The sequence below is a fragment of the Chitinivibrionales bacterium genome, from assembly GCA_014728215.1.
In the GTDB taxonomy this organism is placed as follows: domain Bacteria; phylum Fibrobacterota; class Chitinivibrionia; order Chitinivibrionales; family WJKA01; genus WJKA01.
In genome coordinates, this window is record WJLZ01000140.1 from 1 (window position 1) to 57,671 (window position 57,671).

22 protein-coding genes (1 of these 22 running past the window's edge) are annotated in these 57,671 nt (G+C 49.6%); 8 read left to right on the forward strand and 14 right to left on the reverse strand.

The window, feature by feature from the left end; genetic code table 11:
* Positions 1 to 27 precede the first annotated feature (27 nt).
* The 3 genes from GF401_11665 to GF401_11675 are packed head-to-tail and all read left to right on the forward strand — an operon-like array spanning position 28 to position 4,617.
* Positions 28 to 2,541 (forward strand): hypothetical protein, encoded by a 2,514-nt coding sequence (locus tag GF401_11665; GenBank protein MBD3345708.1) that lies wholly within the window; start codon positions 28 to 30, stop codon positions 2,539 to 2,541.
* A gap of 33 nt (positions 2,542 to 2,574) precedes the next feature.
* Positions 2,575 to 3,141, forward strand: a complete 567-nt coding sequence (locus tag GF401_11670) for a hypothetical protein (GenBank protein MBD3345709.1) — start codon at positions 2,575 to 2,577, stop codon at positions 3,139 to 3,141.
* A 30-nt stretch (positions 3,142 to 3,171) separates the two neighbouring features.
* On the forward strand, positions 3,172 to 4,617 hold the full coding sequence (locus GF401_11675; GenBank protein MBD3345710.1) for a DUF362 domain-containing protein: 1,446 nt from the start codon (positions 3,172 to 3,174) through the stop codon (positions 4,615 to 4,617).
* 198 nt (positions 4,618 to 4,815) lie between these two features.
* On the opposite strand, the gene GF401_11680 is transcribed toward GF401_11675, so the two are convergent.
* Entirely contained in the window at positions 4,816 to 5,601 is a 786-nt protein-coding gene (locus GF401_11680) for an ABC transporter permease (protein MBD3345711.1), read from the reverse strand.
* The gene (locus GF401_11685; protein ID MBD3345712.1) at positions 5,598 to 6,257 is read right to left on the reverse strand and encodes an ATP-binding cassette domain-containing protein; all 660 of its coding nucleotides are present in this window, start codon (positions 6,255 to 6,257) and stop codon (positions 5,598 to 5,600) included. The genes GF401_11680 and GF401_11685 overlap by 4 nt, the downstream gene beginning before the upstream one ends.
* A gap of 529 nt (positions 6,258 to 6,786) precedes the next feature.
* On the opposite strand from GF401_11685, the gene GF401_11690 reads away from it, so the two are divergent.
* The 3 genes from GF401_11690 to GF401_11700 all read left to right on the forward strand — a co-directional run bounded on the left by GF401_11690 (position 6,787) and on the right by GF401_11700 (position 24,632).
* A complete protein-coding gene (locus GF401_11690) occupies positions 6,787 to 11,289 on the forward strand; it encodes a hypothetical protein (GenBank protein MBD3345713.1) in 4,503 nt (1,500 codons plus the stop codon).
* A 148-nt stretch (positions 11,290 to 11,437) separates the two neighbouring features.
* On the forward strand, positions 11,438 to 16,903 hold the full coding sequence (locus tag GF401_11695; protein MBD3345714.1) for a DUF2341 domain-containing protein: 5,466 nt from the start codon (positions 11,438 to 11,440) through the stop codon (positions 16,901 to 16,903).
* Between the two features lie 469 nt (positions 16,904 to 17,372).
* Entirely contained in the window at positions 17,373 to 24,632 is a 7,260-nt protein-coding gene (locus tag GF401_11700; protein MBD3345715.1) for a hypothetical protein, read from the forward strand.
* Positions 24,633 to 24,674: 42 nt separating this feature from the next.
* Here GF401_11700 and GF401_11705 read toward each other — a convergent pair whose 3' ends face one another.
* From GF401_11705 to GF401_11725, 5 genes are all read right to left on the reverse strand, one after another.
* The gene (locus GF401_11705; protein MBD3345716.1) at positions 24,675 to 25,379 is read right to left on the reverse strand and encodes a hypothetical protein; all 705 of its coding nucleotides are present in this window, start codon (positions 25,377 to 25,379) and stop codon (positions 24,675 to 24,677) included.
* A gap of 295 nt (positions 25,380 to 25,674) precedes the next feature.
* Positions 25,675 to 26,142 carry a hypothetical protein gene (locus tag GF401_11710; protein ID MBD3345717.1) on the reverse strand — a complete coding sequence of 156 codons (468 nt, stop codon included), beginning with the start codon at positions 26,140 to 26,142 and terminating at the stop codon, positions 25,675 to 25,677.
* Between the two features lie 479 nt (positions 26,143 to 26,621).
* Positions 26,622 to 28,916, reverse strand: a complete 2,295-nt coding sequence (locus tag GF401_11715) for a hypothetical protein (protein MBD3345718.1) — start codon at positions 28,914 to 28,916, stop codon at positions 26,622 to 26,624.
* A gap of 50 nt (positions 28,917 to 28,966) precedes the next feature.
* Positions 28,967 to 33,607 carry a hypothetical protein gene (locus tag GF401_11720; GenBank protein MBD3345719.1) on the reverse strand — a complete coding sequence of 1,547 codons (4,641 nt, stop codon included), beginning with the start codon at positions 33,605 to 33,607 and terminating at the stop codon, positions 28,967 to 28,969.
* Between the two features lie 266 nt (positions 33,608 to 33,873).
* The gene (locus tag GF401_11725) at positions 33,874 to 36,333 is read right to left on the reverse strand and encodes a hypothetical protein (GenBank protein MBD3345720.1); all 2,460 of its coding nucleotides are present in this window, start codon (positions 36,331 to 36,333) and stop codon (positions 33,874 to 33,876) included.
* Between the two features lie 202 nt (positions 36,334 to 36,535).
* On the opposite strand from GF401_11725, the gene GF401_11730 reads away from it, so the two are divergent.
* Positions 36,536 to 38,218: a T9SS type A sorting domain-containing protein gene (locus tag GF401_11730; protein ID MBD3345721.1), complete on the forward strand. Its 1,683-nt coding sequence runs from the start codon at positions 36,536 to 36,538 to the stop codon at positions 38,216 to 38,218.
* 238 nt (positions 38,219 to 38,456) lie between these two features.
* Positions 38,457 to 41,012: a hypothetical protein gene (locus GF401_11735; GenBank protein MBD3345722.1), complete on the forward strand. Its 2,556-nt coding sequence runs from the start codon at positions 38,457 to 38,459 to the stop codon at positions 41,010 to 41,012.
* 69 nt (positions 41,013 to 41,081) lie between these two features.
* Here the strand turns inward: GF401_11735 and GF401_11740 are convergent, their stop codons facing one another.
* From GF401_11740 to GF401_11770, 7 genes are all read right to left on the reverse strand, one after another.
* Positions 41,082 to 41,294, reverse strand: a complete 213-nt coding sequence (locus tag GF401_11740) for a hypothetical protein (GenBank protein ID MBD3345723.1) — start codon at positions 41,292 to 41,294, stop codon at positions 41,082 to 41,084.
* Positions 41,295 to 41,388: 94 nt separating this feature from the next.
* Positions 41,389 to 47,139 carry a hypothetical protein gene (locus GF401_11745; GenBank protein MBD3345724.1) on the reverse strand — a complete coding sequence of 1,917 codons (5,751 nt, stop codon included), beginning with the start codon at positions 47,137 to 47,139 and terminating at the stop codon, positions 41,389 to 41,391.
* A 236-nt stretch (positions 47,140 to 47,375) separates the two neighbouring features.
* Positions 47,376 to 48,848, reverse strand: a complete 1,473-nt coding sequence (locus GF401_11750) for an IS110 family transposase (protein ID MBD3345725.1) — start codon at positions 48,846 to 48,848, stop codon at positions 47,376 to 47,378.
* Positions 48,849 to 50,044: 1,196 nt separating this feature from the next.
* Positions 50,045 to 51,850, reverse strand: coding sequence for a hypothetical protein (locus tag GF401_11755; GenBank protein MBD3345726.1), 1,806 nt, complete (start codon positions 51,848 to 51,850; stop codon positions 50,045 to 50,047).
* On the reverse strand, positions 51,744 to 54,965 hold the full coding sequence (locus GF401_11760; protein ID MBD3345727.1) for a hypothetical protein: 3,222 nt from the start codon (positions 54,963 to 54,965) through the stop codon (positions 51,744 to 51,746). Before GF401_11760 ends, GF401_11755 begins: the two co-directional genes overlap by 107 nt.
* 224 nt (positions 54,966 to 55,189) lie before the next feature.
* Complete coding sequence (locus tag GF401_11765) at positions 55,190 to 56,977, reverse strand: DUF5011 domain-containing protein (GenBank protein MBD3345728.1); 1,788 nt, start codon at positions 56,975 to 56,977, stop codon at positions 55,190 to 55,192.
* A gap of 21 nt (positions 56,978 to 56,998) precedes the next feature.
* Positions 56,999 to 57,671, reverse strand: partial view of a hypothetical protein gene (locus GF401_11770; GenBank protein ID MBD3345729.1) — the 3' end only. Its footprint extends 1,163 nt past the window's final position; 673 of the gene's 1,836 nt are visible here — the last part of the coding sequence; the start codon falls outside the window, past its right edge; the stop codon is at positions 56,999 to 57,001.

Below are 57,671 nucleotides of genomic sequence, written 5' to 3' on the forward strand. Positions count from 1 at the left end.
GTTTTTCTTTTCAGGAATTCACTCTATTTGCTGGAACCGAACACCGAGCAGTGGGAACGGATACCACTGGCGGGTTCCGGACACGGTCGGAGCCCTTTCCGATGGAATGAAGAAGGGCTTCGTGTCAAAACATTCGGCACTACCAAAACGAGCCTGAGCGGCAAAATCGGCAGGATTAAATATCCTCTGCGGTTTGGTTATCAATACGATACCCTTGGCATGCAGATCGATTCATCGAGCGGCGATACCACTTTTATTCTCGATTCTCTTGGACGGGAGGCTGCGCTTTTCGTGCCGGCGTCCGTGGATATTCCCGCCGACCTGACCCTGCATACCGAGTTGCGCGGCAACCGGTACATGGACCTGTTTTTCGACAACTCACGGCGGAACAGAAAAACCAGGCGGGGGCTCTCATATCGCGGCAACCGCACCGATAATATCGAAACCGTCGAAGCCGGTACTGGTGACACCAGACGTCTCTCATCGGAGCTTATCCCCCTTACCCGCTATGAAGGGGGCGGCATGGCGGTCCAGAGCAGGAAGAGGCTTGCCGATCGCGATCTCCCGGTGATTACCGGTGCTGCCGGAGGCGGGTTTGCCGTATCCCGGGTCAGCTGGACTACCATGGAATATTCTTCGTCGGGCATTTACCTCCTGAAAGAGGATACGGATACTGTTATGATCGTCCCGGGTTCGGTGAGGATCTGGGTTGACGGTGAAGAGCTGGACAAGGGCGCTTTTCAGTTTATCGCCGAAACCGGCACGATTTCGATGCAGCGAACCGCGCGCGACATTATCGATCCTGCATCGGTTATCCTGATATCCTATGAAACAGAGACGATACCGGACGGCGATATCGAGCAACCCGAGCTGATACCCCGGAATCATTTCGGGACAACAGCATACGCTGTCGGCGAGGTCGCGCCGTCCGAATGGGTCCGATTGCGCTCATCGTACCTTGCCCGCGATGATACGGCATTGACCCACACGGTTAATTTCGGGGCCCCGATAGAATATCGCTTGAAGAAAAATAAATCGGTCTTCAAATTCCATCCAGAGGGGGCCTGGAACTCTCTAAACGGCGCCGGCGCCGGACATGTTTCTTCACGAAATCGCATTGGCGGCCGGCTGGGCCTTTCTTTCGACGCCTTTCTGGTCGATACTGCATATGAATCTACCCGGCCCATGGAAAAAGGTTTCGGGCTGCTCGAAAATGCAGTCAACGCCGCAGCTGCTTTCGATTTCACCCCCGATATCACCGCCGGCTATTCCGTAAATTCCATCAATTCAAGCGGCGGCACGCGACATCGACATGCTTTGACCGGCCATATCCACGTTCCCGGCCTCCCATTTTTCGATGTCACGGCAGCGCGCTATACCATTGACGCAAGGGATAAAACCGACTCCCTCGCTTCTTCGGGCTTCTCCGATACTACGGCCGATTCCATGAAAAATATCGACATGCTGAAAGATAAAGTGCGTCTGACGGTCTATGAAGCCCAATCCGATTTTGTCAGTCGTTTTCTCCGTATACAAAAATTCAAATATTCTCTTTCCTATAATCATTTTCAGGGCGCCAATCGTCTTACCCGCGAAAAAAGCGCCGGTCACGGCGTCTCCGGATACGGAACAGCCACTATTACCAATTCGGTAGCGCTTACTGGTGAGGGGGCATACCGGATCTATCCGGGAACCTCGTTATTAAGCCGTGAATGGACGCCATCACTGCAACTGTCTACTTTCAATGCCCCTCCCGGATGCGATCTAAACGGCAGGTACACCCTGGAGTTCAGGCGTTTCAGAAATTCGGCCGACACCCTCCGGATCGAACGTGAAATAATCGCTATCCTTAAACCCGGCGCCTGGTTTCCACCGCTGGGCCGGCTCTCACCCCGTACGGGCATTCGTGAAAGCGCCCGTCTCATTCCCGCTCCACAAGACAATGTGGCTGACGATATGGTAATGCTTACACATGCCGATTACCGCACCCTTTCACCGTTTTTCGGCTTCTACCTTTTTCCTTTTGACGGTTTTACGATTACCAACATGAATACCTGGACTTTCAGCGATACGGCCGACTTTTTCTCGACCGAAAATGAAGTGCAATGGTCGATGGGGCCTGCCGGACTCATGAAAACCGTGTGGGATTATTTCCTGATAAATAATGATACCGAGCAGCATGAAGGTTTTATCCGGTATGATCGCTCGTGGCTGCCATGGCTTCGTACCAATATGGACGTGAAAGGAATGTATACGACTAAGGATTCGGGCTCCACGGGCAATGTGGGACCGCGAATAAAAATGTATGTTCGTAAACGAGACCTTTTTCTGCTAAAAGCAGTCAACACCGAAATGTCGTATGCTCCGTTGTGGCATTATGGCGGCGGATCATTCGAGCCCCATGCCGATCATTCGATTGCTTACTACCTGCGGCTTCATATCGTGCCGAATATCCATTTCGATACGCGGCATACAATAAACTGGATAAAGGGATCTTTTGGTGATTATGAAAGTGTTTTTCGAATGTCGATCTATTTTTAACCAGAATCCACCCAATACGAAAGGAGATTTTTTATGATTATGAAACTGTCGGTTTATGTTTCACTTTTAGTGTTCTTGTCGATAATCGCATGTAAAGTTGTCAAAGAGGAAGACAACAATAATGCGGCCGCCCTCAATGATTACAAACTGGAATCGGGGGATATTTCGCCGTGGACAAAAACCGCCGAAAAAGACTTCAGCGGTGTCGACCAGTTGGCCAATGATGCATTCAACGGCCGGGCTTATAGCTACGAGGACAATTGGGGACTCGATATCACCGGAGCGTTCCTTCAGTCCTTTTCCGGAACAGACAACCGGGAAATAAGCGTATATTGTATCGAATTCTCCAACACCACGCAAGCACAAACCGCATTTGCCGAAGAAAAAACCGAAATGGTTAACAACGGTAATACTGCTTATGATATCAACGGGTTCGACAATACAACGGCCTCATTGTTGAAAACGGGGGGCGATTATAACTGCCTCGGTGTATTTGACCGGTTTTATGTTATTATGTTTATGTATGGTTTTCAGGAGGTCACCGATGCCCGGAGTACGGCATATTCGTTTCTCGCGTTGTACGAAAAGCGTTCCCGATAATTTCATTAAACAAGGGAAAGGTGGTATTTGATGAAAAATGGATGTCATTATTCACGACGGCGCTTCATTAAATCGACGGCGGCCGGGACCGCCGGTATAGGTCTGGCCGGTATCTCCGCCCCGGCGGCGGCAAAAACCGGCGGTTGGCAGAATGGGATGCAGATCAATCCCGATATCGATAATCTCCGGGTCGTCTGCTGCCATGACCCCGATATGGTAACCCTCGATTGCAACGATATAAGCAATTTTAATCAAATGGTTAATCAGAACACTTATGTCGACCGGGACACTATCCATGCCAATCTCGATGAGATGGCCAAGGAACTGGCTCAGGAACAAACACCGTCGACGGCGTGGGCCAAAATATTCAGGAAACCGGCAAATAAATCATGGGATGAGGTGGTCATTGCGATGAAAGTCAATTGCATAGCCGAAAACCACCCCCGCCTCGCAGTGGTCGAAAAGATATGCCTTGTTCTTGGTCCTTCGGGCCTCGGTGCGCGATACTCCAATATGATCGTGTATGACGGTAAACACAATGCGGCAGGTTTGTACACTCCGTTCGCCGGCTTAGACAACCTCCCACAGGGATATACCGGCGCATACCTTCCCGACGGGGTTGTGGTGAGCAATTACAGTTCATTGCTGGGTGGTACACACGATGCGCCGACTCCGTCTCCCGATGAAGGCAATTATGAATGTACGAAACATATTGCCGACGGGAGAGTTGACATATTGGTCAATTTCGCGGTCAATAAAGGCCACGGTGACTCCCGGGGCGGGTGTACGCTGACTATGAAAAACCATTTCGGTACATTCACCCCGCAGCCCCACGGCCATGGCGATCTCGATTACCTGCTGGCAATTAACAAAAGCGATGCCGTTGTCGGCGGCAATCCGTCTCGTCAGCAATTATGTATTATCGACTCGCTCTGGTCGGCCAACGGCGGTCCAAGCGGGGCGCCCAATAAGAATACGCACCGTTTGATTATGGGAACATTCGGACCCGCGGTTGATTACGCAACCGTCTATAATCTCAGAAAACCGATTATGAACGACACTGTTACCGCACAGGCCGAAGCAGCGCTCGAACGGTTTGCCCTGGATTTCGGCTACAACGTCCAGGATTTCAATGGGATTGCCTTTTCAGATGTCACTCCGGCATCCCAGGTACGCCAAAATACCTCCCGGTTTCCGGCAGCGGGATTGCGACAATTACACTTTTCGCTCACTGGGCGATTTAAAGGAAAGGTTACCTTCTCCGTCTCTGGAAAAACCCCGGTAACCCGGATCGACATTCTCGATATTCGCGGCCGCATAATACAAACATTACCGGTTTCGCCCGATAGTTCAGTTGTGCACTGGGACGGTTTGAATCGGTATGGTAGTGATGTTGCATCGGGACGGTATATCATTGTAATCGGGGGAAATGAAGAACGGTATCAGTACCGCGTTTTGAATCTTGCTGTCCGATAGAGGAGGATGGGATACATGGCGTCTGAATCGAAGACAATAAAAACGCAGGCCGTGCTTTTCGATCCTGGCAGCACTTAGCTGTTTGAAGAGTATTACCGGCCTTTGCAGGGATGCGGCCGTCTCTCACACCTATAGAATCAAGGTCTCTGGAATGCGCTGTTTCAATAATCCGTCAAACGCCTGGAAACGTCAATCTTGCTACCCAAATATATCCTCCCGCAACATCCCATATTCGCCAAACCCCACTCGGGTGCAGAGGGCAAGATTGAGCCAGGCGCCCAGGGCCACCGACACGAAAATCGCGACCATGATCGCCATCTGATATTTGATTGCCGTAAGGGGAGACGAGCCGCCAAGGATCTGGCCGGTCATCATGCCGGGCAGTGAGACGATTCCCATGGTGGCCATGGTGCTGATTGTGGGGGAGAGGGCGGCAGTGATCGAACGGCGGATCCAGGGGCGGATCGCCTCGGTTACTGTGGCGCCCATAAACAGGCTGCTCATGTATTCCTTGCGGTTATGCCGAATTCCCGAAAAGAACCGCTCGAGGCTGATCACATTGCCGCGCATGCAGTTGCCGAGAATCATGCCGCCGATAGGGATAAGGTAGCGGGCATCGTACAAAGGGTCGGGGCGAAGTGCGGCGAAAACGAATACTGCAAGTACCGACAGGGTGCTGAGCGCGATGCCGCCAAGCAGCATGGGAAGTAGCTTACCGACACGTAATCCTGCAGAGCTCAGTACATTCGATGATGCAACGGTGATCATCACCAGAAGCCATGCGATATTGAGCCAGAGATTGTTGAATTCGAAAATAAATCTCAGATACAGGCCCACAAGCGCAAGCTGTAGTGACATCCGGACAATAGCAATCAGGGTCTTTCGTATCAGTCCGATTCGATACGCAGCCATTATCAGTATCGGCACTGCAAGCATTGCGTAAATAAGGGCAAGTTCCAAAAAATTCAAATCACGGGTTGTCATGACTCATTCCTCCGGTTGCGGTGTACGCTTGTAATTGTTCCATGCTCCATTGTTATCACCTTGTCAAAGCGCTCCAGCCATTGCGGGTGGTGTGAGACGGCCAAAACCGTAAATTTGGGCTGAAGAAAAAGGTCGAGTACAATGCGGTTGCTGGTTTCATCGAGGGCCGAAGTGATTTCATCCACAATAAAAATGTCTTTACCGGCAAGAAGTGCACGGGCGATAGCGATCCGTTGCTTTTCTCCACCGGATACGAGCGCAGTATCGCGATCCAGGATTTCAAGCGGAAGCTTGAGCCGTTCCAGGATTTCACTGATTTGTTCGTTGGAGGGATACGCATGCTTGTTGGCCTTGAACGTAAAGGGCAGCAACAGGCCCTCACGAACGCTTCCTGTACCTAAAACCGGCTCCTGCGCAATAAAGGCGACCGCCTTGCGGACCGACGTCACGTTTTGTGCGGTTATTATTTCCCCGTTAAACAGCACGTGTCCGCTCGACGGCGCATAGGCGCCCATCAGGGTAAGCAGGATTGTCGATTTGCCTGAACCGGAGGGACCGCCGATTATCGTCTTTTCGCCGGTTTCGACAGTGAACCGTATCTCTTTGAGTAGTATGGTATCTGAAACGTTGACTGTTACGTTGTCGAATGCAATCAATAATCACCTCGTGTGGTTTCTTCGGGAGTTGACTTCATACTACCTGATATTCGCCGATCAGAAATATAAAAATATCAAAAAATCAGCGTTAATCAGCCAAATTGGCGTCATCGGCGTTCTATTTTGGACAGCTCTGTCCTCTTATTATCAATTTAAAAATTTTCAGATCAGCGCGAATCCGTCGTATCCGTGTTCTATTCTTGAACAACGTGCATGAAATTAATATAGCACTATAATCCAGTGAAAGCAATTTAAAATATAAACCATAATACATAAACATGCGACCATAGGGGGAACGTATTAAGCCGGATATTCTGTTAGCAATGTAACAAAAAAGGGTGTCTCGTCAAGATCGGATAGCAAGGGGGGCTTATAATCCATATTTCCGGCGAATCCTCCTGCAGATATGATTTTATTGGTCAGGTTGATATATTTTATAGAATATAATCACGTTGCCGGGGGGCAGGACTGGTTGTATTCTCACTGTCTTCCTGCTTTCCCTTTGATTTCAGATAAGAAACTAGCCGCTATGACTTTTTTGGCTCGCGTATTTCTATTACCGATACTGCCGCTCCTGCTTTTCGTTTCGACTATCCCTGCCCAAGACTCGATCTGTACCTATCAGTGGGACAATTGCACGCATGATATCTGCCTTGACAGCACTATGATGAACGGCGCGGTCATTCAGGCGCCCGGGGATGTGACCCGGATTTCGCGGACCGGATTGCGATTGTGTCTGGAGGATATTAGGATTCAGGCGGCGACCGATCTGATCGTTATCATGGATCTCTCCGGCAGCATGGAACCACAAGTCGCCGATATCAACGGCAATATAGGCTATCATATCTCCGGAAGCCAGACGCCTCTCAGGGATACGACTATTGCATATCAATTTGGCACAATCAGCATTCCGGTTGTCGGGCAGCTTTACGGCGGGTGGAGGGCCGGGGATCCATTCGGCCGGCGGGCAATAGCGCTTCAGGCGGGTATCGATGAATTTGCTGCATCGGAGCATGCCGCTCAATCGACAATCGGCTATCTGGGGTTCTGCGGCCAGTTATACATAGCAGGTGAAGGACCTCTTTTTGGTGCTACACAGTATCTGGCTCCTGTGCCTCTTGATGCACAGGGTAAAGCCCTGTTTGATGTTCGGGTTGACGATCTCGAAAGGATTATCGATGCACGTAACGATGTCTGTGGAGGAACAAATTACCGGTTGCCGCTCGATACGGCTCTTGCATGGTTTTCCAACCAGACGCTGACTCCCAACGAATCCAAGGCGATTATTTTCTTTTCGGACGGGCGGGCCAAGGATGGTCCTGCGACCGCCGGGCAGATTGCTTTTCTGAACGGCAATAACCCGACCGGCGACACGATTCCGGTTTACGGTATCTTCTTAGGTGTCGGCGGCTCGGAAGGAGCGGATCTTCGGGCGCTTTCTACCGATGCCCGCTATTACGAAATTCCCTACAATGCCCCCGACAGCCTCAGAAGCGTTGTCATGCAAATTATCGGTGAACTGGAGGCCGATTTTTCCGGCGGCTCGGTCACCGCACGCAACAACACCAACAGCATTGCCGTCAACAGCAGCGAGGTAACGGAATCATCGACACAAACCGGGATATTCGATGTCGCTTTTGATAATATCATCGCACTCGAACCAGGTATCAACGGCATGGAGGTGACTGCAACGTTCACCTCATCGCAGGGGATCGATACTACCATACACTTTTCTTTCGCGCTCGATGTCTCGGGGGCGTCAAGCGCATGCTCGGTGTTTGTCTGCACACCGATGAGCAGGCTTGCGTTTGTCGAACCCGCCGATTCTTTGACAAACCAGGATGGCTGGTATCGAATCAGGTTTACTACCTGGTCTTCCGATCTGACCGAAGTGACAATCTATGCACGAACCGGTAACGGGGATATCGAAGAAATTACCTTGTCGAATCCCCGTTTTCAGGGAAATGCAGCCATTTTCGAGGGTACGTATCCGTTTGTATCAGGAGCGAAAAGGGCCGAACATCAGAACGGGACCTCCGAAGCGAATTTCGATGATACGCTGTGGGTCGGATGGGAGCATCCGCATGACCATCGCGACACCGCCGGCGCATCGATGCCCGTGCGGGTTATTCCCGATGATATCCAGCTCTACAACTTTGCCGGAGCGATGCCGCCATCTGTCAATTATGCCGATCATCCCGCAATGGTCGTTTGTACCGCAGGAGTCAAATTTCCGCTTGTGGGAAAGCTCTTTGCCGGCAGTACATGGGTCGAAAAATTCGAAAATCCCGCATTCGATCATCGCTTTACCTGGGAGTATCTCAACACCGTCTCCGGGCTTGCAGGCGATACTGCGCTTGGTGTTTTGAACAGAACCATAGGCTATGTAGTCTCTTTTTACCCGAAACAGGCCCGCAAAACGGTCGATATGATCGTTTGTTTTGATAAGGATCAATATGGCGAGCTATCCGATACGGTCAGGCTTTTAATCGTTCCCGGCACACCCGATCACCTTGTCATAGAGGCATCATCCGATTCGACGGTAACAGATCTGTACGACAATAATCCGGTTGACACGATTATCATCGATGCATCCCATGTCTCTGATACCGCCTATGCGGTAGTGCGGGATATCGAGAGCAATTATATCGGCCCGGCAGTTGGTGCATCGTGGGATGCTTTCGATACCAATGTCGTGAAAGCTACACCGGGAAACGCTTCTTCAGGAGAAGGGGTAATCACCAAAAATACCGGTGAAACCGATGAAACGTTTGTTTATGCAACCAGTGGCAACCAGTCCGATTCGGTGGTGGTTATCACGGCATCCTATTTTGTCACCGAGCTGAGGATCAAGATCGGTAGCGGGGGGCAGTTTATTGATGTCGATTCACTCTACATGCGCACCGGCAGCGGTGATACCACGCTTATCGTTGAGGGGCGTCGGTCGGACACCCGCAACTGGGTTATGGTTACCGGCGAATGGCGCTTTGACCCCACAACCGGGCAAATCCCTCTTGCAAACCAGCCATCCGGCCGTTATTCCACATGGCAGTTCGAACCGATCGATACCGGGAGCGGGTATATAAAAGTTTCCTACGGCAATGCAGCGTCCGATTCGATTGCCTTCAGATTCGATCCGGGATACCCCTCCCGGGCCGAATTCAGGATTATCAGTCATCAGCCATCAGACAGTATCAAAGCGGGCGATACAGTAAGCGCTGTTATCCGCATTTCCAACGATCTCGGTCTTGTGCCGGGGGCATTCTGTTATCCGGGGCCGGGAGGCGATTCGGTTGTCTACCGGGAAGAACTCGGGCAGGGGAGTACAAGCCGTCCTGAGCCAATTTTTATTGTCGACAGTTCCATGGGCGTTCTGAATACCGGCAACAACACCGGTAATAAAGTAGCGCAATGTTTTGAAAATGGCATTGACACAACCAAATTCGTGCTCTACTATGCTCCTGCCCACGAAGATTCACGTAATCAATTGACTGTGCGGCTTGGCGGCCTGACCGTATCCACCCGGCAGTTCAGAGTATTTCCCGGTGAGCTTGCAGCCATAAAAATTGTCGATAAAACGAGCGAAACTGAAATCACCGACACCCTTGTTTTGGAACCGGGAGAATTTGTGGTTGCAGAAATTGAAGGATACGATATCTATGGGAATTACCGGGGCTGTGAAACAAGTGACTGGGATATCAGCGGCACGATTCATCCGGTCGGAACCGATTCGGTCTGCAGGATCTACTACGAAGCGCCATTCACCAATGTTTACGATAAAGCCGGCAACATTATCGGAACTCCCCTGGCAAACAGCTCGTTGGCCGATTCTTTTTATGTGAAGCTGATCGCTCCCAAAGGGTCCTTTACCGCTGCAATCACGCAGGATATGGATGCCAACGGGTATCTTGATGGCATGCTTTTGGTGTTTTCGAGAAGAATATCCGTTCCCGACACCGGCGGCATGAATATCGAAATCGGGAATTACGCCTTTGACATTACCGGTATCAGCCCGGTCTCCGGGAGTGAGCGTGACAGCCTCTTTTATGTTTCATTCAAAGAGGAGACAACATCGACGCCCCAGACCGCCTGGCTTCCGGAGGTACGGATCACCGGCCATGAGATGGTACTCGATACGCTGATTGAGTCAACTGACGGCGCTGCTCCGGTGATCTGGGAAGTGGAAAAAACAATGTCCGATTACAATGACCGTCACAAGGATGAAATAACGATTACATTCAGCGAAAACCTAAAACGATCGCTGGGATCGCGGCAGACACACGAGCCGCAGCTCATGTTCTATGTCTGGTTCGTAACCGGGAGTGATACGATTCCGGTCGATACGCTGCTTGAAGGGATCGATTTTTTTCATACATCAAAAAGAAAGGACCAGGCGATTTTTTTAATGACAAACGGCCGGGATCTTTCGTTCAATCATTTAATGAATATCCGGGTGGGCGCCGAAAAAAAAGATATTATCGATGAATCGGAAAATATTCAGAAAGTGTATAAAAACAGGCTGGTTCCCATTGATATAACCGGTATCGAATTGAGGATATCGGCTGGACCAAATCCATTTCCTCCCGCTGCAAATTCAGTGGGCATAAACGACGATCTTTTAGCGTACAGCCCTATGGTAGCTGCCAAGATGGCCCATGAAAACGGCGGTATAGCGATAATCCTCTCGGTTCCCCTTCCTTCCAACAGCGAGAATATCCGGAGAATGGATATTCGGGGGAATTTCAAAGTGTACGATGTCGCCGGCAACCTGGTATATGCCCAAAAAAGCTTGAGTAATTGTGTTCTGGATGATTGGCGATCACACTGGGCAGGCGATAAGAAACTGGGATTTTACTGGAGCGGAGTCAATGACCGGGGCATGAAAAACGCCCCGGGTGTCTACCGGGCTATCGTGGTGATTACTATCGATTATATCGATGTCTATGGTGATGAAAAATCAGATCAGATCGTTGAAGAGTTGAGCCTTGGAGTTGTACGGGGATTTGAATCGGCAAAAAAGGCAGGTTTTTAACAAATATTTATGCGGTGAGAAGAGGGTGATTCATGAAAATTTATCCGGGTTACCGCGCTTATGGCGAAGAAATTATTTTATTGCCAAGTGTTATATAGTATGTTATTAAAGAAGGCGAAAACAGTTAAAAAGAGGAACGGACGCTGCTATGAAATCCTTTCATCCGCTCGTTGAGCGAAAAGCAGAATGCGTTAAAAAAAGCGTTTTATTCTCAATTGACCGCCTAAGGACTTCTGTCGGACTTGTTGCGATTATAAGCCTCAGTCTTTTTGGCGCCGACTATCCCGATTCGGGATGGAGTGCCCAGGCTAAAATCTATCTCAACACAAGTTCATCAGGCGCCAATGTCGCAAATCCTGTTTATAATTTTCCGGTACTGATTCGTCTGGATTCATCAAATTTTAATTTCAGCGCCGCAAAATCACAGGGAGAAGATATCCGCTTTACCAAAAGCGACAGCACAAAGCCGCTTTATTATGAAATCGAAGAGTGGGATCAAACGGGCAAACGGGCGGTGCTATGGGTAAAAGTCGATACGATTCGCGGGGGTAATTCTTCGCAGTACATTCGCATGTACTGGGGTAACCCGAATGCATCGAGCGAATCGAATGGGGCATCGGTATTCGATTCATCAAACGGGTTTGCCGGAGTCTGGCATTTGAATGAAAGCGGCGCTCTCACAAAAAATGATGCCACCGGCAACGGTAACAACGGCAAACCGGAGAACTACAACGGCAATGAGTCGATCCGTGGGGTGATCAACGGGGCCGACTCTCTGGGGAACGGTGAGTATATATCGATAGAGCAATCGTCATCACTTGCCCTTAGCGGTCAGCTTACCATTTCGGCATGGGTAAAAAGATCGGCAGTTCCCGGTGTTATTTTCGCCAAGGGGCTCGACTACAAGCTTTATCATACCAGTAATCCGACCAGCGACGCTCTTGTCACCTTGTTTATCAATACCTCATCTGGAGAAAAATACCTTAATCTTACCTCACCGATTGACACCACCGGTGGATGGTCGTATGTTACCGCTACTGTGGGACCTTCCGAAAGAACAATCTATTATAATGGCGCTTCCGCTAACGACATTGACGGCTCCGTAACAATTCCCACCACTTCGACAAACGCCTTTATCGGCGCCTGGAATTATAATGGAATGAATGAATTTCTTGAAGGGCCGGTTGATGAAGTCAGGGTATCTTCGGTGGCGCGCTCTGACGACTGGATCATGCTCTGCTACAAAAATCAGCACCCCGGCAACCAGAGTCTGGTGATAATGGAACAGGACATGGCAGCGCCTCAGGTAACCACTCATCCCCAGTCGCAAAATGTCGATGCGGGTACATCGGTAACATTCACGGTGACGGCAACCGGTTTTCCGGCACCGCAGTATCAGTGGTTCAAGGGGACAAGTTCTCTCAGCGGAGCTACCGGATCTACCTACCGCATAACTAATGTCCAGACCTCTGATGCCGGCGACTATAAAGTTGCTGTCTGGAATTCTCAGGGATCAGATACCTCGAACACTGCGACCCTACAGGTTACCAGTGCGGTTCCTTCAATTACGTCAAATCCCCAGGATTATACTGTTCTCGAAGGCGGCAATGCCGAATTTTCCCTCGCGGTCACCGGCTCGAGCCCCATGAACTATAAATGGTATCAGGAAGGCGGCGGGCTTGCGGGAGAACAGACTGCTCTCACGCTGAGCAATGTTCAGCAGTCGATGAGCGGCAACCGCTATTATTGCATAGTGAGTAACAGTGCCGGAAGCGACACCAGCGGCACGGCCGGCCTCACGGTCGTGCGACCGGTACATGCATCGTTTGAAACCCAATACCAGCCATCAAAAAACGGCCTGACCGTGGTATTCACCGACAAGTCAACCGGGTCGATCAATTCGTGGGTGTGGCGATTCGGCGACGGTTCCGTGCAGCGAAGCTATTCATCGAAACGCGATACTATTCAGTATCTCTACACCTCCAAAGGCACCTATACCTGCACGCTTATCGTTGATGGCGGCAGTATAGCAGGAAACGACCGCTATACCTATGAGATCGAATATGCGGAAAGCGACAACCCGGTGACCATTACCGCCCGGAGCACCGGGGCATCGAAAGCGGAAATCGCTTTCAGCAATCTTTCCGATATCCCGACACAGAACAATCCAATATCCCAGGATCCGTGGGCAACACAGATCGGCGTGTGGTATAACGCATCCGAAACTCCCTTCGTGCCCTCACCGAATCCACAATGGACTTTTTCCATAGACGATATGCTTGGAAACCTGAACAACGGCATATATTATGCAACAGTCAACATTCCCCGGGACAGCCTGTCGGCCGATTCGGCATATTTCTGGACTTCGCCGCTCTGGGACAAGGGAATCAGCCCCTTTTCATCGTTGAATGCAGCGAAAACCCGCATGTTGCCGAATAACCGGCTGACCCTCAGCGCGGAGTATCTTGGTAATGAAGGAACGATCGATAATGTACAGTTGAATAACAACGCTCTGGATTCTGCGGTTATTTATATCAAAAACCTGACCGTTATCGATACTCCGGGTGTTGCCGAAATTGTCGTGTGGTACGGTCTGTCACAGGACGATACCATTCAAACCCGGCGATTTTCTGTCGATGAGGTGCTTGGCGGCAGACAGGGGAGCCGGTATGAATGGCGGTTTGCCAACCCTGTTTTTCAGGGAGATACGCAGACCGTGTATGTTCATCAGGTGCTGGTCGGGAACAATGGAAATACCGACGAAACCGTTGCACAGACCAGCTTTATTGCAGGGTGGCCCAAGCCGCCCACTGCAACAGCGCTATATGTCGATACGGTCAAGTCAACCAGTATCGGTGTCCGGTGGGATGCGGTGAATGCCGACAGTATTCGCATTCTGTATGTTGCCGAACCGGGAGAAATCGAGTTGGGGAAGATTTCCGATCAGGATATCTTGTCGGTCGAGGTTGTCTCGCCGCCGTCGTCCTCGGATACACGCTTGCGAATCGGTGGCCTGGATGGAGAAACAAAGTACACTATCGCCCTGCAGTACCTGCAATCTCATCAGTGGACGGAAATAACCTCGGATACACGACGGACCGCAACAACCGATGCCGTCGATCCGTCAGAGACTGTCCAAAATAGCGCGGTTATCGATTCCGCCGGCTATGATCCTTTGTCAAATGGTATGGCTGTCGCCTGGAGAGTACAGATGATTTCCGGTACAGAACTTGATCTGGCGGTAACATTCAGCACCGATTCTTTAGAAGCGGTTGCAACCAATCCCGACAATACTGCCAACAAGGTTGTCTCCACAATCGGTGAGGATTCCGGGGAGAAACAGGGGGTATTTACCATTGCGGTTGGTGGAAAACTGGAATTCGAGAAGAAATATTACTTTGCGCTCTGGCTGCGCAACACCAATGGCCCCTGGGCCGGGCCCGGCAACAACGGGGTCGATAACGCACTTACACCGTCGTTCACCTGGGAACTCGTGCGGTATTTCGCCCAGGATACAATCAAGACATTTAATGGTAAGGCCGTGATGTTCAAAGATGACAGTTATACCATGTCGAATATTTTTACCGATACCGCTTATTCATATACTCCGGAGAATGTTTCCGACAATTTTATTCCGGTAAGTATCGGCTTTTCTCTGGGCGCCGACGCCTTTCAGCCCTTCAATGTGGGAATCTATTACGATTCGATTCCAAAAGGATACAGTGCTTCCGATCTGGGATTGTTCAGGGATAGCGTGGGGGTAATTATCGCCGATTACAATTTCACGGTCGACAGCGCTCATCAGATGGTGTACACAAAAACAAAAAAATTCGTGACATCCGATAAAAGGCGCATGTCCTTTATCGTGATGGCGGACAGCAAAAAGCCGGAGATCTCTTTTGAGAACGATATCGATGATGCGATTGACCCGGATGAAGAGCTGGTTGATGAAGTAACTATTGATGACAATATCGCCAATGTCAGGTGGCGAATGTCCTATGCGCGGAATGATGATCCTTTTTCCGGGAGTACTACCGATACCGGCTTTTGTGACGGTACTGCTGAAGAGAAAATCCGTCTGGTGATCCCTTCAAAAGCCATTACTCCCGAAACCGGCGTCAGGGCCCTTCTGATTATCGAGGACGGTGTTCATCGGGATTCAATCAACATATCGCGCCGGGCATTGCGGGAGAACTCCGATGTCGCTACCACCGAAGACATGCAATGGATTCCGGTTGCCGCGACTGCCACGCTAGATGATCCTTCTCCAGAAGCAGCGCTCAGAGATTTTGCCGAAAAGGACAAGGAGTGGAGGTATAATCCCGGCAAATTCCGTCTGTTCAGATGGGTCGAGCATGAAGGGAATGAAAACAGCGGCAATAAATGGGTGGAATATTCCGATGATAATGACGCACTGTTTGAATTTACTCCCGGCAAGGTCGTGTGGCTCAAGGCGCGGGAAGCCATGCCGTTCGGACTCGGCAAAGGAAAAAGCGTTTCCCTGAAAGAGGCGTACGGGATCGAGCTTGCTCCACAACAGTGGACCGATTTTGCTCTTCCCTTCCTTTTCAATATTACGATCGGTGATATTCTCGAAGCGACCGGTGATGACGCCGAATCGCTGGAATTCTATTCCTGGGTTCAAAATGAGATTCGTGAGGATTTTAATAATACCTCCCGGAATGTTTACATTTCGGAGGCGCTGTATATCGAAGATATTACGGGGCTTAATGATGCTGCTGAAGAATTGAAACCGCCACCGCTGACCGGTTATACCGTTTACAACAGAAGCTCTGATACGGTTACCTTGCGTATCCCGCCGGTTCCCTCTACGGTGTCTTCCTATAAAGATGGGGTGGCTAAATTGGGAAGAAAGCAGGGGTGGAATATCAAAATTGAGGGGGTGACCCAAAACGGCATGCCGGTGAGCCCGATTTACTGTGGCTACACCCCTGAAGAGGGACCGGCGACCTGGTATTCTCTTCCCCGGTCCTTTTCCGGTGTTTCACTGGGTGTTTATGACAGTGTTCGTAGCCGTGTGCGGGGGCATACGATGAAACATCAGGCCGACCGGGGTGTTTTTTCCTACATGCTCGCTCTGAAGAACGATTCGGAGCATGATGAAGCAGTAACCTGCTCATTCAATCCGGGCAAAACACTTCCGAATGGCTATCGGATAAAAATAATGGATCCATCCTCACAATCATGGATACCGGGTTCCGAAGAGCCGGTGGTCGAAGTTCCATCACAGAGTACCGAGTTCAGGATTCTGGCTGTTGGCGCCGAAGATGCTTTGAATGATTTTGCCCGAATGAGCGTTACGCCGAAACTCGGTTTGGCGGGATGCTATCCAAATCCAGTTAACCGGGTAGCACGAATATATTATACGCTTCCCTGGACCGGGATCCGGAAAGTTGTTTTTGAGATATTTGACGTGAAAGGGCGCAAAATCTGGAGTTATACCCAGTCCCGCATTAAACCGGGAACCGGTATGATTGAGTGGGAGCCTTCCGAGACCGCTGCCGGCGGTGTATTTATGCTGACGATGAAAGCATGGAAAAGCACCGGGAAAGAGTGTGTTCAATTCAAAGATAAGCTGATGATTTTGCGATAAGCTGTTCCAGGGCTTTTACCCATAGGCTCTAATCCCTTCTGTACCGCTTTCGATACTGCAGCAAATTTAATGCTCCGGCATTATTTATGTGCCCGAATCTGGCATTTTCAATTCCCATATTATAATTTATTACCGAAACCTGTGGACCTTATTCCGGGTGTAATTTTCGCCAAAAATGATCAAATTTGCCGATCTTTCATGCTGGTGCATGACATTGTGTCCGCAGGTAACAGATCCATGGTTTGAAATATGGTGCGATAGAGTCGTGCTGGAGCAACTCCGAAAGCACATTCTTTTCTTCCTGTTGTGAGCATACTTCGAGGATGTTCCACATTTTTACATCACCACAAAACGCTTTCGAATCGGCCTTTTTTCGAATAAATGCATTGGATATACCAGCAGGGAATCTTTTTATAGTTTTGAAACATACGTACTGTTTTTGCACACTATATCATACAAGGATAATCTTATGACAACTCGTATGCTTCCGTTTTTTCAGAACAGCATGCGGCGAAAAGGGGTTTGGAACAGTTTTTTTGCGTGTATAGTATTCACGTTTTCATTGAGTGGCGCATGGGGCGCAACCTATGACGTTGGAGACGGCAAAGCCTTTGCAACGATTGCCGAGGCAATCACACAATGCAAAAACGATCATGGCGGCAATCTTTCGGGACAGGGGGAGCAACATATCCTTCTTTATCCCAACGATGGATCCGACGCGCCGTGGACCTATGATGAAAATATCGATTTGTCGGGGTTTTCCAATACCTCGGCCTCCGATTACATCCGGATCAGTGTCGCCGACGGGTACCGTCACAACGGCGTTGCCGGGTCGGGAGTAGTCCTCCATGGATATATATTTTTTAACGAATTAAATCCAGCCTATACGAAAATCGAATGGCTTGAGATAACCGGCCCCGACGCTACCGGCAGTGATAACGACGCAGCTAAAATCGATGTTTCTGCAAACTGGACTATCGACCATTGTATTATTCACGATGACGGCTCTTCGGATGTCCAGGGTGTGTTCATCGGGAGTGGGAGCGATAGTGTAACGGTAAAAAACTCGATTATTTATAATATGTCGGGTTGCGGCATACAGACCGCTGGTGCAGAGGGACTGGAATTTTTAAATAATACCATTTATAATTGCATTTCCTATGGTGTCCGGATCACCAACAACTCAATTGCGCTTGTCCGGAATGTTATCGCTGTTGATAATGGTGGTGGGGAAGATCCTGATTTTTACGCCAATTCTTCAACATGGGAGTCCCAATGCAGTCACAATCTCAGTTCCGATGAGAGCGCGCCGGGCGACGACGCTACTGCTGTGTATGATGCGATTGCATCCGATCTCTTCCTGTCGACGGAATTGGGAAGCGAAGACCTGCATATTCAGGTCGGGTCTCCGGCACAAAATGCAGGGACGACCCTTTCCGGAGGGGGAACTGATATTGACGGTCAATCCAGGTCCGGGACCTGGGATATCGGGGCCGATGAAATACCCGAATCGAATCAGCCCCCAGGTAACCTCAGTATAACCCCGAGCGATCCTCAGACAATAGCCCAGGGCGGGTCGGTTACCTTTACCGTGTCGGCCGACGGCGCCACTCCCTTTACGTATGAATGGACGAAGGGCGGGGAGGTTGTCGGGAATTCTGCTTCACTTCAAATAACCGACGCCGCTACCATCGATGAGGGTACCTACACTGTTACGGTCAGCAATAGTTGGGGCTCGGACCAGGCAACAACTTCCCAATTGACCGTAATCGACACGGTTGTTATTACCGTTCAACCATCGCCGTCGGATACGGGGATTCCTGTCGGCGGATCGGTTACCTATTCGGTGACTGCTACCGGTGAAGGCGCCATCCAGTATGACTGGCGCAAAGACGGCGTTTCGACCGGTGAAACCAATTCGAATATTACCATTTCCAATGCGCAGGCCAGTGATGCGGGCGGTTACACCTGCCGGGCTTATAATAGCGTGAGCGAGCAAATATCCCAGACCGCCACACTCGCAGTGGCTGCTGATGCTCCGTCGAATGTAACAATTACCCCGGGTAATTCAACGATCGAAGTGGGGGAGAGTATCACATTTACAGCGTCTGCCGACGGCGCCACCCCGTTTACGTATCAATGGTATTTAAACGGCAATGCAATCGAAACAAACGGAACATCATCGAGCTACACCGTTCAGAACGCTACAACCGGCAATTCGGGAACCTACACCGTGACGGTCGGTAACTCGGCGGGGAGTGAGACATCCACGGGCGTCATCCTCAATGTCCTCAGTGCGCCGGACAATGTGGTGCTCAATCCCGGCAACAGCACCATTGCCGAAGGCGACTCTTTTCAGTTTACTACCAGCGTAACCGGCGGCACGCCCCCCTTTACCTATACCTGGTATCGTGACGGCAATATGCTTTCGGGTGAGACCGCGCAGTCTCTCACCCTCGATGCCGCCTCCGTGAATGATAATGGCGTCTATCAGGTACGGGGCGGCCCCGCTGGAATCAGCAGCGAGACAGCATCAAATACGGTCACCCTTACCGTGGTAGACACTATCGAGATAACTCAGCAGCCGCAATCGGCAAGCCGACTCGTTGGAGAATCACATACCCTCTCCGTCGTTGCATCGGGGGGCGGAACACTTGCCTATCAATGGTATAAAAACGGCAATGAACTGAGCGGTGAAACAGGATCGGACCTCTCTCTTTCCAGCCTGCAGCTTACCGATGCCGGCAATTACCACGTTCGGATAACCAACAGTGTCGATACGGCCCTGTCAAATACCGCAACAATCTCGGTTGGCACAATGGTCAATCCGCCGTCGATTACACAACATCCGCAACCGGCCACACGGGGAGTAGGATCAAGCGTGTCGCTCTATGCTCAGGTAAGCGGAACATCGGAACCCTTTACATTTCAATGGTTCAAAGGCAGTACGGCGATAACCACGGCCTCCAATCCCACCGCCGATGACTCGGTGTATGTGGATAACAATCTCACCAAATCCGATTCGGCCTCCTATTCGGTGCGGGTAGCCAACAGTGAAGGAATGGTTACTTCACAGGGTGCGCTCATTACCGTGCTCGATACGGTGCGGATTAGTTCTATTTCTCCCTCAAACGCAACAAGGGAGGTAACTGAGTCGGTTTCTTTTTCCGTCACTGCTTACGGTGACTCCTTGAGCTACCAGTGGAGAAAAGACGGGACGCCCCTTTCCGGGGAAAACAGCGAAACGCTTCAACTGTCAAATCTTTCGGATACCGGTACGTTCACCTATACCTGCCGGGTGTACAATTCGGTAAGTGAAAAAATATCGGATGCGGCGCTATTAACCGTCAGTTCGTACATTGAACCTCCGCAGATTACCTCGCAACCGCAGAGTGATTCGGTGGTGGAATTTTCAGCCGCCACATTCAGTGTTATCGCAACGGGAACATCTCCGAATTATCAATGGTTCAGGGGGGGCGATACCATTCCCGGAGCGATGTCATCGACCTACACCGACAGTTTGGTCACCGCCTCGAAGGCCGGTCAGTATACGGTCCATGTCTGGAACAGTAAAGACACCGTTGTCTCTTCAGCCGCCACATTGACCGTTACCCCGAAGGCTCCCGAGATTACCCGGCAGCCGAATGATACCATGATTGCGGAATCAACCACCGCGGTATTCCGGGCAGACGCCGATGGGTCTGCTCAGATTCTCTATACCTGGTACAAGGTGGGGGCCGGTGAAATTGCCGGCGGCAGCAAGGAGCTTACCCTCTCCAATGTTCCTGCTTCCGATAACGAGGCAAAAATATATTGTATCCTTTCAAACAGCGCCGGAAGCGCTGTTACCGATACGGCAACGTTACGGGTGATAGAGAAAGCACGGGCCGGATTCACGGTAAGCGACAGTGCGGGTTTCAAACCGGCGGTGATACACGTAACCGATAATTCCACCGGTGATATCGACAGCGTCAAATGGTATGCATCCTTTGAGGGCGTTGATATTGATTCGATTGTCTACCGGACGTCATCATCGATATCCGATACGAGTTTCACGTTCAGAGATTCGGGGGTTTATCGTGTCCGTCTGGTCGTTATCGGCGCGCCGCTTGCCGGTAATGACACCGCCTATTCACCGGAGATATCGATCTATGGAGATATCGGTGAAAATCCGGTGACAATTTCCAATGCCCGCTATGTTTCGTCAACAAGCATCGAACTGACATTTGATAATTTCGGCATTGACAGTGTTCGCCGTGGGTTCCCGCCTCCCTATGCAACCGGCCTCGGGGTCTGGTACGGTAAAAACGGGCGGTCTTCTATCGACACCGCGGAAGCATCAATGCTGACTTCATTCGAACTCAGCTCGCTCGATTCCGATCCGGTCCGGACGATTACGGTCGAAGCGCCGTCCGGTCCCGCCGATACGGTTTACGGGTTCTGGGTTTCACCGTTATGGAACACCGGCCCAAGCAAATTCAATCTCTATAACACCGGGGCGTTAAAAATGGTCCCGGTCAACGATTTAAATGTTTCGGGCAGGTATGCGGGGAATATCGGGAGTGTTTCGGATGTTGTCCTCAATACCGACTCTCTTGACAATGCCGTTATTTCAATCGGTAACGCGGGATCGATTGACACGCCCGGAGTGACCGGCGTTGTGGTGAGGTATGCTTTCGGAGCCGACGTACAAGAGCAGGACACGGTGCCGTCGGACGATTTCCTTTCAAACAGTCCCGCCAACACCTATCGATGGACTCTAAAAAATCCGGGATTTTATAATGAAAATACGGGGAGTGACACTCAGACTGTTACAATTTCGGTCCGTCAGTTAAGCGCCAACGGGTATCTGAGTCCGGCAAAGGAGAGTTCCTTTATCGCGGGCTGGCCTCCTCCCCACAATCCCTACGAATTGGGGATCACAAAAGTCGATGCAGGAGGGATGACCCTCAAATGGAATGCGGTATCCTCGATGGACAGTGTCCGTCTGGTCTATCGAGCCGATACTGAGGTCCCTGAGGGGAGGATTCCTTATACACTTTCACAGGATGAGTATATCGTTGTCGGGCTCTCACCGTCGGATTCATTGCTTGACGTCGCCGTGGGGCCAGCAACCCGCTATTATTTTGCAATTCAGGGAATGAAAAATCTGCTCTGGTCGGATATAACCTCACAGGCTACCGCCACAGACTCAACGCCCGATTATGATCCTCAGGCCTATGTGGAAAATACATCACAGATTGATTCGCTCCGGTTTGATTCGACAACAAACCACCTCATTGTCGACTGGAGCTGCCGTGATCTTTCCGAACAGATTACCTATCATCTGGGAATAACGGTCGGCGTCAATGAAGATACGGCGAATATCAAAGAGCCGGTCCCTCCGCAATACGGGAAACTGATAATCCTTGAATCTTCAGTAATTGAGACCTCGGGCCGGGATACGATAAAGCTTGGCGATACGTTTGAATTCAATACGCTCTACTGGACCGCACTCTGGCTCAGAAGCAGTAACGGTCCCTGGTCGTCACCGACAAATAAGTCGGTGGCTTCAATAACCTCGCCCGATTTCAGCAGTCAGGAAATCGAATATTTTGTTACCGATACGGTATGGTTTTTCAACAATAAAGGCCTCTTTTTCAAGGATGAAAATTACAAGCTTGATAATGTGATTTTTACCGAAACAGTGGGTTATTACAATACCGGAAGTATCGGAGCGGATTATGTTCCGGTTTCTATTGGTTTTACATTAAAAACCGATCATGACGCCTACCAGCCTTTTAATGTAGGATTCAAAATCGATTCTCTTCCCGACGGTTATGGCTGGAATGATATCGGCATATATCGCGACAGCGGTGGTGTGCTTCTGGTCGAGTACGGGTTTGTTGTCAATCCGGCCGAAAGTCTGGTATATGTAAACACCGACAATTTCATCGATGATGTAAGCGGTGATCCTTTCTCCTTTGTTGCCATGGTTGACAAGGTCAAGCCCGCCGTGACGCTGCCGGAGTCTATTGACGACCCCGTCGATCCGTCAAAGGCGATTTACGATACGATACATGTCGAGGACAATGCCGCAAATGTCCGGTGGAAACTTATCTATGCGACCGACGGCGATGTTTTTCTTGAGTCCTATTCGATAAGCGGCATTGTCGACGGCACGGTGAATGGAGAGGTGATCGATTCGATTCCCGCCATGATCGTTTCCGAGGAAAACGGGGTCCGCGCTCTGTTTATTGTTACCGATGGCGTCCACAGCGATACGTTCAATGTGTCGCGGCGGGCGTTGCGGGATAATTCCGATTTTGTTACCACCGAAACGATGCAATGGTCGCCCCTGTCGGTTACCGCCTATCTCGAAAACCCCGAAGCCGGAGATGCGCTTACCGATCTTACAGGCGATGCGAATGAATGGAAATACAACAAGTCTGATTTCAGGATATTTCGCTGGGTCCCCTACAAGGGTAACGCCGGAAGTGAAAAGAAATGGGTGGAATATTCGGCGGAACATGCATCCTTTTTCCGGTTTGAGCCCGGACGGCTTATCTGGGTGAAAACCCGCGAGGCACGACCGCTCGGATTCGGGTCGGGCGTGACGGTGAGTCAGAAAGAACCTTTTGAGATCGTTTTGCCCCCTAATGAATGGACGGATTTTGCCCTCCCGTTTAAATACGATATTACCGTAGGTGATATTCTGGAAACAACGGGTAAGGATAATGACGAAGCGCTTGAGTTCTATTTTTGGAGTAAATTCGAGCTTAAAGATCTGAGAAACGCACGTGCGGAAATATACCGCTCCGAAGCACTTTACATTAAAGGGATTCCGGGCCTTGATGAACTTTCCGAGCGAATAGAAAAGCCGAATCTTACCGGTCATACCGTCTATAACAGAAGTGGTCAGGAGGTGATATTGAAAATACCACCTCTGCCTGTAGCCGCCTCGAATTACCGGGCAAATCCGACAAAAAAATTGAATTCCGATAAAGGGTGGAGTATCAGGGTTATACCCCAGACAAAGGAAGGGGTTCGTCTGAGTTCGGTTTATTGCGGGTACCGTGAAGGAAAGGGGGAAGTTACCTATCTTTCTATGCCTCCGTCCTTTTCAAATGTAAGCCTCGGGGTGGGGGATACGAAAGGAACGGGCGTTTATGGTCATTGTGTTGTTCATACCAAAAAGGACGGTGTTTGCACCTATCGGCTTGTGGTAAGAAATAAATCAGCGACAACAGATAAAATTACCGGCTCTCTGCACCCGCTGGGCGATATTCCAAATGGTTATCAGATGAAAATACTCAACCCCGCATCCCGCACTTGGGAACAGAATGAGCAGAATGAATTTTCGGTTGATATTGGTGGAAACGCACATGAGTACCGAATACTGGCAGTGGGAAATGCACAATCACTGGAAAAATTTCAAAAGAACTTCCCGGTGTTCAGGATGGGATTTATCGGCGCCTATCCCAATCCTTTCAAGCGCGCCGTAAAAATCGTGTTCTCCGTTCCCTATAAGGGGGTGAGTAAGCTTGAATTGAGGATGTTCAATGCTCAGGGGCGGCTTGTGTGGGGACATGATCTTACCCGTTTCAATCCCGGTATCAATACACATGTGTGGCGCCCCGGGCGTTCCAACGCTATCGGCGGAGGAGTTTACTTCCTGACCGTCAAAGCAATCGGCCCCGGAGGAAAGATTATCGGAAATTTCAAAACCCCGATGACTTATTTGAAATAACCGATTATGGCACTGCCGTGCTGTGAGATATAACGTTGCTGTTCAAGCAGTTTTGTCCGCTCGTCCGCTCGTTCGCCGCTGAACGATCATCCCTTCAATTTCGATTGGTCTCCGCTGATACGTGCCAGGATAACTCCGGGTGTTGAGAATATAACCGATCATGGCGTTCATAATGCCGCGGATATTGAAATTGTAGCTGGTTATACCCTTTTCGAGGGCTTCATAGCTGTCGTCAAAACCGACAATTGAAAGTTTTCCGGGAATATCGATTCCTCTCTCACGGCAATAATCATAGGCGGCAACCGCCACCTGATCATTTGCGCAGATCCAGGCGGTGATTTCCGTGTCGGTTAATGCTTTTTTGAATAGGGTGCGCAAAAAATAGTAGAGTTCCGCCAGGTAGAGGCTTCGATTGGGTATCATATCGGTGATTATCGGATCGAGTACCCGACGGTATTCTCTGGGCATTCCCTTGCTCCATGATTCATGAAATGAAAGCAGGGCGTCGAGATTGGCTTTAATCCGGGCGTTGGAGCGGAAAAAGCGCGGTGGCTGGGTAAAAGTTACCGGCACGACTCCTTCGGCCAGACCTGCGCTCTTGTAAATGTCGACAATTCCCTGCAACCTGACATGCGACCAGTGGGCTTTATGGTAGGGGGAGATATAGGCGATACGCTTATGACCGAGCTCCAGAAGAAACCGTGCGACATCCCGGGCTGCGGAGGGAAGTACGGCTGCGGTAAACATGCGGATATCCGGCCAGTGGTATTTCGGCGGAATACTCCATCCTCCGGCGAGATCCAGAAGGGCGAGCGGTTTCTTAATGTGATACAGTCGGCGGATAATTTCCTCTTTGTTCGGTCGTTGTTGGTGACAATCAAAAGATACCCCAGAACGTCATCGCCCGACGGAAGTTCGCATTCCTTGCCGTCATCCCTTATAAGTTTGAATGGATTCTCCTCGCCTCCGAGGTAGCCGATCGTCTTAAATTTTGCATGGGACGTCACGCAGACATCCTCGATAATTCTGAACCAGGATTCGTTTACCGAAGAGAGCAGGAGTTTTCCTCGATTATCACACTGGGCAATAAGAACAATTTCCAACTGCCCATGAATGCAGTGGGGATCATCAGGATCAGAAAACTGAACACCGGCTTGATTGCATTCAATGCCCACGGAGCGCCTGAAAATTGACGGGAGAGCATGACATAAGCCGAATTGAGGCCCGACAGCAGCGAGGGGAATACAAAAGCAAACAGCCCGATTCCGATTTCGAGACCGGCATAGATAAGTAATGGGCGGTTCAATCGATCCGAAAGCTTGCCGAACAGAAAACTTCCCAGCGCAAGGCCCCCCATAAACGATGCCAGCACTGCAGCGACTGAATTCACACTGCCGCCGAGTATCAAAAGAAGCATCCGTTCCCAGATGATTTCATACGCTAGCGCACAGGCGCCCGAAACAAAGAAGGTAACGAAAAAGAGACGATAGATTACTTTTTCAGAGTTCATTAATAGAAGGGCTCCCGGGTATTTTATTTGTTTCTGGGTAACTACTTACTTTAAAATACAGTCGGTTAGCCGCTCAAGGGAAAAAAAACAGGTTGATTACAATAATTTATGCATAAATCTTGGGTGAAGTGCACAAAAGCGCATGGTGATGAATGAGGGGGCATCGTTAAACCAATAAAAAAGTCCGGGCAGATCAGCGTTACCTTTCTTGACTGATCTGTAAATTTCATTGTATATTTTTAGTCGTTAAATATGACGAATAAAGCATGGCTTTCAACATATTGCCCGCAACCAGGATGGCCATGTTAAAAATATTTCGTTTCTCATGAATAAAGCCGGACAGCGGCTCCATAAAACGGTTCAACCCATGAAATATTCTCAGTGCCTGCATGCGCGTTACATAAGGCAAAGAAAGCAAAGGAGTCAATTCAGGCAATCACATATAGTAGTGAAGTGTGTTGTTTTCGATATTTTTGTATTTACTCTTCCAGCTTCTCCATCTCTTCCTTCAGCCGCTCGATCTCTTCATCGAGTTTCTGCTGCTCCTTGAGCTGCTTCCTGACCGATTCTTCGGCGCCTTTTTGTCCGCTGAGATGAGTCGCTGTTGCCAGAGCGTATTCGATATCATCCTGTACCTGGTCGATATGGCGGGCGAAGAAACTCTGGCGGGTAAAATTATCCGAATAGGAGAGGAACTGGTCGATTTCGGTTTTGAGTCTCTTCTGTTGCGTATGCAGGCTGTCAATCATACCGATGACAGTTTCATTCTGACGGGATGTTGTCAGTTCTCTGGCTGTTTGCGCAACAGATTCATAGGATTCTCGTGAATTTTGATATTGACGGCGCATCGATGACAGTGAACCTTCCGATGGTTTTTCGAGGCTTCTGATCATAGCGGATGCCGAACTCAAAATGGTTTGCGCATTGCCATACTGCTTTTGCATCATCAGGGCATACGCTTCAAGTAAAACTCCTTCAGCTTGAACTACGGGTTTATCGGAGGCTTTCTGAAGCTCCCTTGCGGCATTCAAGCAATCGGTCCACTGGCGGGATTTGATTGCCGACCATCCGAGGCCCAGAAGGGCGTCTTCATAGTGTAAACTTCCAGGTTTTACCCGCCTGAGAGCCGAGACGGTTTTTGACAATTGTCCTTTTTCGTAAAAGAGATACCCTACCATCAAATAGGAACGATCGATTATTTCCTGCGCCGCTTTCGATTGCGGTCCATTCATGATTGAATTTTCGAAAGAAGCAACCGCACTTAACGTATCATTATTCATTATATGCGCTATAGCCGCGGAGTGCTGGGCAAAGGGGTAATCGGGATGGTCGATTGGAATTACTTCGAATATCTGAAGTGCAACGTCATAGTCCTGCTGTTGCATGAAAGTTTCGGCCATTAAATATGCAGCATGATATTTAAGTGAATCGGGTACACCCGGTTTCTGGAGTGCAGAAAATTGCTGTTCAACTTTGGTGTTGTCATTGTTACGATAGGCAATTCTCATCATGCCAAGATCGGCATAGGGCACTACCTCGCTTCCGGAATATCGCTGGATCATCTGATCGTATCCCTCCTCAGCAGCTTCTCTCATATCGAGCTCTTCCTGACAGCTGTTAAGATAGTAGGAGACCCAGTCATTTTTGAAAAAGTCGGGATAGAGAGAAAGTATTTGACCGAAAACAAAGAACGCATCCCAGTGTTTTCCGGCATGATAGAGTGAAAGGGCTTTGTTATACAGATCGTTAGGGGAGGAATCGATCATGCGGGCCAGTTTCCGGGCATAGATTTCTTCTCGGTGTTTGCCGAAATCGGCGCGGGCATAGATCGTATGACTGAGTATTTTCTCTTTTTCGAGCATGTTGTTATACTGATACAAGATCTCGAGGTCTTTTCCCGCATTAACCATCGGTATATTGGCGCCACCGGCAAAGCCAAAATATTTGGAACCATTGTCCCCGACACCGAACTGACCGCAGATCTTGAATATTCTGAGTATCCATCCGGTAATTCGATAGTAAACATCATATTCAAGCGACATGGCATCATCAAGAAAAGATTCCTTATTGGCAAGAAAGTCCTTTACATCAACATCAATTGACTGTTCGATACGGTTTTCAAAATATTTGGAAAGCCAGGTCAACTTGAGATTTCTCGAATACACATCACCGTCGTATTTGTCGGTGTTACTTTTCAGCTCCGGAGCCATAAGATTCTGTACCGAAACACCTAAGACATGATTGCCAAATATCGGATGCCTTGCAAGGCGGTATGACAACCCTATATCAACACCGGGAGGAATACTCATGCGGGTTTCTTCATTGAACAGCTTTTCGTATGCCATGGCAAGGTTCAATCCCAGACTGAGACGGCGCCAGGGGTTGACCGCATAGGAGAGCATGAAAAAATGGCTCTGGCTGCTGATTTCCCCGCCGTCAATGCTTACCTGCTGGTTGTCGTCCCAGTAACTTCCTTTATAAGAACCCGAGTTCTGTCCAACCCAGGTCACGCCGGCGGACTGGTAGAGCCCCAGCGGAAGGGTTACGCCCATTTCCCACAGTTTGAATGCTGCCTGCATGGTGGGTGCAAACGCCGCCCTTACCGTGAAATAATCTTCTTCGGTAAGCAAGGCCGGATTGGTCAGCGGTGAATGAGGGGAAAGCATATCCCTCCATCGTTGCGTAATGAGATATTCACCCGGAAGACCTGCTGCATGAATCGGATGCGCGAGGAGCGATACCGCCAGAACAATAAACAGTGCCGTTTGCTTCATAAAATACCTTCTTGTGTATAACTTATTTGTCATAATAAACACCTCTGTTTTTATCGCAGCACGCCAATTTTGAGTTTTGTCAGTTTGCGATCATTATTATTGCTGATTGTTTCCACTATTGCCAGGTAGCTTCCGCTGCCGACATACCGTCCATTCATATTCCTGCCGTCCCAGATGAAATAGGACTTATCCGAATTATCTTCTTTGACAAGCTTTGTCGAGGGGACAATCACATTACCGACAGCATCGAATACGGCTACAGTGCCCTCGAGTTCCGCATTCGGGTCCTTCGAGGATAGCTTGACAATAATGGCGGTACCATATCTGGATGCATTCTGTATGAATGATGGAAGGTTTGTTTTTCCGGGCTGGAATGGATTGTCGGACACGGAAACATCCAGCTTAACAGGACGCTTGCCTGTCTGCAGCAGAATCCGGCGGTTATTTTCGTTATCCTGTATGTTGCCGTAGATATCCTCCACAAAGTCTTTATGATTGATCCACATCGAATCCTGACTCGACGGATAATGAGCACCCTCGATTGATGAAACAATGTACCGATACTGTCGGCCGCCCCATGAGAGCGAATCCAGGACCATCGTGTATTCGGTTCCGGAGGATGTCTGGAGGAACAGGTAAGGACTCGATCCGTGGGAGGATGAAACGGTTTCGGAAAATTTCACATCAAGGGTGTCGGGCATGGTTCCATCATTCTCATCTATTGCTCCCGGACGGAACGTTGCTTCGGCAAGAACCGGGGCAGCCGAATCTTCTACGGTTCCCTTTATTGTCGCGTTGTCAAAACCCGAATCGGTTACCGTTACATTCATTTCACCCGAGGTAATGCCGTCCACCGATTTCGTGAATGCTTCACGGAGATCCACACGGACCAGGCTGCTGTCATTTTTGGAATAGATGACTTTATCACCTCTCAGATCTAATGTATTATTGGTATTGGTCCAGGTGAAAGAGCACGACAGGGTTGACCAGTCTACGGCTTTGTTGAATGCAATCATGGCTGCATCAACGATTCCATCGGCATTCTCGTCGAGATACCAGGCTTTGCTGATGGATGCCGGAATCGGTTTCAGTGACAATTGCACCGGACGGTTCTCCGGATGAGCGCTGTTGCCGTAGGCATCGGTAAGCGGACCGTCGGAATTGATGCGAAGCTTGTCACCCGACTCCGGAGCATTATCGCCTTCATCCTTGACAACAACCCGGATCGTCGTACCGATAATCTCGGTGTCGAAAACCGTCAGATCAACTTCAGATCCATCGGTGGCCTTTTCCAGTGTCAGCGATGCTCCCATCAGAAGTTCGAGTTTGATACTTTCGGTGAACGTGATAAAAAGCGTATCCGAACCGGGTTCAAGGCGTTCGACCAGTTGGGCGCTTGCTAAAAGCGGTCCGACACCATCACGTACGGCAAAGGGACTCTGTTCCGCTTTGATCTCGGGTGTTGATGGATCGTACCAGTAGTGTACGCCGAGAATATCGGTAGCGGTAAAGGTGGTAAGATCGGCCGGGAACGGATCGGGGAGCTTGACCGTTATGTGGCGTTTGTTTGACGGGTCGAGAGTGATACCGTATACAATCGTTTTCTTTGTGTCATCGCCCTTCGACGGCCAGTAGAGGACTATTGAGTCGGGTCTGGCCTGTAGTTCTTTAAGGTAATAGATATCGAGACTGTCGACCTTGCCATAGCCGTTATTGGCATAAACTGTGGCTTTTTCTATTTCCGACGATTGCTTGCTGAAATAGATATTTTCCCGGTAGCCGCTTAAAATCGTGTTATCGGATACGGGTTCGACCGTAATATTTCCGTTGTTGACAATTCCCGTACCCCGCAGCCAGATCGTCGTCTCGCCGTTCAGGAGTGAGAAGGTGTAATCGGGAATTGTATCATCGGGTGAGGAAGATCCATAGACAGCAATTCCCGAGCTTACGTTCACGGAAAACTCTGTAGTTCGTTCGGTGAGTATATCGCTTCCATCGGTGCCGGCACGAACAACAACCGGATACCGTTCGGGGCCTGCGGCTCCACGAAGCTCGACTGACGCATTGTACGATGCCGTATCGGAGTAGAATACCCAGAACTTATCACGGGCTTTTCCTACCTTGAGATCGGCCTGGTCGGTATGGCCGGTTGCAGCAAGCGTTGCGGTGAGCGTAAAGACTTCATCGAGCCCGCCGTTGGTCACCTTGGCGTTAAACATGATAGCGCCGGTGGTATCGGTCAACCCCGATGATGGCCCATCGATATCGCCGATTGAGGGCTGCTCACTGGTAATGGAAACCTGGGTTTTCTGATCGATTTTATTGTCGAACCGGTCGTATACCTGAAGGGATACATCGTAAATCTGTCCCGGATCGATTACCGGCGGTTGAGAGCCGGCAACTGTTTTTGACGGCGGGTCTTCGAAGATGACCTTGTCCGGGTCGCCGGGAAGGATGCGTATTGCATCGGAAGCACCGAAAAACGCCAGATTGTTGCCTTCACTGATATCAGTCCACAATCCTGATGCCATCACATACTCCAGGCCGCCGTCGGGTACTTTGGTAAACACAGCCGGTTTGGTAACACTTATTTCGATACCCTCGGGAAGAGAAAACACTTCGAATTGATGGGTCAGTAAATCAAAGCCCGAATTGAGACTTACTTCGACAGGATCGATTTTAGATGCGAAAGAGGTCCCATCAGCTTTTAATGCTTCTATTTTAAGTTTTACCGTGTCCCCGGCTTGTACTTCACTGAGCTGGGTCGTGCCGGCGATATCGAGTACGGTCACTTTGAGCGAATAATCCATTTTCCGGTAAGGCATAAAGCCGACCGTCGAGGTCACCAGATTACCGTTTTCATCGGTGCCTTCAATAATAATTTCAAAGAAGGCATAGTATTCATCATCACTACGGCTGGGAACGGTAACGGTAAAAGTGTTTTGTCCGATTTTTACCGCTTTTGATGGGATTGAAGTTTCGATAATATCCGATGCGGGGATGGGTTTTACATTGCCGCCGAAAGGATCAGCCTGAAACCCGACATTTTTGATAAAGCGGAAATATTTCACTTTCGGGTTATTGAATGTGCCTTCCATGACCTTTAGGTCGAAACGCATTGTTGCATCCGTTCCATTGATAATCAATGGTGCAAGTGGTTTGATAGTGGCAACAGTCGTCGGCGTGCCGCCAAAGGGGATCGCTCCCAGATCGGCAATGGTGCCGTCGGCATCCCGGACACCAGCTTCGGGCCACCCCTGATCGATTATAAATTGCTTGACCAGCGGATCATCCCAGTCGGGAACGAGAAAGTCGGGGCTTGCAGGATCGGTAGATTTGAACGGTGTTTCAAACCAGCGGATATTGGCTTCGGCTGGAAATGGCTTGCCGCTTTGGCCGATAATTTTATTGCCGGGAATCCTCATGCCCGTAACCGATTTCGTTACCGTGCCGGTGCTGAGGTCAAGATCGTGGCTGATAGTAATCTGCTCAACCTCACCGAAATCGTTCATGATACGTACTTCGTAGGTAGTGAGAGTCTCCTTGACCATCGCCTGTATCCCCTGGTCATACTCCTGAACTTCGACAGTACGCGGGGTGGGTTTCCGGGTCTGCGCCGCATACACAGAATGCTTCATTCGATTGATAAATGCATGATCCAGTTTATGGAATGGATTCTGAAAGTTGGGATCGTCGCTCCAGTAGGTATGAGGTTTTCCGTATATATTGTTGAAAATCAGGTGCTGTGATCCCGGTCTCCAGTGACCGCTGAAAACGAGAAAGTTATGCCGGAATGTATTATTGTAAATCGCAAGCGGGCTCAATGCATGGTCCTTGAACCAGAGCGCACCACCGGGGTGGTTATTGCCGTCCGAGGTCAGACCTTTGACTTCTTTCGCAGTCGCGTTGTCGGGATGATGGTTTTCATAAATGAGGTTGTAGCGAAGTACCGAACCCAGGTCCCAGGTTGACTCGAAAAATATACCCCATGAGTTATCGTGAATTCTGTTCTGCTCGATCAGGTGATTACCGCTCTTTGCAAAGCCGGAAAGGGGCACTACATTCCAGGGCTCGATATCGGCAGGATTGGCATTGGCAAAAATACCACCTTCATTACGGTCTTTAACGTTGATACCGATATAGGCATTGCTGATATCGCAATTGCGAATGATTATATCACCCGAAAGCCACAGATTAACTGCTGTATTTCCGTGCTGAAGAGGCCATTTACATTGTACACTACCTTCATCCCAGATCCCGTTTGCTCCAAAGGGATACACACCACCACCGTCGATTTTGATACCATCGATAGTGATATTCCGCGTCCTGAGCGTGCGAAGCGCACCGTTCCGGTCGAAATCGATTGTTTCCTCGTTATGCGCTTCATTGCAAGTGGTCGGATGGACATGATCTGTATCCTGCCACTTAATGGTCGGCTTACTCTGCGATTCCGGGTTTTCCGATGTCAGCAGAAGTCCGGCTTTGGAGCTGTCGATCGTTACCTGCTCTTCGTAGACTGCATTGTCGAGGATTTTGACAATGTCATTCTTACCCGCAGCATCCACGGCATCCTGTATCGATGTATATGCCCCGCGGCCGTCTTTTGAAACCGTAAATGTTTTCGCCACGAGGGTAGTGGAGAGGGCGAAAACCAGCAAAACTGCTGATAATTGTTTTGAGTATCGTTTCATAAATGAGCCTCTGCTAAGTACTGGCGTAAAAAAAAGCGGATTTTGTGTTTTCTATTTTGTGGTAGTAAGTTTGCGAAAGGTTCAAAAGTTGGGAAAGATGGGGAGATTTGGAGTGATGGAGCGACGCACTGAGTTTATCGAAGTGTGTTGGAGTGTGATGGAGTGATGCACGGTGCAGCGCGGGGCAGGCTCAGTACAAGCCGCCCCAAACCGCTGCTTAAAAATTCTTTTATCCTCGTATAGTATCCTTCTTTTCCTCATCCCCCTCACCAGGCAATTTGCGTTGCCGCATGCGATCCAAGGCAATTGCCGGTATTATCGAATACTTTGACCGAAATAATCGCAAAATCAAGGCCCTCTGCGAACCGATTCAAAGGAATCGAATATTCCGGTTTTGGGCTGCGGAATCGGTACTTTTGCAGTAGTCTTCCCTGGACGGTAAACAGACCGGCTTCGATTATCGCTGCATTTGTATAATGAGGCGTGTGAATAAGAAGGCGTTTTCCGGTATTTTTGACGGCAAAGTCTGTATGATATGATGATTTCGGGTGGGGCTGATTAACTGGAGAAGGGCCATAGAGCGCCATGATATCGTCGCCGGGAACTTCAGCCGATTTGAATTTCACCTCCACATTATCGAGCCACAAGGTTCCACTGTTGCCGGTTTCGACCTGCCATTGGAATTTTTCTGTAACGTGCGGATCCATGGTTGTCGAGGGCGACCAGGGTGGCGGTTGTAGAGCGGAAAGCAGTACGGCTTGCGTTTTCCATGATGATGATCCCGAAAGAGAAGTGAGATTATAGGCGTAATTGCTTATATTTGACGTTGCGAGCATGAATAACACATTGTTAATTCCCTCTGTTTTATAATCGAATGTTATGCTTTCAACATTGCTGAAATCCAGAGTTTCACCTTCCTTGGTAACGTTCAGGCCAACACCGGCGTATTGGTCGACAGTAAACTGGATCTGAATACCGTAGCCCGGGTTACCGACATTCGGCTGGACCAGGTCGATGGCGTCGACAGGATTGGTTGTGGAAGTACCGTCGGTGCTTTTGTCATCGAACAGGTACCATGCGCCGTTCCATTCACTGACAGTTGATCCGTTTTCGAGATCATGGACCATCAGTGTCGCACCCGGCTCAACCGAAGGTTTTTCGTGGGGCGTTACAATGGTGACCGTAGTGTTCAGATTATCGGCAGGCGTTGTTTCATCGAGACCAACGACACTCAAGGCGGCCACAACCGATTCTTTGGTATAAAATCCCGCACCGTCCCATTGCGCGGATATCGTCATATCATTACCGCTGAAGGTTTCTGTTTTTCCGGATGTCTGGCTGGTCAGTTCGATACTCCATGATGCTGCTTTGTCGAGTTCGGCAGAAAAGGTAACTGTTCCGGGAAAGGTCGCTTCAGTTGTATTTGCGCTCAGTGCGGAAACCAGCGTTACCGGCTCGGGCGGTTCGATCGATCCCTGCATATCGGCATAGATATTGGGGAATTGTCCTCCGACTGCGGCAAACCCCAGCAATGCAAGCGATTGTTTGTAATAGTATTTTTCATCCTGCAATGAACTCGATCCGAAAAAATCGCGTGATGTACCGACAATTTTTCCCATGACTTTAGGGTGAAGTCCTTTTGATGAATAGCCGATATCTTTAGAGCCAAGAATGGCACATGACCACATGGCAACATTATCACACAAGCCTTTACTTTCCAGAACTGCCTGTCCGCTTTCGGTGTAGAGTGCCATCTGGGCGATCATGTAATTGATACTGGTTGTATTATTGTATTCCGTCAGCGTGCCTTTGGAATTTTTACAATATGCTATGGCCCGGGGATCGTTGAACCACAAGGCATCCATAGCAATACGCCAGGGCGTACGAATAGCATCGGGCCCCATACTCCGATCGCCGAAACTCGCATTTCCACCCGATGGCGTAATCCAGTTGGCGGCCTGACCATAATCATAACGGGGCATTTTATTGAGTACCTGGTAGCATTTGTCGATAACGGGCGTAAAGTCGACTTCATTTTGATAGGCGTTAAAAACCTTGAGCCATGCAGTAGCAAAATAACTGGGATTGAGATTATTGGTTCCATCTCCCCCCCAATTATCGCCCGGGAGAAGGTAATCATCCTGGGTCATGTTTGCCTTGATCGATTTGATTATTTCGAGGGCACGGGAGCCATAGGTGACGCTGTTTTTGCTGTATGATTCCCACAATCCCTTTTTCTGAAGCTCATCGGCAAAAACCAGCGCGATGCCGATATCGAGATCGGCATCGGTTGCAGCACCCTGGGCGCCGGCGGGATAGTTCCAGATAAAATAAGATTGACGGCTATCGTTCCACATGTGTGTATTCGCCGCCTCAAATATTGTATTGAAAGTTTCCTGATCGTTATTGAGCAAAGCCAGAATCATTCCGTATCCCTGGCCCTCTGATACGGCTTCGTTTTGGCCGGTGAGTGAGTTGTTTTCCAGACGCTGATGATTGACCAGGCCATTACTCATGAGAAATGTCGATTTGTAATAGGTCCACCCTTTTGCAATTTCACTTTTAAAAAAATCAGGATTGCCGTCCAGGTGATCATTCAGCTCAGGCGAATAATATAGAGAATAATCATATGCTGCAGGACGGCTATAGGGGAGGTTCCAATTCGCCTGTGAAAGCGTAACGCCAGCAAGTACCAGTATAATAATTGTATAGGTGCGGTGGTTCATATGTACTCCTGCATGGTTTAATGTGCCTTAGTGTGGATTTTTTTTGCCTTGAATTTTTAGTAGTCAAATTTACCCGCATGGTTCGGATTGATTGTTTATCGGCTTTTTGTGAACCCTCCCTGAACAACTTGTCACTAATTTAACATGCGGCGAAAATTTTCGAATAATCAAATATTCACTTATTGAAAGGAGCGGCCGAAGTATGATTACTATTCAGAAATGGCTCAAATGTTTTTCTATTGTCGGAGTTGTCCTGTGTTACGCAGGTGTGGCATTTGGACAGCAGTCGGTTATCGATGACCTTGAGGGAGGTACCAATCAGAACAAATTCCTCCAGTACTGGTACTATTATGATGATTGTGAGGACGGCGGTGATTCAAAGATTACCAATGCTGCAAATTTCGATCCCACAATATGCGGTGCGGGCAAATATGAGTTTGCTCCAACTGAAACTGAAGGATATAACGGTACCAACGGTGCTAAAATAGAATATGAAATGGGAACTACCGAGCCGACCTGCGGACCTGCCTGTACATATGGTAATATGGTGGGTATGGGAACCATGCTTGCCGCTGAAGGCGATGTTCTTGATATTACCGGTGCAGAAACCATTACATTCATGGCAAAAGCATCAGCGCCCATGACCGTCATTGTCGAAGTCGCAAGCGCATCAGTTCTCGATTTTGCTTATCATTACAGTGAATTCGATATCGGTACCACTTGGGAAGAATACACAATCGACCTTACCGACCAGGGCATTACTTTCCGTCAATACGACTGGACCCAGGATCCCGTTGATTTCGATCCGGCAACAGTCGAAAAGATCCAGTGGAAAATTTCCATGGACTACCAGACAAACCCGACAACAGGCTCACTTATTGTTGATGATGTCATCGTTGATGGATACGAGTTCAAGAGCCCCCTTGTATGCTGGGATTGTCTTGAGAGTGCCGGTTCCTGGGGAGCTACCGTCGATGGCTTTACGCTTTCGGATTTTGACGGCAAAACTCCCAATAAAAACAGCGTAGGATATTACTGGTATTGTTACAATGACGCCGAAGGACGGGCTGTTTCCGATGCTACTGAATATTCAAATATTTTTGGTGGCGTTACTCCCAATGATACCGACCCGACCAAGCCGATCATCCTTATTGACGGGAACGGTCAGGTAGGTGATGGCGCATATGTTGAATTCGAGCTTGGACCATCATACGATCAAAACGGCCAGACAATCAAACCCTTTGTTGGAATCGGTACCATGCTCGCCGACAACCTGCTGACTTCATTTTATAATGCAGAGGCTGCAGGAGCCGATGGCATTTACTTTGATTATAAAACGTCCGGCGATGTCGACAATATTCGCTTTGAAATCAAAGCAAATAAAGATTACGGTAATGAAGGTATCGTTCATCAGACACTGCTTCCCGGCACCGACGGCGCCTGGCAGGGTGCACGGGTACTGTGGGACGACCTTTACCTGCCCGCCTGGGATGATGTAGCGCTTCTTCCTGATAAGAGTCTGAAAATATCCGAACTCGAAAAGGCACAATGGGCTTTCCAGGGTTCACCCAATGCATCAGGATCCATAGCGGTTGATAATGTTGGATTTATCGGTGCATCGGATGTCGGTGTGGTCAACTTTGCAAAATCGACCCACAAACAAGGATTGACAATAGATCATACGCGGAATGAACTGCGCTTTGAAATGCCTGCAGGCGCCAAAGCGGCACATGTCGAACTGATATCGGCACAGGGCCGCCGGGTTGCTCAGGCTGGAAACGGCAGCTTCTCGATTCCTCTCGGTCTGGTCTCGAGCGGTATGTATGTACTTCGGGTACAATCGGACAATAACGTGAAAACAGTTCCGCTGTCAATTATTAAATAAGCAAACTCACTGCTTTTACCCCCCCCAGCCTCTACGCTCAAAACCCCTTTGAGCGGAGAGGCTTTTTTTTTATGAAGAAAAGGAGTGGTGGAGTGATGGAATAGTGGAGTGATGGGGTTACACTACTCCAATACTCCAACACTCCACTCTTTATTTCCGATGAACCGGGGAGCTTCCGGCCGCCACTAAAATTATAAGGCACAATCTAAATCTCTTATTTAACCAGCACCGGATTATTATGAAAAAACATTCTCTTCTGCAGGTATTCATTCTTGTTCTTGTCGTTACAATTGGTGCAGCCGACTATGGAAACCTTCACAACCTGCTGATCAAGTTCTATGGGTATCAGCGTTCGGGCATCCAGGGAAATCCACACAATCCTTTTTACGATCGGTCCCCTTATCCGCATAGTGGCGATAATTACAATGGAACAGATCTTTCCGGTGGATGGTATGATGCCGGCGATTATGTAAAATTCGGGCTGACTACCGGCTGGAGTGCCTATTGCCTTCTGAAAGGGTACGATGTCTTCCCCCGGGGCTATGATGACAACGATTCTTGGGATTATTCGGGAAATCCTGACGGCATTCCCGATATCCTGGGTGAAGTCAAATTTGCTACTGATTATCTGATTAAGGCGGTAATTTCGGAGAATACCATTGTCACCGATGTGGGCAATGCCTTTCAGGACCATCAGCAGTGGGTGAGTGGCTATCAGAGTACCGCTGCCCGCACCGTCTATACCAATACCGGAGCGGACATAGCCGGTCTCTATGCTGCTGCGCTTGCGTTGATGTCAAATCTTTACAAAGAACATGATGCTTCCTATGCGCAGCAATGCCTGGACAAGGCAAAGAGCGCCTTTACATTCGGCCTCAGGAATAATAAACTGTCCGAACAGCAGAGAGATCCCACACTGGGGGTGTTTTACGAGAACAACACCTGGAAAGACAAAATGGCGTGCGGCGCGATAGAGTTGTACCGGGTCACTCAGGATGAATTCTATCTCGACTGGGCGAAAGTGCTCCAGGCTGAGGTGCCCTCGCATTATTATGTCATGGGAACCATGAATGCCGGCGACCTCTCCGCATTCGAGTTGTGGCGTCAGGGAGAGACCGGATTTACCAGCTCATGGATGACCGATGTCAATCTTGCACTTAATCGTGTTGTTACCGAAAGCAATGCATCGGATTGTATCAAAGGTGCGTTTATCAATTCCGACTGGGGCGTTTGCCGTGATGCCGCCAATGCCGCATTTTCAGCCGCACTGGCATACATGGTAAAGGGAGACAGCCGGTACAAAGATTTCGCATTCCAGCAACTCAACTGGGTGGCCGGCATGTCGCCTTTTAACAAATCCTATGTTGTGGGCTCTAACGGCGGTCCCACTAACCCGCATCATCGGAATGCGAGCACACTCGGTATACAGGTTGACGGCGGTATTGTTTCGGGCCCGTCACCAAACGGCAGTTTCGATCCGAATAAGCCGGAAAATTCGAGCTGGTCTTTCACCGACAGCCGGGATATATATAAAAACACCGAAGTGGCAATCGACTATAATGCCGGTGCGATTGGTGCGCTTGCGTTCATGCGGGATTATCTGAATCCTCCCGAAGACCTGGTCCGCATAGCAGAAGGTCTTCGTGGCACACCCGATCCGGCCGATCTCAATACGGGAAGTGTGAGCATTACCTGCAAACTCGAAAAGAGCATTTCCTGGAAAGTCGTCCTGACCGGCCGCAACAGCGGTGCGAAAAAATCCTATACCGGCACAGGATCATCGATATCACTTACCTGGGCGGGGGAGAGCGACAACGGTACCTTTGCTGCAGGAGAGTATGTCGATATTATTCTCGATATTTCCGGGATTGCACCGTACCATCTCAGCCTTGCCCGGGGATCATTCTTTCTTTCCGCAACAAAAAAAGAGCCATTCAAGGCGACCGATATCCTTGTCGATGATTTCAATGACGGCGATATTACCAATAAATTCGAAGGGACCTGGTCTGCATTCTCCGACAAAAGCGACGGCGGTTCTTCATACACCTATCCCGCAACATTGGGAGCGACATCCTTTACCGACAATGGAGAAAGCGGTACCAAAGCCATCGTAGTACGCCTTATTGGTAAAGACGGCGCTGATCATCCACACGCAGGAATAAAATCAACATTCAACCCGGCCGGTACGGCAATCAGCCTCGGCTCGGCAAAGAGTATCGTATTTGATGTCCGCTTATCCTCAGACAGCGGTACGATCTGGGTAGAGCTTGAACAGCCCACGGTCACCGATCAGGCCTGGTATGCGCATAAATTAAAGCTCGCATCGAGCAACTGGACCCGTATCCGCCTCCCTCTGGTCGCATTCGAGCAGCACCCCTGGAAAAGCTCATCGATTCCGCTCGATATTTCATCGGTCAGCGCAATTCGATTCACTTACTATGGTACCAGTAACCTTCAAATCCTGCTCGATAACATTCGAATCGAAGATCTTGATATCGGCGGCGCACCGGTACGGGTCAAGCAGGTGGCTTTTGGCACTCTCGGTATTTCCGATGTCGAAATAAACACGTCAACACTCTCATACCGGATAAGCTCACCAGTGAAGAGCGGTAATCACCGTATTCAACTTTTCGGTTTGAACGGAAGAATTTATTTAAACCGGAACATGGAATCGCCCGGCGTTTCAGGGATCGTTCAAATCGGTGATATCACCCTCCCCAAAGGGATCTATTTCCTGCGATACGCTTTTGAAAACAGCGATTTTTCAGGTGATGCCATGATTTGTGTTCAGTAGGGAAGGGGATATTTGATAAAAGGACTGAAATATCAATATGTGGAAGGGGTTTCCACCCCTTAAACCCCATTAGGAAAATGCTTTTTGATAGGTTATGCCGATTAAAATCGGCATAGGAAGAGGCCCGACACGAAGTTTACTACCTGCAAAGCAGCAGCGGTTCCGTATCCCGCACAACTGCCGGCCGGATTCGAGAAATTCACGCTCTTCAACCCTCGGAGAGGGGTGGCATTTGCCCATTTCAATAGTACGCAAAGCTGGAGCATCATTTGTAACGCTCATTTCGACACTTGGACACGCTCAGTGCAACGCAGGCTCAGTGTGTCACCGGGCGGCGCATCTTTCTTACCCGTAATCTTTCCCCATCCCCCTCATCTCATCGCATAACCCCAATCTTCACCCGTTCCTTTTTCCCTTTACCTTCATCATCGGTAACGGTAATAATCGCAAGATAGGTGCCGCTTCCAACAGAGCGGTTCATAAGGTTCCTTCCGTTCCAGACATAATAGATGTTTGGAGAGTTCGATTCGGCGGAAAAGTCGCCCTCATTCACCCGGTTTCCCACCAAGTCGTAGATAACAATTTTTCCATCGAGCCTTACCCTGCTTTGTGTTTTTGCACGGGGAGTCACGGTAATAACAACGCCGTACCTGTATTCGGAGGTCAGGCTTTGAGGAATATGTCCCGGAACTTCACTGTTGCCGGGAGAAAAAGGATTCGGGGTGATCTGGATCACCAGTGAATAGGTCGATTGTACCGTTAACAGAGCCTGCCGGTTTTCGGCATGACTCTGGCCGGCATTGCTACTGTCGGTAATTCCGGCGAGTGGATTGATTTGAATCGAATCATTATCCGATGGGTATTCGGTATCGATTATTTCTTTTACAAGGTATATCTGCTTCTCCGATAAGGTATTTGATGGCGGATCCAGGGAAAAACTGTAGGAATCGCCGTTTTTATCGGTGAGAGAGAAAGGTGAACCATAATTACCGGGACGCACCGGCTCCGAGAACATAACCGTTAAGGTATCAGGATTTTCTTCACTATCCTGGGTAATGGTTCCCGGGGCATAGATTGCGGCGATAATGACCGGCGCTGCACTGTCGTTTACCGCCGAGAGAATCGTATCGCCGGGAAACTGCTCAAACAGCGCTGCTACATTCATTGTCCCTGCAGTTGCGATCCCGGAAGAATCCGCTGCTGCTCCCCTAATATCGACCACAAGGATCGTACTGTCATCAGAGAGATCGATTATCCTTGAACCGCCGATCCATGGGCCCGAAGAGCCTTCCCATTCAAATTTCAAGGAGATTTTTCCGGGATTAACCGCTTTCTCAAAGGAAAGTATCGCCCGATCGATAATACCGTCACCATTGTTATCCTGATACCAGGCCGATATAATTGACGGCGCCAGGAGCTTTTCCTCCACCGGAACCGCGCGGTTGTCACGATGCGCCTTGTTGCCGGGAAGATCGGTGATGAATCCTGAAAAATTGATAAGCAGTGAGTCGCCGTTACGCGGGGCGATCCCCGAGACAGTCATCGCTGTAACAGTAAAGTTTTGACCCTTTGTATCAGTGGCTTCAGCTTTTTCAACAGAAACAGGATAGAGTGAGCCGTTTCGCTTGAGCAGCAACGCCGTATCCTTGACTGAATACTCGGTAAGGGGTTCGGAAAAAGTGAGCGTGAAAACAAAAGAACCGCTCTCGGCTTTTTGCACCAGCGCCTTATCGGTCAGCACCGGTCCGGCACGATCGGCCATGGGAAAAGCATGCTCCCGAGCTGTTCCATGATAAGAAGACCAGGAGCGGCCTTCACCGGCACTCACCGAAGAAAATCCTGTGCGGGATGCTGCGAAGGGAGGATCAATCGCTATGTGCGTATTTTTATCATCAGTAGTGAGAGCATTACCGTCAATAACTCTCTGTTCGCCCGGTGAGGGAAACCAGAGGAGCAGGGAGTCGGGAAGCTCATCCAGGGTCATGGACCATGAGACGGATGCACTGTCGACCGCACCATCGCCATCGCTGTCGAAATAGGCGCCTGCCTGTGGTATGGGAAAGGATGCCCTGGTATAGAGAAACACCCGGGCGGTATCTGATGGATCGGTGGGATCCTGATAAAAAACAGTCAGCCAGTCGCCTTCATTCATAGTCATGCGCACCTCGCCTGTTGTATGCGATGAATTCACAATATCGACCGCGGATTGATTACGGAATGTGCCGCTTGTCGGCCCGGTCTCTACAAGCTTAACCATGAGTGTATCGCCGCTGCCGGGATTACGAACCAGTACCTCGAGCGTATCGATTGCATCCTTATCCGCATCGCCGTTCTTATCGGTGACAATGATATAAAAATCGGTCGTATCGATTGCAACCGTATCGGCGAGGGGAGAATCCGCAGTGTCGCGGAGGATCATGGTCGAGGGATGCTGTTCTGCGCCCGAAAATTCTACGAAAAAGTGATGATTCGAAAAGTCACAGCCGTAGCACCCGGTACAGAGCGAATCGGGGCCTCCGAATATGGTGATATCGACCACATTGGGTCCGTTTTCCACCGGCACCGGGATCGAAAGGTCCCATCGGTCATTTCCGGCATTATAGGTGGCAATGTCGCTGATATTGTCGACCCGTCCGCCGTTTACCCAGATATCATTGATAACGCCGTCACCGGTAATCGTGGCCCATCCTTTAACATCCACAACCGGGACCGTCCGTTCAACAGCAACATACTCCTCTGAAGGGTTATTGAGCGGTGAGGTGATTTGTGCGGTCAGTTCGTAGTGGGTCTTTTTGGTTTTCCGTTCCTGTTCCGATGGCGAATATCCCCAGACATACTCACCTTTGCGGTAGACACAAATATACTGATTGACTTCCTGCGCCCAGTAATCGCTGTCGACATCCTGCTTGCTCCGCTCCGGCACACCGCCATAATCCACGGGATCGCCATCGGCGCGGCTGTGGGGGCCGAAACTCCAGTCGTTATCGGTGATCTGATGTTCTGGCGGCTGATTCATGAGATCTTCATGGGGAGGCCAGGGACTTCGACGGTCAAAGATAACATCAAGCCGAATCCGGGAACCCGATTTCATCTCCACGCCGGTCAGGGGAATAGACAGATACCAGGCATAGGCTTCGGTTGACGGATCATACGTATCATCGAGTTTTACCGGTTTCCGGCTCGATATAGCCGTGCGAATCGTGGTGTTTTCGGAAAATTCCTGCTGAAACCCGGCTTCATCGTACATAATCCCGATATCGAGCCGGGCCGCAAGATCGTTCTCAAAACCGTCCTTTGCCCGGAAATAGAGCCTGATATCCAGTGAATCGTACGCTTTGACATCCTGGTTGACAATGTTCATTCCCAGCGCGGGCATGTCACTCCATTCGTAGCGTATGGCCCGGATATCGAATTCCACATGTTCCACCGGTGTGCGGAAATGATAATAATTGCCGTTGTTATCATCGGTATGGCCGCCCGATTCCACATAAAACCAGTAGTCGGTCTGCTCCTGCAGTCCGCCGATTTTTACATAATGAAATTCGGTCGGATGCCCGGCCACATCGCCTTCATGTACCGTCGACGGCGGCTTGGAGGACCCGTACACGACGTTGCTCCCTGAGGCTGCGCCCGGTGTGTACCAGAATATTTCTGCCGAGTCGGCAGTTACCCGGCATACCTTTACCGTATGGATCGATTCAACATTCGTGCAATTCTGCGGCGTTGTGAAAGTGAAATACGATTCATTGCCGTCGGTATCGGTCTGCCTGATCACCGATTCATTGCCGAGAACATCATTGACAAGTACATCGAATGCATAGACTGTTCCTTTTAAGAGGCCCGAAAGCGTAATGGTATGCATCATCCCCGAAGAATCGGAAGTTATCCGGGTTGTTGACAATGATGATTCTTCTTTATAGCGTACCGTTGCGGTGCCGTAGCGCGACTGACGGACCTCGATAATAGCCGTGTCGCATCCCACATAGACAATTCGCACTGTTGCCGACGGCGGCCCGGCGGGGTCATCGAGCGCAAGGCCCATCATGGGAAGAAAAATCGCAGTAACGGCATCGATAGAGACTTCGGTATGATAATAGCCGTCCATACCTCCCATGAACTCATCATACACCGAGGTCATGGTTGGATTGTATCCGGCCGAGAGTGCCCCCACAGGGGGGCGATACTCGTAAAACGCGCCGGGGGTGTTCTGGAGTTCGGGGTTGGCTGCCCGATGGTGCGGATGGTTCAGATTTTTATGGCCTGTCCCCACAACCATGCTTATATCCCAGGGATTCATGCCCAGCATGAAATGCACCTGCTTGAGCAGCAGGTTTTTGACTTCATCGGTTTTCCAGTCGGTCGAGGCCGGTGAGTTGGGGAGATCCTTACCTTCAATTTCGCTTGCGATATCCACGTAACAGAATAACTCGGTGATATTCCCCGACTGGTAGCGATTCGGCATCCAGTTATTATCCTGAATGTGCATCCATCCCCAGAGTGGATCGCTCTTGACAGTTGAGCCTTTCCAGTTGAAATCGGAACGGGGAAGCTCGATTGTATAGCTGCCGGCACCGACATCGGCAATGTCGACAATGAGGCAGTAGAGGATATCTTCGATAAGACCGAGTCGATCCTTCTCGGTAAGGCCGTATGATTGAGCTGTGGACGCATCTTTGAGGATAAGCCGGTAGAGTCCCCAGAGCGCATAGACTTCGAGGTTGTCCCAGCAGGTATTGGCGAACGTTTTCTGCGGGCCTGGATTTTCTTTAACAAACCATCCGCCGTCAAAACCGCCTTTTTTATAGTATGCGGAATCTCCTTTGCTGCCCACCGAACGATCGTAGAGGAGATCGTTTTTATAGGTGGTTTCACCGGTAGCCCACCAGAGCCCGAGAGCCGCCAGCGCGAGTTCATCATAGGTCATTCCTCCCCCGTGCATGGCCGCGCTGTATGACGCAGCGGGGTTTGCTTTGCCGTAATCGTAGAGCTTTTTGGCGACCTCGATACATTGTGCAGCATAGATTGCATCGTAGGGTTCATAAAGCTTGCCCACAAATGCACATCCGGCAGCCATCGAGCCGGCGGTATTGCCGCCAAGGCCGTGAGCAGTCGGACGGGGCGGGCCGCCGCGGCCGGGAGGGACGCCGTCCTGATACTCGGGACGGCCCCACCATTGATGGTCCGGGCCGTAACCACCGATTTCGGTCTGCATGGAGGCCACGCTTCCACCCGCGGCATCATAGGAGTTCAGCACAAAATCGGTCCCGATTTTTGCTTCATATAGAACATCGGGGATGCCATCGGTATTCACCGTGTGCGCATGATTTTTTCCATACCGGTCGGTGTCCCGGTCGGGCAACGCGGCTGCACAGAGACCCAGCACCGCCATAGTGTAGCCCATCGACTGGGGAACCTTGATATGATCGCCGGCATCATGCCAGCCACCGGTCACCGCATCCTTGAGATGACACCCCGGATGAAACCACGAGCCGGTAGGACCGCACCGGGCTACTCCGTAAAATTTGAGCAGAGCATCTTTTACCATGCCGTACACCGATCGATGGATTATAAAAGGTACGGAGATATCATCGCCCACCTTGATTTTATAGGAACCTTCAGGAAGATCGGGGATATGGCCTTCGTACACAGTCCCGGAGATTTCATCGCTTTGAATGCTGTATTTCACCGCACCGCCCGATATCAGTTGCGCCTTATGGTAACACTGTATTTCAAGGGAGCCCGAAGAGCTTTGACCGGTAGTGGTGAGTGTTCCTGAAGCAACTTTTTCATCGGTAGCAGCATCGAGCACATCAAAAGAAGCCCCGCTGCCGCCGACATAATAGAACAGTTTTTCATCATCGGGACGGTACCCCGCCTGATTGACCAATACCCGGCCGATTTGTAAGGTGATTGAATCACGGCTGAGCTGCGGCGTTGTGTCCGGAAGCGGATTGGCGATCGGTGCGTAGGGAAACGGGTCGGCTGTGCAGGGAAATGCAGCGATAAACGATGCAATCAGTGCCACGATAGCTGCATATTTGCCGATACGAGGAATAGGGGAATAACACCCAAAAGGCGAAAGATGTATAAAATCCCGCCGGATCTCTTTTACGCAAAGGGCTGTCATATATGGTTAGTGGAAAGGGGAGCGGAAGGGGTTCAGGAGAAGAATGAACGCACGAGATTACGAGCGCAGGAACATGCCGGTAATGCCGGCATGCGTGGGCTGAGTGGAAAGCATTGAGCGATTTTTTATTGCAGTTGAGATGAAGGTTATAGTTTAAAAACCATTATGTGCAAAAAACGGTGTTTTCCTTGGGGTTTTCAGGCTCGTAGTTTCTAAGGTAAAAATCAAATGTTTTTTCATTTTTTTTCAACAACCGCCGCCATTGCCTGTGCGAGTATCTCCCCGACACTCTGCGGCATGGCATTGATTTGCGCATGATCTGTACAAATATTACTTTTAATATGCGTGAGAGAAGGAATGACCCCGCTCTTGTGAACACCGTTCACTTGGGGCTCCTTTCTCTCCTTTTCTCTCCTTGTTTTTGTCTGTCTCCTGGATATAGGTGCTTTTTCGTCCCTGCTCTGATAGCGCCGGTGCTTGTCCTCCTTCTTTTTGCTTGTAGATATCCTCTTAATCTTTCTGTTTTTTTCATCAACCACAGGATCAAACGGCTTATTGGTTTTAAGCATTCCATAGATAATTCGCAAGATTTTATGCATACAGACACCAAGCGCTGCCATTCGAGGCATACCGCTATCAATGCATCGATTATACAGCTCTTTTATAACAGGATTATACTGAGTTGCCGAAAATGAAACCATGAAAAGAACTGCCCGCGGCCGAGCATGACCTTGCTTGCTGATGTGATAGCCCCAGCTTCCATCGCCACTTTGTTTATAAGCCGGATTCAGTCCAAAATAGGAAACAAGATGCTTCACGGTTGGGAAGCGTGCGACCGAGACTATATATATCAGCAAACCCAATGCGGAATAAGTACCTATTCCCGTAAAACTGCTGAGCAAATCAACCTCTGGCAAGTTACAAGTTTTTTCCAAATGATGTTTGTGTCTTTCTATCGATTCTGTAAGATTCTTTATCTGAATCACCGTTTCTCGCACCATAAACTCACTTGTTTCATCGATATGCGAGGCAACGGATTTTTTTGTTTCTTCGATAATTGTCTGGGCTTTGGCAATTGTCACCGATGGAATGCTCGTCAGTTTTTTTATCCGGGCATTAGCAAGCTTGCTGGCTGTGGGATAAGCGCTCAGAACCTCAAATACCCATTGAGGAACTCCATGCTTACAGTAACGGATAAGTTCTGGATGCGACAAATACATAAGAGATTCCAGATTGTTCAGAAGTTGAGAGCGCTGTTTTACGAGCAACTGTGTTGTATTCCATTGTCTTCGCATGCTCTGAAAAGCCATATCCTCATTATAGCACACTTTTTCGGGATAAGAGATCATATACGAGGCGATGTTGTGAGCTGCAATCGGATCGGTAATGTTGCTTTTCATGGTAGCCTCATGATGTTTTTTGACCCCCAACGGATTAAGCCGGGCAACCTTCAAAGGATATACCTCATGAAGTCTTACCAAAAGACTGTACCAGTTGTTTTCATATCCACCGGTACTCTCTACACCAAAATTGATCGTTGCACCTTTATGGCGCCGGAAAAAACTACTCAGAAATTCGGACAAAGCACCATGCCCTTCAAATGTATCGTCGAGTTGAAACGGCGCCTCGACGATTCGTTTTTGTTTGTCCAGGATTACAAAGTCCGCATATCCTTTGCTGACGTCGCACCCCATGAAATAATCTGTCATGCGCACTCCTTGAATGAAGTAAAACAGTACCAGTCAACGGCGTAAAAAAATGGACAGGCAAAATCACCCTTGTGTAATGCGGTCTCTCGGACCAAGTTTCTAACCGATCTTAGTCTGGCCGGAAGGGAGAAACTACGAGACGGGTTCAGGACCCAAGAGCCGAGCCTCCTCTTCACGCCAAGCTTAATATGCTTTATCACTGTCCAGGAATGCATGGGTTTTTTGAATGCTATTATTTTATACAGAGTTATCAACATTTCAACACTTATCCACAAAGAAGAAAGAAAAAGTAGCAAAAAGAAAGAAGAAATTACCAATACCATTTATATATATCACAAAAGAATTAATATACAAGAGCCGGTATGTCTGTAGAAAAAACAAGAGAAAAACCCTCCTTGAATGATAAATATATTCGAATGAAATTGGAATACTATCATAATCATTAATATTTAGATCAAGAGGGCACTTAGATTTAGCAGAAATTATAGAGGTGCTTATGATAAAAAATGAAATAAAATGTTTTTTCATGTTCTTTTGCTTTCCCGCCGGCTATAATATATTCTCTCTACCATTCAGCATAAAAAAACTTGTGCATAACTCCACATAGTCTGCAACCCATACCCTTCATTTACAGTAACCTCAAAGTGCCGGATATATTCTTATGGGAACATAGTGTGAATATTTCCGTGATTTCTTGCGAGCTGTTGAATTAAAATGAGTTGCGTAGGCCCGACCCGGATTATCTTTTCGAGCAAAATGCAAAAAGAATAATGTACGCTCAGCATCGAATTTGTACGCTCAGCATCAAATATTAACGCTCAAGTGAGAATTGCAAACGCATTAGATGGGGTTTCGAACGGTTCGAACGGGTTCGGACCACGTTTAACTCACTGAAAGCAAACAAATAACAACGAAAAACCTCAAAAATGCAACCTCTCCGAGTTAGAAGAAAGAAAACCCTGTCCTGTCGCAGAGGCTATTTACAAGCAAAAACATGGGGCACAATTTCTTCCTATGCCGGTCTGCCGGCATAGCATATAATCAAGCATTTTCCTACCAGGGTTTAAGGGCATGGAATGCCCTTCCATATGCTTCTATTTAAATGCTATTATTCCAACCGGCTGCAAGGCAATCTGCTCACCCCGGAAGATGTGCTTCCGGTGTGTTTTGTGCTGATGGCAAATGAATTCGCATAATCAGTGGTTGCTGATGTGCATTTTCCTGATCCCTTTTTTCATTCCATCAGGCAGAAGGATTATCGGGGTTGACGGGAGCCCGTGAATGTTTTTGTATATGGCTGGTACCATTTTACCGTTGATCGAGAACGCCCGCAAGCACTGATTATTCCTGATACGAAAAGATAATCCGTTTTCCCGAGATTCGGGGTAAGAACCATCGAGCACAACCGCACTTTCGCCGGTGTCAACCGGCGCAAGTTTCGAGATAATGTATCCCAGTGCGCCCACCAGCCCGGAATTGTAATCGATACCGCCTTCGGTGTAGCTGTACTGATTGATATCATCGACAAATGATGATGCATCCAGCGTACCGCCAACCATCAAGCCGAACTGTTTGTTACGATCGGGGATCGTGAGCGAATTTTTAGCTCCGTCGGAAACATTGTTGTCGTTGAGAAAGACATTCCGGTGGTGAGGATGCTGCGGAGATTTATTGCCGAACCCGACCACAAAGGATTGTCCGGCAGCGTTTTCGCCGAGGATATAGTCGATCGTTGCATAGATGAAATTATCGATATCGCTGTTCTCTTGCAGTTTGTCGTTGAGTGCGCAGGCGAATGCCTGGCCGGCGCTGTACCTGAGAATGCCCCATGATGCTCCGGTTGCGCCGACGCCCTCAGCGGTGACATTCGATTTATACCGGTTGACTATCTGATTGAGAAGGTTTTTCTTTCCGGCAACGCCGATCTTTGCCAGGTTGTAAACAGCGAGATCATCGTTATTGGCGTAGCAAAGTGACCAGTTATGATCGTTAACCGAACCCGATTTACCGATGGCATCGTCGAGGTACTGCTGCTCGCCGGTAGTCCAGTACAGCTCGGTGGTCATGATAACGAAATCATCTTCCCACCGCGCGTTTGCGGTATAAAAGCTGCCGTCACCGGCGCCCACTGTTCCCGGATGGGCTTTTGCATATTCGTAAGCGTGAAGCGCATGCCGGAGGCATTGATCCGCATACGGGGAGTTATATTTTTTATACACCCTGGCCATCAGGGCAAGGGTTGCACCGCAGAAGGAAGCCATGGATGCCCCACCGGGATTTTTATACACAGTCCGCGGCTGACCGCCGTCACTGGAAGAGAGTGTTGCCATATTGACAGAGGTCACCCATTTCTTATGATCCTTGGCGCCTTCACCAACCTGGTAATAGAATGTCGAATTGTCACGTGCGCACCTGATGAAATAATCGGTGGCATACTTGACCTCATCGAGAATATCAGGAATACCGTTGGGACTGCCCCTGCCGCCTTCCCAGGAGAAATCACCCGATGACTGATAGCCGTGATAGTCAAACGAGTAATAATCACCGAATCCTTCCGGAAACTCGGCATATGCTTTCAGCAGTACATAGGCGCTGTAGAACTCGGTTTGACCGAACTTCACATGATCGCCGCAGTCATGCCACCCGCCTGCAAGGCTGTAGCTTCCGTCGGCATCTTCGGTGAAATCGACCCCCGCACCATGATCCATGATCAGCCAGTTCGGGCCATCGCCCGAGCGCTGACCGCCGTACATGCGGGTGGTCATCCAGTGTGCTTTCTGATACTCTTCTACCGAGAGTTTCCCCGCTCCCTGCAGAACAGGGGCGAGAGACATAATTCCACAGAAAAGAATGTTTGCCATGTTGCGAAATTTCAAATCGGTATCCCTTTCTTTTTTATCGTGCGCCGCCATGAAGCAGCAAGAGTGTGGTGTGTTTGTTTCCGAGAGTAATTCTGCACGCGTACATGCCGGAAGCCAGACCGTTTTTTTTATCCCAGACATACCGTGCCTGACCGGGTTCGAGCTTTCCGGAGTTGTGAATGCATGTGCCCAGCATATCGAAAATCTCTATCCGTGGACGGGCATTGTCGGTGTTTATCCAGGTGAATTCCAGCGCTCCGTTGGGAAAACGACGGTGGAACAGCCCCTGACGACGATGCAAAACACCATTCGCTTTCAGGGGCATGATGATCGAGTCGCCCGAATCGCTGAGAAAGACGACATTGTCGATCGCAAGGAACCCGTCTCCTTCTCCCACAGCCCTGAATTCGAGGTCGTAAATATCACCCGGCCCAATGCTTGCCACGGCCTCGCCCCATCCGTACTGACTTAAATCCTGCCAGGCAAAAGTCATGGTTTTCCACATACCGCCCGTGTTGTCGAGAGGCATATTGAACTCATCGTAGTCGGTTACTTTCGTGCTGTTGACATGAAGGAAAAATGATTCTGCGCCCCCCGAATGGCTCGATGCATAATCGAACCGCATACCGGTGATTGTCGGTTGCATTGTATCCATGAAAAGTGTGTCGAGCGGGAGGTTTAATTTCGCAAAGTTGGAATATCCCAGATCCGCAGGCTGCACAACTGTAAAATCTGCCCTGAGGCTCAGGTTGTCGCCGGATCGACGGTCGATGGAAAGTGCTATTGATGATTCATTCTTGCCGTGAGCATAGGAACGCCATCTGGCTGCATCCGGAAGACTGCTGACCAGATTGCTGTCCTGGAAATTGTCAATAAGAAGGACTGGACGCAAGCGGCCGGAAACGGAAAAGGGGAGACTGTCGATCGTTGATTCTCCAGATTCCGTCATCGCCTGTACATAGAGCACATGCTCACCCTTTGCAAAGAGATCCGGAGCCAATGCGAACATAAAGCTTTCCGAGGGACCGTCAAAGCCGCCGTCAACCGAAACCAGCGCAGAAAAGGAATCCTTCGAGTCGACACTGTAGCCGATTCGGGTAACAACCGAACTGTTCCCGGTTGCCGTCCCCCATACTTTCAATGAATCACCACTCCGTAGACGTCCGGGCTCCGAACCCAGATGCACTATATCGGGCTTTGTATCCGATGAAATACCGTTATGGTATGCGACAACCGCAACGGATACCGGAGGAAGCATTACCGCCTGAATCGAATCGAGGCTTATCCGTCTGGAAACCGGTCCGCAATTGGGTGCGGCATAGGCTCTTTTGTCAATGCCGTTCCAAGAAAACAGCTCCTCATTCCATTGATACCAGTCTGCTGAGGTATAGTTGGTTCCTTCAATCGATATAGTTACTGCAAGCGTATCGTTGCCGGTGTTGCACAAAAGAGTCCGGAACTGGTCTGCAGTGTGTATTCCGTAGGCCCGGAGACCGCTGTTGCGCTCGTAATTTCCGAGTACCGGCGCCTGACCGAAATCGCTGCCGATCCAGAGCGCGTTGCTCATATAACTCGACCACCAGGCAGCCGAGGGGGCGTGAGTAAATGATGAATAGACTGTCTCGCCGACAGGATTGAACAGGCTGAGACTTCCATGGGTGCCGTCAGGCCCCGAGCCGCCGCCTTCGTAGGAATCCCAGATCACGGTCATTCCCCGGTAGCCGAATTTTTCGACAAACCCGCCGAACATATTGGCCAGACATACCGTATTGACCGGTTCCATGAGAATACCTGCCATCTGTACCGACATGTTGTATTCACTCATGAACACCAGCGTGCTTTCGGGCTGCAGAAGATACGCATCGATCATGTCTAAAAGCGTGTCGCTCTTTTCATAAACATAATCGGATTTTTCGAGCATCGATGACTCGTTTGGCCGTGATGAAAACCAGTAGGGGTAACAGTGAAAATCGACGCCATCGCAATACGAAACGCCATCGGTTTTTTCGATTGCTCCCACATATTCCAGAAAAGTATGCATCCATGACTTGAGATTGAAATCGCCGCTTGCCTGTCGGTTGAAATCCGCGCCGGCTAAAACCGGGCCGAAAACTTTTATGGTCGGATCGACCGCTTTCATGGCTTTGCTGAATGCGATAAACTTTTCGGCATACATCGCGGCGGTTACCGGACCACCTTCTTCCCAGTCGCCATCCATCTCATTACCCACCTGCCAGTAGCGAATATCATAGTCCTTGACTTTATTGGCATACCGAACCCATCGGGCAGCCTCCTGCGGGGTGCCGGTGCTGTAATTGACACAAATGACCGGTATGGCGCCATACTCGAAACTTTCAACATAGTCCATGAACGATTCAAAATCCCAGTCAACCCATCCACCGGCAAAATCTTCGCGCATAATATTCGCAGGATGAGCCGAGAGGGCAATAACTTTTGTCTGATCGCCGGATTCCTTCCGGTAGCTTTTGATATTATTCGAGATCTGTTCGCCCCCGCTGTAAAGATAGACTTCCCTGACCTGAATATCCTTTGCACCCGAGGCACTCAAGGATGATTGTATCCGGAGATAGCTCGTGCGCCGTCCGGTATCGAGAGAGCAGGCGAACACCGTATCGGTATTGCCGGTCACTTCCTTTACCGTTTTCCACATGTTGCCGTTGGTCTGATGCGGTCCCGGATAGAAGGTCCCGGTGCCGGACCAGACGTCGATCGCAAAATCGACTCCATGGCGCTCTCCCCAGACAACAACAATCGAATCGATCTCATATGATTTGTCCAGTTGAAGGTAGAACCATGGACTGGTTTGGGTGACATAAGGATCGCTCCACCACATTGTAGCAGTGTCACCGTCGGTGATATGTGATGACCCTTCAAAACCATAATGGTATTTCGAGGTTCCCCGGTGCTTTGTGTGGACCACGAATCCGGGGGTGTATTCGCCGGTATCGGAGATCCAGACGCCGATGCTGTCGTATTCACCGCTTCCGTTCCAGTGATAATCATTGGACATGGAGCCGTTGGGAAAACGAAACAAAGAGAACCGGGCTGTTTCCATACCGTGTTTGATTTCTTCGTACAAATGGTTGGAATTCCATATGGGAAGGCAGGTGCCGGTAAGACGGGAGGGATTAAGAACAGGTTTCTTTGCGGCTATATCGAATTGAACATCGACCGGCTCTGCAGCAAAGGCAAAAAGAGAAAACAAAAAAATACAGGTGCTGATGAAGGGTATCATTTTCGTATTCTTTCTATTAACGAACAAGGTGATGCTTTTGCTTAAAGAGCAAAGCTATTTAAGCGTTTAGCCTGTGCTGCAATACAAAACCGGCGGGATTCGCCAGAGCGATACACCGATCCGGTACAGTGGCCCCGCCGGAGCACTGCCGGGCGGGGTTACGCGTGTTTATAACTCCTGAGCGCTTGCCTGAGCCCGCTTTTATTTTTGGGCTCTTGTTTCTCCTACGGTGCGAAAACAAATGCAAAACTGCCGTCGGTAGCCACCCAGACCAGGCTTTCGCCGTCCATGGTAACATAGTATTCACCATCAAGACCATCGACTCCCGACCCGACAAGAGAAAAATGCGCACCGGGTGAATTGAACGTCTGAGTTACCCTTCCATGGAGTGGCACATACCAGCTCGGATTGCCGTTGGTGGTATTGACTGCAAGCTCATAAAGTCCGCCGTATTCTCCGGATTGCCAGTTAATCTTTAAATTCGCCACTGTTGCAAGTGATGGACCATTGCCTTCGACAGTAATTGAAGGGAGTGTGGCTTCAATACTGGGCAGAGGCGATTGGGACGGCACCCCGTATTTCTCCAGAAGATTGTCGCTGGTACCGCTTCCGCTGGTATCCTTTGTCACTTCCACCGTTCGTGTTGCCGATGACGTATTCCCTGCGGCATCTGTTGCCGAATAGGAGAGGAGATAGGTGCCGATCACTGAGGTATCCACCGAGCCGGTGATTTCTATGCCCGATGAAATATCGCCATCGACATTGTCTACTGCCGTAGCACCGGGGTCGGACCAGGAATCGTCTTTGAGTATTGTTGCCGGATTATCGCCATTCAGGGTAATGACCGGGGCGACCGTGTCGGTGTTCGAAGGCCTTGCTTTGACTTCAACCATCCGTTCAATCGAAATCGAATTACCCGCATTATCGCTGACACTGTAGGTTATCGTATAGGCGCCTGCGGTTGAAGTATCCACCGAGCCGGTGATTACTATCCGTGAAGTAATGGCGCCGTCGATATTGTCACCGGCTGTTGCACCGGGATCATTATAGGAATCGCCCGTATAGATCTCCAGCGGATTGTCGCCCTTTAAGGTGATAGTGGGCGGGACCGTATCCAGACCCACCGGTTTGTCTTCAACAATGACCGTCCGGTTTTTCACTGTTTTGTTTCCCGCGGCATCACTGACCGAATAGGTCACCACATAGGTGCCGACCCGAGAAGTAACGACCGAATCGGTTGTGATAATTTCGGAGGTGAGTTCGCCGTCAATATCATCGAGAGCCGTAGCGCCGGGATCATCAAAGGATGAATTGAGTGCGATCGTGTATGGATTATCGCCGGTCAGCGTAATGACCGGTGCGATGGTATCGGTCAGGGGTGCATCAACAACTGAGACGGTTCTTGATTTACTCGTCTTGTTTCCGGCAGCATCCTGCACCGAGTAAGTGATTTCGTAGGCGCCTAAAATGTCGGTATTGACCGATCCGGCAATATCGATTGAATCCGAAATGTCACCATCGACGTCATCAACAGCCCGTGCACCGAATTCATAGTAAACGCCGCCTTTATAAACGGTAATCGTATTCGAGCCGTTGAGCGTCAGGGTCGGCGCCTGGGTATCGGGAAAATCGGCAACAATGACCGTCCGGGAACGGGTTGCCTGGTTGCCTGCTTTGTCGAAAACCGTATAGGTGAGAGTATAAACGCCTTCGGTCTGCGTATCCACCGCACCATTCCGGATGACTTCATGAGTAAGATCACCGTCAGTCTCATCGGTCGCGGTTGCACCAGGGTCGGTAAATGATGCTCCGATGGGGACTTCAATGGTATCTTTGCTGCTCAGTGTCAGTTCGGGCGCGGTTTCATCCTGACTGGTAACATTCTGATCGCCGTTTTGATAATTGGTACCGCGACTGTCGAGCGGGTTGTCAAATTCTACTTTCGTGCAGCCGCCGACCAGCAGGGCTACCGTAAAGACTGCCATAATTCGTATCAATTTGTCCTTTGTCATGTATTCTCCACCACAAAAAGTTTACCTGCGCATAATCGGAATGGTGACATTAAACGCAAGGCCGGTTGCCGACACACCGGCAACCGCATACAAAACGTTCCGTACCATTGTCAATTGTTCAAGCTCCTCGTGAAGGCGATCTATGTCACCCTCACCGGCTTTTTGATATTCATCGTAGGGTTCATCAATCAGCATATTTGTCGCCAGCCCGCCGGCAAATGCTCCGACAGCAAGGATTCCCGTCGTGATATTGACAAAATTGCTGAAACCCGATCGTTTTTCGGTATTTGTTTCGTTGAGCCCGAGAGAAATATCCCTTTGTGCATAGGCTTTTTCCTGCTCAGCCTGCTTTATGGCCATGCAATGATCCGTCATGGATTGCACATTCTCGGAGGTGCTCCAGGGCTGATTCAGAACACTCAGCAGTTCGAGTGTTCTTTCGCAATCATCGCTTTCGAATGCATACCCGGCAAGCGCTATGCTGGCCTCAGGATCGCCGGATCGCCACGTACGAATATCCTGATAGACCTCAATCGCCATATCTCTGTTGCCGCTCTTTTCAAAGAGACGGGCTGCCTGCAATGCTTTGTCACGATAGGCGGCCCGGTCAAGCTCAAAAAGTTTCAGATAACTTGCCGCAGCCTCATTCATTTTTCCGGTCTTTTCCTGAATTTCACTCAGTGCCAGCCACCCG

Bases quoted from the DNA above. Each gene is read 5' to 3' on its own strand.
- GF401_11670 (MBD3345709.1), top strand. From the start codon at position 2,575: ATGATTATGAAACTGTCGGTTTATGTTTCACTTTTAGTGTTCTTGTCG.
- GF401_11765 (MBD3345728.1), bottom strand. From the start codon at position 56,977: ATGACAAAGGACAAATTGATACGAATTATGGCAGTCTTTACGGTAGCC.
- GF401_11725 (MBD3345720.1), bottom strand. From the start codon at position 36,333: ATGAACCACCGCACCTATACAATTATTATACTGGTACTTGCTGGCGTT.
- GF401_11715 (MBD3345718.1), bottom strand. From the start codon at position 28,916: ATGAAGCAAACGGCACTGTTTATTGTTCTGGCGGTATCGCTCCTCGCG.
- GF401_11755 (MBD3345726.1), bottom strand. From the start codon at position 51,850: ATGTCTGGGATAAAAAAAACGGTCTGGCTTCCGGCATGTACGCGTGCA.
- GF401_11690 (MBD3345713.1), top strand. From the start codon at position 6,787: ATGACTTTTTTGGCTCGCGTATTTCTATTACCGATACTGCCGCTCCTG.
- GF401_11710 (MBD3345717.1), bottom strand. From the start codon at position 26,142: ATGAACTCTGAAAAAGTAATCTATCGTCTCTTTTTCGTTACCTTCTTT.
- GF401_11735 (MBD3345722.1), top strand. From the start codon at position 38,457: ATGAAAAAACATTCTCTTCTGCAGGTATTCATTCTTGTTCTTGTCGTT.
- GF401_11740 (MBD3345723.1), bottom strand. From the start codon at position 41,294: ATGAGCGTTACAAATGATGCTCCAGCTTTGCGTACTATTGAAATGGGC.
- GF401_11695 (MBD3345714.1), top strand. From the start codon at position 11,438: ATGAAATCCTTTCATCCGCTCGTTGAGCGAAAAGCAGAATGCGTTAAA.
- GF401_11700 (MBD3345715.1), top strand. From the start codon at position 17,373: ATGACAACTCGTATGCTTCCGTTTTTTCAGAACAGCATGCGGCGAAAA.
- GF401_11680 (MBD3345711.1), bottom strand. From the start codon at position 5,601: ATGACAACCCGTGATTTGAATTTTTTGGAACTTGCCCTTATTTACGCA.
- GF401_11760 (MBD3345727.1), bottom strand. From the start codon at position 54,965: ATGATACCCTTCATCAGCACCTGTATTTTTTTGTTTTCTCTTTTTGCC.
- GF401_11750 (MBD3345725.1), bottom strand. From the start codon at position 48,848: ATGACAGATTATTTCATGGGGTGCGACGTCAGCAAAGGATATGCGGAC.
- GF401_11745 (MBD3345724.1), bottom strand. From the start codon at position 47,139: ATGACAGCCCTTTGCGTAAAAGAGATCCGGCGGGATTTTATACATCTT.
- GF401_11720 (MBD3345719.1), bottom strand. From the start codon at position 33,607: ATGAAACGATACTCAAAACAATTATCAGCAGTTTTGCTGGTTTTCGCC.
- GF401_11675 (MBD3345710.1), top strand. From the start codon at position 3,172: ATGAAAAATGGATGTCATTATTCACGACGGCGCTTCATTAAATCGACG.
- GF401_11730 (MBD3345721.1), top strand. From the start codon at position 36,536: ATGATTACTATTCAGAAATGGCTCAAATGTTTTTCTATTGTCGGAGTT.
- GF401_11705 (MBD3345716.1), bottom strand. From the start codon at position 25,379: ATGTTTACCGCAGCCGTACTTCCCTCCGCAGCCCGGGATGTCGCACGG.